Source organism: Vibrio sp. Vb1574 (assembly GCF_033338675.1).
The window spans coordinates 113,502-171,172 of sequence record NZ_JAWOTC010000007.1 but is presented as its reverse complement, the minus strand read 5'-3'; the positions used below and the strand labels follow the sequence as shown (position 1 = coordinate 171,172).

Below are 57,671 nucleotides of genomic sequence, written 5' to 3'. Positions count from 1 at the left end.
GCACTTAAGCATGAGTATGACAACCCGCAAGATGCAGTACAACTTTTGGAAGTCGCTCAACTGCTGGTTCCGAATGATCCCGTTGTGGAGCACAAGTTGCGGCAACTGTCGTAGCGTTGAGGTGTAATGCGGACGATATTGGTCGAAATAGGTCAGTGGCTTTTGTCACTGGCCTTTTTAATAGTTAATGGATTGATATGTGGATGAAATCTAATGAAGCAGTACAAAATAAAAAGCCCAAGCAAATGCTTGGGCTCCATAAATGTTAATGCGAGTTTTAAAACTCTTTTGGCGCAAAGCCTGTCATCACATCAAGGCGAAGTTCTTTACCAACTTTTGTTAATGGGTGAACGATTACTAAGCCGCGTACGCGTTTTTTCAGTTTGCCGATGTCCGCTTGTTCTGCTTTGGTGATTTCACGAGAGAAAGGCATATCAAGTAAGCTTTTACGTTCTTTGTTCAGCTCATAGTTTTGCTTGTGCTTTAACTGGTTAAGCTGTTCTACTTCATCCGTGAACTTTGTAATCATTTCGTGATCACCACGAGAACGTGCCGCATCAAGTTTACGTTGGCATGTATCTAAACGGTTGTGCAGCTTTTGAATATCAGTTTTTATGCTCATGGTAATTTGGCTCAAATTTTAAATAGTCGAGAAGTATAGCATAGCTGAGATCACACGCTCTACTATACTTCTCGATTGTCTGGCTTTAGTTAATCAGTTCATTGCCCGATACGTTACCATCGAAGAAGGCTTCGACGTTATCAAGCGTCACAGAGGCAATGTTATTAAGTGCTTCGTGAGTCAAGAATGCTTGATGGCCAGTAAACAGCACGTTATGACAAGCCGATAAACGGCGGAAAACATCATCGACAATGACATCGTTAGATTTATCTTGGAAGAATAAGTCTTTTTCATTGTCATACACGTCTAGGCCAAGCGCACCAATCTTACCTTGTTTCAACGCTTCTATCGCCGCTAGTGAATCTAGCAACTCGCCTCGACTGGTGTTAATGATCATTACACCATCTTTCATTTGCGCGAAGGCTTTTTCGTTCAATAAGTGATAGTTTTCTTCACTCATTGGACAATGGAGAGAGATAATATCCGCATTAGCGTAGATTTCTTCAAGCGAACAGTAACGGGCTCCCATTTCTAGCGCTAATGGGTTTTCGTAGGGGTCGTAGCAAAGCAGTTCCATGCCAAGCCCTTTGAAGATACGCATCGTCGCGATACCAATCTTACCCGTACCAATAACACCAACGGTTTTTCCGAAAAAGTTAAAGCCAACAAGACCCTCTAGCGAGAAGTTGGCGTCACGTGTGCGTTGGTAGGCCTTGTGAAGACGGCGGTTTAGGCACATCATTAAACCAACCGTGTGCTCTGCCACTGCTTCTGGTGAGTAAGCAGGAACTCGAACCACTTGTAAGCCTAGTTCTTTGGCTGCTTGTTGATCAACTTTATCATATCCCGCGCAGCGCATAGCAATAAGCTTGGTCCCGCCCAGAGAAAGCTGTTTAAGGACAGGAGCTGAAAGATCATCATTAACAAACGCACATACGACATCACTGCCGTGCGCCATCTTGGCTGTTTTTTCGGTTAGTCGGAAGTCGTGATAGTGAAATTCAAAATCGCGGTTATTTTTAATTTTATTAAAAGAGGCTTCGTCGTAGGATTTTGCACTAAAAAAAGCAATGTTAATCATGGTTCCCTCTCAAAAAGTGCGGACTTTATAAATAAATATGCTTATAAAGTAATGCAACTTAGCCGCAATGAATAGAGAAATCTTCTCTTTGACTTTTGTTGTATCAAATAACGATAAGAAGTACGCCTTTCAGCGAGTCTATCTTATGGTTCCGCATTAGATACTGTTTGCTTTACGAGCATTAACTGACTAGCATTATCGCTCTTTTCTTGTTCACTTTATTAGCTTAGGCGTTACGACAATGTCAGTAAAATGGTGCTCTATGTTCTTGTGTTGTGTGTTTGCTTCTGGCACTCACGCAGCTGTTGACCTCGTTAAAGTCGACAAGTCTAAGCGTCGAATGTATTTGATGGAACAAGGAGCAGTGCTAAAAGAATACCGAATTGCTTTAGGAGCGAACCCTCAAGGACATAAACAAGAAGAGGGAGACAATCGCACACCAGAGGGCGAATACACTCTAGATTATGTTATAGAGGACTCTGCTTTTTATCGTTCTGTGCATATCAGTTACCCTGATGCGATTGATACGTTGGAAGCGAAGCGCCGAGGTGTGTCCCCTGGAGGGAACATCAAAATTCATGGCTTAAAAAACGGTGAGAGTCAGTTGCCGATTTACATCCAAAGTTTTGATTGGACTAATGGGTGTATTGCGATTACCAACGAGGAGATGGACGAATTTATCCAGCTTGTCGAGATGGGGACACCAATTCAGATTGAGTGGTAACAAAAGGTCCCCTTTAATGTTCTGGCTCTTATAGGCTATGGCATAAAGCGCTGTGGATGATCACTAAAAATACCGTCTAACTGAGGCAGGTATTTCAGTTTATTTGGATTGTTCACCGTATAGCACATCACTTTGTAACCGGCTTGTTGGAGTTTGTTTATCTGGCGAGTACGAACCCAGTTAATATTTAGGTTGCAGCTATAGGCACTAACTTCTTCCAAAAGGCGTTTATCTTTTCTCGTAAAGAATTCACTTAACACACCCAATCGGTAGCCACTGCAGTATTTGTGCATCGCTCTAATGACGTCATGACTAAAGCTCGATAGGAGTACATTCTCTTGCGGCATTGGACTTTTTGTTAACGCATTGGCGAGAGTCTGCGCCACTTCTTCCGCTGGATGGTTGTCTACTTTAACTTCGATATTCAAGTTAAGCTTATTCTCAGTAGCTAAAGTGAGCAGTTCATCTAGTGTCACGATCTTCTCGCCTGAAAAGTCTGTGCTAAACCAACTACCGAAATCTAATGCTTTTAAGTCTTCCAGGGTGAGCTCATCAACACGCCCTTGTCCATTGCTGCATCGATTGACGGTATGATCATGGCAAACCACTAAAACATTATCTTTGGTAGGCTGTATATCCACTTCCACCCACTTCAACCCCAGGTCAATGGCTGCCTGAATGCTTATTTTTGTATTCTCAGGGTATGAACCTGCCACGCCACGGTGACCAATTAATAACGTTTCCATTCGCTTTATCTTTTGCTTTGCGGTTGCCTGATTGTACTCGTTTTTTCTATGAAGATATATCTAGGTGCATATTGTTAGGAACCTTTAGTACAAGTGAACATTAAACTCTAATAGTACGTTGCTGCTTCTTGGACTGAGTCCTGTGGACTTAAAGCCTTAGAGTGTGTAGTTGTTTAATTGGTAAATGAGTAATAAAATGCGAACCATTTTTATTTGAATGGTGAGTGGTAATGTCACGAGTTTTGATAGTCGATGATGACGTTCCTTTGTGTGAGCTGTTAGAAGCGGTTTTGCAAGAGGAGGGCTACATCGTATCTTCTGTGCATTGCGGTGAAAGTGCGCTGCAATATATGGAAAAAACGCCTGTAGATCTTGTATTGCTTGATGTCATGTTACCAAACCTTAACGGCATGCAAGTTGCTCGTAGGATCTGTCAGCGCTTCGCGACACCTATTCTAATGCTTACCGCTCTCAACGATGAAAACTCGATGCTTGATGGTTACCAAGCGGGGGCCGATCAGTATATCGGAAAGCCCTTTAATGTCGCTGAGCTTCTAATGCGCATCAAAGCGATTCTTCGTCGTGTTGGCTTGGAACGTCAACGTCAGACGATGTGTAGTACCGTTCAAACGATCAGCGACCAGCTTAATAGCTTACCCCTCACAAGTACGGAAGCTGAACTATTGAGCTACTTGGTAAAAAATCAAGGAGTCGTGATTTCAAAAGCAGAGCTTCAAACTGAAGTGTTAAAGAAAGAGCTGAGTCCTTTTGATCGCAACCTTGATATGCACATCAGTAACATACGTCGCAAGTTAGTTGAAGCGGGGCTTTCCAAGCAACATATCAAAACCTTCCGTGGCAAAGGTTACAGTTATTTAGAGGCTGTAAACCGTTAATGAAGCTCCGATGTCCACCTTTTATTGCAAAACGTAAAGATAGCTTAGCGTTCAAGTTATTTAGTTGCATGACCGCAATTGTCATTAGTATTTTGGTCGTGCAATCCTTAGCGGAACAAGCTCTGGTGAAAGCCATGTTGAAAGTGCCCGATAGTGTGCGAGAAGAAATGCTAGACCTTGCACATCAAGCCAATGTATTGATTGAGCACGGAGACATGGACGAACTTGCTGACTGGGCAAATGCGCAAAACTTTTATTTATTTGTGTTGAATGAACATCAGCAACCAGTTACGCACCGTCTGATGCATCCGCACTTCGAGTTCAAACTTCAATTTAAGAGAAGCATTGATGATCAACTTGAGGGGAAAGTGAATCGCCCCATCATCAATATTCCTTTAGTTCATGGCAATACTTTAGTGATTCAATTGCCACATCGACTGCACCCTGCAAATGACTTCATTCTGTATTTCTCTATTCTCAAAGTCGTGATTGCAGTGGTTATTTTGGCGCTCTTTTCGCTGCTAATGGCACGTAACTTACAGCAACCATTGGATCGATTGAGAGAAGCAAGCAAAAAGCTATCTAATGGCGATTTTAATGTCAGTGTCGTGAAAGAGCTGAAGTCGAGCACGCGTGAGTTTAACGAGTTAGCGCAAGATTTCGATCACATGACGCAACAGATTCATTCTCTCGCTGAAAAGCAGCGACTGCTTATAAGAGATGTCTCTCACGAATTGAGAACGCCGTTAGCGAGGCAGAACTTGGTTCTGCATCTTTTGCGAAAGCGTGTTGGAGAAAGTGAGCAAAGCCTAGTGGCAAGGCTAGAAGATGAAGCAAAAGAGCTAAACCATTTGATCAGCGATATATTGGAGTTCAGTCGCTTGGAAAATGCGCGCTTCGACAAAGCCACGAAACGCTGTGATTTAGTAGTTTTGCTCTCCCCGCAAGTAGAACGTTGCAAAATAGATTTGAAGTCAGAACAGACGTTGTCTTTCCGCTCAGAAGCTGTATGTGCTAAAGCCATTTGTGAAGAAACGCTGGTCATTCGTTGTTTGAACAATCTTATTGGTAATGCCATTAAATATTCAGGACCAGCATCTCAGATAGAAGTTTCTCTGGAAAATTATGTCAAAGAAGGGCAGCAGTTCACCACCATGTCAGTATCTGATGATGGGCCTGGTATTCCAGAGAACAAGCTGGTCGATATTTTTGATCCGTTTACACGCTTAGATGCTTCTAGAGATAAAAAGCTTGGTGGCTACGGTTTAGGTCTTGCGATTGTCAAAGAATCCATGCGTATTATGGGTGGAGCAGTCACGGCGAAAAACCGTGAGCAAGGCGGTTTGAGGGTTACTTTAGTGTTCAAGCAATAAGTATGATTAAGTCGTAATTTTTGTGATTAATGTCACATTATCATGGCGCATCATCAGAGAGTACTTTACAAAAGTTTGCAAATGCAAAGAATGTAAATTTAATGCAAATGGTAATACTTATCACTTATATTCACCCGCGAAATAATTAAGAGGGAATCGCATTCAACAAGTATGTGACCCGAAAAATAATAATCGGAGTGAAAGGATATGTTTACTAAGAGCCATTTGGCGTTAGTGATCGGTGCAGTGTTAGCAACACCTGCAGTGGCGGAAGTTCAAACAGACGAACATGTAGTTGTAGAAGGTCGAGAGTTCGGCTACAAGGCAGATACAAACAGTACAGCAATGCGCATGGAGATGACGCAGCTGGAAACGCCGGGACAAGTAGCGGTTATCGATGAAACGGTAATTGATGAGCAGCGTGCAAGTACACTTGGTGAAGTGCTACGTAACGATGCAAGTGTTAGCGCGGGTGGTACAAGCCGTAACCGCGAACGTTTCTCTCTACGTGGTTTTGAACTTAGCAGTTCAGACGGTTTTCTTCGTGATGGTCGTCAACACTGGTCACACTACCGTCAGCCAATTGAGCTTTTAGAGCGTGTTGAAGTGCTTAAAGGTCCATCAGGTCTGCTATACGGTAAATCTGAGCCGGGTGGTTTGGTAAACATGGTTTCGAAAAAACCAACAACTCAAACACAAGCAAGTTTGAGTCAAGATCTAGGTTCGAATGATCACTCACGCACTGTGCTTGATGTGAGCGGCGCGCTAAATGATGCAGAGACACTGCGAGCGCGCGCAATTTTTGCCAAAGAAAGCTACGGCTCTTGGCGCAGGTACGGTGATGGCACTGAGCCTAAAACAGATCGTACGGTAGCTGGCCTAGTGGTTGAGTACGATATCACAGACAACTTTATGGTATCGGCTCATTACGATCGCACGAAAGACGATGGTAGCGTGGACTCTGGCGCATACATTGTTGATGGCAAAGCGGTTCGCGGTGATAAGTACATTTGGGATGCGCAGTGGTCTGAAATTGATAACGAAGTAGAAAACTACGGTGTCGATATTAATGCGCAAGTCACGGATAACGTGAACGTAAAAGCAGGTTACAACCGCCAAGACTTTAAGCGTTTTGATGTAGAGTCTTACCCTAAGTTTGATCAGTATGAAGAGTTAAATACGATTAAGCATCGAGGCAACGATCGCTCCGATAATTGGGTATTTGATACTGCATATATAGATGTGACGACGGACTTTACTTTGTTCGGTACGGAAAATACGTTGTTAGTGGGCGCTAACTACTTAGATTACAGTTATGATCGCTTTATGGCATTTCATAATGAGGCGAGTATTGCGCCAGGAGAAACGGTGCCTAAGCCTAGCTATCGTAGTTCGAAGAAATCACCAACTGCTGAGTACGATACTTGGGGTATCTACGCGCAAAATATGATGACGATTAATGATTACTGGCAAGTGCTTGCAGGTGTTCGTTATGACGAAAAGCGTGATGATGAACTGACCGAAAACCAGGTTTCTCCAAAATTTGGTGTCATTTTCCACCCATCGACGAATGGCTCGGTTTACGTTCAGTATTCTGAAAGCTTCATGCCTCAAGGTGAAGTCAGCAACGGTAGTCGTACCTACATCAATGAAGGTGAGAAACTCGACGCTGAGCGTGGTATCTCTTATGAAATCGGTACGAAGTGGGAACTGTTTGATCAGCGTTTATTTGTATCTGGTGCTGTGTTTGATATCACGTTAGAGAACATCTCGCTGGATGTTGAAAGCGGCAAAGACGCGGGCGGCAATCTCCTACACAAGAAAACGCAAGGTGGTGAGCAAGTTCACAAAGGCGCTGAGTTAATGGCTCAAGGTTTTGTGACCCCAGAGTTGTCGCTAACCGCTTCTGCAATGTATTTGGATGCAGAGCTTAAGAAGGCAGAAAGATATGAAGGTAACCGCCCTGTAGACGTGCCAGAGTTCTCGGCAAGTCTATGGTCTAGCTACAAGGTTCAAGACAACACTAACTTAAACCTTGGTTTGATTTATGAAGGTGATCGCTACGGTGATGCAAAGAACACCTTCAAGAAAGATGGCTACGCTCGCGTTGATATGGGCGTGTCATACAAACATAAGTACGATGAAAACTTGGATATCATTGCTCGATTCAATGTCGAGAATTTATTCGATACCGACTACTTCGCAGGTGGTGGTAGCACGAATGGCGAGCAAAAAGGTGCGAGTGGGGTTGTGGTTGGAGAAAGCCGCAACTACATGGCAACAATCCAGTTCAAGTACTGATAACAATTTGATTATTAAAGGGGAAGGGTAGTCTTCCCCTTTGGTCGTTTTTGGAACACAGAAATATAACTCGTATGAATCTAATGAAATCAAGTATCGCTCTGTTGATATCATCGGTTTTGATTCCCGCTCACGCGGCGAACTTAAACGATGCACAAGCTGTGCAGAGTAAAACAAACCAGTCGTCGGCGGTAAGCCAAAAACGTATTGATGCAAGCGCAGAAAAATCACTTACTCTAGAAGCTGAAATTGAGCAGCTGCAAGAAGAAGTCGGTAACTTGAAGATTTATCGCGATCATCTTGCAAGCCTTGTTGAGAGCCAAAATCAAGAAGTTGATAGCTTGAACGCGCAAATTGAACAGATTGCTCAAACTCGTCAAGGTGTCGTGCCTTTAATGTATCACATGCTTGAGGGCTTAAAAGTGCTCGTCGCTAACGACAAGCCTATACGCAAAGCGCAACGTGAGGAGCGAATTGCAAAGCTGGATTCCATGATGACGCGTGCAGACGTTGCGGATGCAGAGAAGTTTCGTCGTATTTTAGAAGCGTACCAAATTGAAATGGATTACGGCACCAAGCTTGGCGTTTACCAAGGCAAGATTAACCTGGGTGACAATGAAGCTGTGGAGGCGGACATTCTCTATTTAGGCCGTTTGTCTTTGGTAGCGCGTAGCTTATCTGGTGACACATTTTGGAGCTGGTCACAGCAACAACAAGCATGGCAACAAGTGGGTTCTGAGCAAAAATCAGAGCTAGACAAAGCGTTCGCTATGGCGAATAAACAGATCGCGCCGAGTATGTTAACTCTGCCAGTGTCGTTAACCGCTGCGGAGGGCAAATAAATGATGAAAAAATGGTTATCGGTTGCATTAATCTCGACAGCCGCATTAATGCCTTATACAACTTTTGCTAGTGATGCGTTGTTACAAAAGGCGCAGCAAGAAAATCGTCAACAGCAATCGCACAATGTCGCGCGTGAATCAGGTTTTAAGCAAACAGAGCAAGACCTACAGGCTATAAAGAATAAATTGGTGGCAGAGCGTGCTGCTCTTCAAGCAGAGGCGGACTCATTAAGTGTTACCTTCGGTGAAAATGAAGCAGAACTGGCACAGCTAGAAGAAAAGTTGCGTCTAGAAACCGGGAGCCTAGGTGAGTTATTTGGCGTCGTTCGCCAGAACGCAAAAGAGCTAGAGTCTGAGCTAAAAAGCTCAGTAACCGGTGTAGATGCAAACTCATATCAGAAAGATATCGATGCTATTGTTGCGGCTAAATCACTGCCAACGTTGACCCAACTTCAGGCGATGTGGCGCAGCATGGAAGAACAAATCAAAGCAAGCGGTGAAATGGCAAACGTCTCTTTCACACTGCTAAATGGCGAGGGTCGTGAACAAACGGTTAGTGGTGTTCGTCTTGGTTCTATGGCGCTGCTGGATGACACTGGCTACGTTAAGTGGAATGGTCAACGCGGAGATGCGGTAAACTATCTTCGTCAGCCTGAAAGCGGTCCAACAGCGAATACTATTTCCTCTGGTGACATTGATGCGCTTGTCATAGATCCGTCACGTGGCATTCTTCTTGAGCAGCTCGCAAACTCACCGACTTTGGCTGATCGCCTAAATGCGGGTGGCGTTGTCGGCAAAATCATCCTTGGTTTATTGGCTATCGGCCTATTGATTGCGCTCGTACGTGGTGCATCTCTGATGATTTCGCGCCAGAAAATCATGAAGCAACTGAAAACCCCAGCGCAGCCAGGAAACAACCCTTTGGGTCGCGTGCTTGCGGTATACCAGAAAGACAAGCATCGCAGCGTAGAAGCGTTAGAACTACGTCTTTTGGAAGCTGTTGTTGATGAGCAAACCCACCTAGAAAAAGGGTTGTCGATGCTTAAGCTTCTTGCTGCTCTAGCTCCTATGCTTGGCCTACTAGGCACGGTAACGGGTATGATCGAAACCTTCCAAGTCATCACTCAATTTGGTAATGGTGATCCGAAAGTAATGGCGGGTGGTATTTCAATGGCACTTGTGACTACCGTACTTGGCCTTGTTTCAGCCATGCCTTTGCTATTAGCGCACAACGTATTGAGCTCTCAAGCAGAAAATATTCGCAGTATCTTAGAAAAACAAGGCATCGGTTTAGTTGCAGAACAAGCTGAGCGTGATATGCCGAGTAACAAAAGTCACTCTAACACCTTAGCGGAGAACGCAGCGTAATGGAGCAGATCCTACTCAGCACATTGGGTTTGATCAGTGAGGATTGGGCCACAACCTTGATGAGCTTTATGCAGCAAGGTGGTCAAATCCTATGGTGGCTGGCCGCCGTCGTGGCGGTGTGCTGGCTGTTGGTTATGGAGCGAGTTATTTATCTCACAACGGTTTTCCCTGGGGTAAAAAAACAGCTTTGTGAGCAGTGGCAAGCAAGATCAGAGCACCACTCTTGGTACGCGCATCAAATCCGTGAAGGATGGATTGCAAAAGCGCAAATCGAACTGCGCCAAAACCTATCGACTATTAAGCTACTTGTGGCGGCTTGCCCAATGCTAGGGTTGTTAGGGACGGTGACAGGCATGATTACGGTGTTTGACGTAATGGCATCGCAAGGCAGCAGCAATCCGAAATTGATGGCTTCTGGTATCTCACTTGCTACGCTGCCAACCATGGCAGGTATGGTAGCAGCGCTTGCGGGCATGTTTATTCATGCTCGCCTTAGCAAAGTGTGTGAACGAAAAGCTATCCAGTTAGAACAATCTTTAAGGAGTCAAAAGTGAGACTCGGACGCAGACCTAACCAACAAGATGAAGCTCAAGTCGATTTAACCTCGATGCTTGATATCGTCTTCATCATGTTGATCTTCTTCATTGTGACCAGTTCGTTTGTACGTGAATCCGGTGTAGAAGTGAATCGCCCTCAGGCTTCTAATGTAGTAAGCCAAAAAGATGCGGGCATTTTTATCGCAGTAACGGCAGCGAATGATGTGTACATCGACAAACGAGTGGTTGATATTGAGCGTGTTGAGGCCTCTATTGAGCACTTGTTACTTGATCAGCCTGATGCCTCGTTAGTTATCCAAGCTGACGAGCATGCTTACAATGGCACTGTCGTGAAAGTGATGGACGCTGCAAAGGCGGCGGGTGTGAAGAACATTGCATTGGCGGCGGAGAAACCTTAATGGGCAGGCTGTTACTTGCACTACCAGCATCACTGTTAATTTCTGTGAGCTTGTTTAGCTTTATGGCGTGGATGGTTGATAAAGGCAACCAGCGTGCACCAGAAGCTTCAGAAGCCGTTCGTTTTGATATGGTGATGGTAGAGAATGAAGCAGACGTGCAGCGTCGTCAACGTTCAGTGCCGGAGCAACCAGAACCACCTCAAGCGCCGGAGCCAATGGATCTGTCTCAAGCTGACACTCAAATGGAACCAATGAGTCAGATGACGCCAGTCAGTGCTTTAGGTTTAAACACTGCCCTTGAAGGTATCGCGATCAGTGCCCCAAACTTGAAGGGAACAATGGGCAACCAGCAAGCACTGCCGTTGTATCGTGTTGATCCTCGCTATCCAAGTAAGGCGCTGAAACGTAGAGTGGAAGGTTATGTCATTATGCGTTTCACGATCGATGCAACTGGACGACCAAAAGATATTGAAGTGATCGAGGCTGAGCCCGAGCGCATGTTTGAAAGGGAAGCAATCCGTGCGCTTAAAAAATGGAAGTATCAGCCAAAAGTTGAGGATGGTGTGTCAATTGAGCAGTTCGGACAAACCGCTAAAGTGGAGTTCAAGTTAGCCAAATGATGAAAAAATTCTTAATCGGTACGGTATTAAGCCTGAGTGCACTCTCAACCATTGCCAGTGAGTTAAGCCAATACACCGCAGCGAGAGTTCAACGAGCACACAACTTGGCTCAAGAGGAGAAACTAAAAGAAGCGATTTCATCTCTTGAGGCTATGGAGCTTTCTCGTGGATATGACCAAGCTTATGTCGCTCGAATGTTGGGTATTTTTTACTGGCAGAACGAGCAAACTCAAGCGGCGATTAAGCAACTTGAGTTGGCAGTCAATAGTGGTTTGCTACAAGATGAGCAAGCATGGCAAACCCGAAAAATGTTGGCTGATATACTACTAAACGAGCAACGTTTTTCTAAGGCTTTACCTCATTACTATGCCTTGAGCAAAAACATTCCTAAAGGTCAAAAAGCGCATGAGCTATGGCTGCGTATTTCCCAATCTCATTATCAACTGAGTCAGTGGCAAAAAGTGCTTTCAGCAATGGCTCGTTATGAGAAATTTGGTCAGCCAGACAAGCTTGGCGCATTGTCGATAAAGCTTTCTGCTGAGCTAGAACTGAAAAAGTGGAAGCCGGCAATCTCGACCATCAAACGCTTAATCGTGATTGAACCTGAGCGAATTGAATGGTGGCGTCAGCTTGTTGCTCTATACCTACGGGTTGATGACAACAAACGTGCCCTAGACTCTTTGGCGTTGGCAAAACTGAAAGGGTTACAACTTAGCCAAGATGACTTAAAGCTGCTGGCACAATTGTACGCGAAACGAGGTATTCCTGAGAGAGCTGCATTGGTGATGAACGAGCTAGAGGATGTAAACTCGAATAGTAAGCTAAAAGCTCAGCAAGCAACGTATTGGCAAATGGCAAAAGAGTGGGAAGAGTCTATTGATAGCTGGCGTATTGCAGCTCAGCTAGATAGGCAGTATTACTGGAACTATTCTCAACTGCTGGTGCAAGAAGGCCATTATAAAGATGCCATTGCCGCGCTCGATAATGTCAGAGGTCGTAAAGCGGATGTTGCACTTATCAAAACTCGCGCTTACTACAAACTTAAGCGGTTTGACGATGCGCTCGCTAATGCCAAAAGAGCGAATGAGATTAAGCCATCGAATCAGGCAAAAAGTTGGGTTAAGTATCTATCACAGCTACGCAAAGTAGAATCGACGCAGAACTCATAGCGAACATTTTTATTAAATACCCGAGCTCAGTCTCGGGTATTTTTTATCTAAAGTCATAAAGGCTATTTACTGCATGAGTTTTTCATAAAAGGCTAACGCATCAAATGGTCGGGAGAAAAAGGGGCTTTTCTCTATATATTCTTGATGTACTTTGCTCAGTGTTTCAAACTTTTCTATAGATGTAGGTTCGATATGAAAAGTAAGGCTTTCAGTCGATTCTACAAGCTTTAATGTTGAGGTTCTTGAAGCGTTATTTTTTGCTATTAATAAGTAATATGCTAGTTCTTGTTTCTCTTTTAAGACACAAGCTTCAAAAGCTTTTTCGCTTAAAAAAGGTAGAGCAGGAGTTAATGCTTCTATATGGTTCTTTGAATACTCTAGGGTTTGTTTGTCAGGTGTATTCTGGTCTGCCATAGATTCGCACAGCTTTATCTTAGCACCATAATTATCGATAGATTGGCTTACGTTGTTAAACAAACTGGCTTCAAACTTTTCACTTGCGAAAGTGACACTTGAGAAAAGTGATAAGAGAATTATTCCAACATTCTTGTTCATATTTTTCCTTCTGAACTACACCATAACGTTTGGCTAGCATCAGAAAATCTTCTCTATCTAACCCTACACTAACTTCTTAGCTTACCTTTTTTATCTAGTTTATGGATAGCTTTTAAGCTTTTCATTAAATATACATAAAGGCGCATTTTGGTGGAGTCTATCCCACTTTTTAGTATTGGAAATATCATTAAATTTTGAGTCATTAAAATTGATAGGGTTATTATCTAGAGGGTAGGCAATCGGTAACTCGCATTGGCCCAAATAGCTAAAACATTTGCAAGCCAAGCTGAATTGAAAAAGTAAACAATGTAAATTAAATGCCAATACGAATGATTATCACCTAAATTATGCCCCACATTTATTGGTGATGATTGTTTCTATGTTGCTTAAAAGCAAAGGTGTTCAAACTTGGGCTCGCCGCCTACATATCTATATTTCGATGGCTCTTCTCTTAGTTACGCTGTTTTTTGCAGTAACTGGTATTACCCTCAATCGCCCCGAATTGTTTGAACGCAGTGAACCTATCATTCAACAACATACTCTGACGGTTCCGCACTCAGTTCTATTCTCACATTCAGATACCTTTCAACCTAATCGTGAAGAACTGGTAGCTTTCTTGACTAAAGAAACCGAGCTTCGCGGCACTCCCTCCGCACTAGATGTGTATACCGAAGTTGAGCAAGGTGAGTTGTTACTCGGAGAGCTTTCTATGGATTTTAAAGGCCCGGGTTATAACGCTACGGTCTTTATTGATATGACTACTGGTGCAGCAGACGTCGAAACGACGCACTACGGTATTGTTGCGCTGCTGAACGATCTACATAAAGGACGCAACAGTGGTGGGATTTGGAAGTGGTTTATCGACGTCACTGCGCTTTTGATGGTGTTTTTTGTTCTTACAGGCGTGTGCTTGTTACTGCCTAAGAAGAAGACGCTCAGAACGTCAATGCAATGGATGAGCTTTGGTACGTTACTGTCGCTCGTAATTTATTTTGTTGCTGTTCCATAACAGCTTTTTAGAGAACACTTATGTTGAACACAGGAAGATTTTTCCGCCGTAATCACTTTTGTAAAGCCGCTTTGATCGCGGCTTTTACTCCTTTCTCTCTTTCCGCGGCGCCTCTACCAGATAACGCGAAGGTCGACTTCGAACTCGAACTTCCAAAGATAGATACCTCAATGTATGCACGCCCTTATGTGGCGGTTTGGGTTGAAAACGATCAGCGTAAACCGGTTAAAACCATTCAGTTATGGGTAGGGAAAGACGAATGGTTAAAAGATCTACGCAGCTGGTGGAGAAAAACGGGTCGTTATGATCGTGAACTTGTTGATGCGGTGACTTCTGCAACACGTCCTGCTGGTCAGTACCGCTTTGTCTGGGATGGAACCAATGACTCAGGGGAGCGTTTGGAACAAGGAAATTACACGTTGTACGTCGAAGTCGTTCGTGAACACGGTGGGCGAAACTACTTACGTCAAAAAATAACGCTAGCGGACAGTGACGTGCGCTATGAGCTTAAACCAACACAAGAGACGGGTGTCATCACCGTCAATTATCAAGTTAAGTGATTAAAGGACACAACAATGAAAACCAAAATGAAAGCAGTGGCATTGGCGAGTGTAATGGCAATGGGATTGGCTGTAACCACCACCGCACAAGCACATCCACGTTGGGTTCTGCCCTCTCACTTTACGGTTTCTAAAGAAGGCGGTGACTGGCTGACATTTGATGTTACTGCCTCTCACGGAACGTTTGTTTTTGATAAGCCTGCGGGTAGTGACCAGGCGTTTGTGGTGATGCCGGATGGCCGCTCTGAGCGTCCTAACTTTGTTGTTCGTGGCAAGCGTCGCTCTATGTTTGATTTCTTTTTTACAGAAGAAGGCACGCACAAAGTTGCGATTAATAATCAGCCGAGCTACTACACACAATACAAAGCGGGCCGTCGTGATACGGTGAAATGGGCGCGAGCAAGCAAAGCTGAGCGTGGTGATGTGCTTCCCGAGCAAGCGCGTGATGTGGTTACTCAACTAAGTTACACCCGAGCAGAAAGCTACATTACGGTTGGTATGCCAACGGACAAAGCGTTGGAGATTGAAGGCAAAATGCTAGAGATGAAACCGATCACGCATCCATCGGACATCATTGAAGGTGAGCCTGTGACTTTCCAGTTTTTCTTTAACGGAGAGCCACAAGAGGGCGTTACTGCTGAGATTACACGTGAAGGGACCATGTACCGAAACCATCAAGAACAAATCGATGTGGTGAGCGATAAAGATGGCAAAGTGATTTTCACGCCAGAAGTCGCCGGGCGCTACTTAATGAAAGCGAACTACAAAGGTGAATTGAAAGATAATCCATTGGCGGATAAAGCGAGTACCAATGTTCACCTAACGTTTGAAACTCAACTTAACTAATCGAATTAGGCTCAGCAATTGCTGGGCCATTTTGGAATTATCATGAATAACACTTCTCTTCTAAAAGCGGTTTTGCTTTTTTCTGGATTTGCGTCCTTTCACGCTGCTGCACATTTTCCTCTGATGAGCTGTCACTTGGCGCAAGATAAAGTGATTTGTGAAGCGGGCTACTCGGATGGATCCACAGCGGTCGACTACGATGTCGAAATGTACGATTACGACGACAATCTGATCGCCAAAGAAAAAACAGATAAGCGTTCCATCGCAGAATTTACTCACCCTGAAACAGATTTCTATTTGGTATTTGATGCCGGACATGAAAGCCCGGTGGAAGTGGATATCGTTGAGCTGAAAGAGAAATGAGTGTACAGAAAGTTCGCCCTGATGATGGTAACCGAGAAGGAAAGTGGGTCGCACTGACAATCGCAGCAATTCTCAGTTCAGCAGCCATACTTATGCCCTACCATCAGGTCGCGACTGAAAAGCCAGACATGCAGTCTCATCAAGTGTTAATCACGGATTTACATCAAAATGAGTTGGGGTTGATCGCTGAACTTAAGCTCGCTCATGAAGAGATTCGTGATTTGCAGTTAGATACCGGAACTTGGCCTGAGATCTCTGATATGGAGGCGCTTTGGATTGCTCCTTTCGTGAAAGACCAAAATTGGAAGCGTAAAGGTTCTCATCAGTGGCAACGAATTGATGACGGTGTCTACATTGGCGTGAAGACCAGTGCCCAAGGCTCTGCTTCCATGCTGTTGGATAGCCGCAGTTCTCAAGCTGATATTTGGTTTAATGATTCTAGCCGTTCGTTAAATGTGGATGGACTAAGCGAGCTAGCAAAACGCCACGATTTCGGTTGGAAACAAATCGTTGTGTCAGACTCTTCTTCCCACTCTCACGCCCATTAAGACAACATAATTGATAAGTACTATGATCAAACGCTCTCTTTTACGTCGTATTCTTACAGCCACCGCGTTATTGACGGTGTCTTCTACTGGCTTTGCTGCCGAAAAACTCAGTATTGGTATTACGCTACAACCTTATTACAGCTATGTTAAAGCCGTTGTTGGTGAGAAGGCGGACATCATTCCTTTGGTTGATGCTGGTTTTAATCCTCACAACTATTTGCCACAACCTAATGATCTTAAGCGCTTAAATGAAATGGACGTAATAGTGATCAATGGTATTGGTCATGACGATTTTGCACTGAAAGTGATCAAGGCTTCTCAGCGTGATGATCTCGTGGTTATCGAAGCGAACAAAGAAGTGCCTTTATTGCCCGCTATGGGGCAGTCTGTTGGTCAAGGAGCAGTGAACCCTCACACCTTTGTCGGTCTATCAACAACCATTCAAAAGGTTTACACCATCGCGAGTGAGCTAAGCCAATTGGACCCAGACAATGCTACGTTCTATCGCCAAAATGCTCGTAAATACGCGAAAACATTTCGCCTGATGAAGCGTGATGCAATGTTGTCTCTTGGTGAGTTGGACACGGCTGGTATGAAGGTGGCGACAACCCACAATGCTTACGGATATATCCTTCAGGAGTTTGGTGTTGACGTTGCCGCTGTCATTGAGCCTGCTCATGGCGTTGAACCAAGTGCAAGTCAGCTACAGGAAACGATAGAGAAAATTCGTGAATCGGGCATTGATGTTCTGTTTTATGAGCTCAATATGCCGAATCGCTTTGTTGATACCATCGAAGAGGCGACTGGGGTGCAGCTTTATCGCTTTTCTCACATGACTCACGGTGAGTATGAGGCTGATAAAGTCGAGGTTGAGATGCGAGATAATGTGGAAACACTAATCGAAGCCATGAAATTTGTGGCGAGTAAGCGAGCAGGGGAAAAGGCGTAATGACTGGACCTTCCGTTTCCTTAAGTAACGTGGGCCTAAAATACGCCGACAATATCATTTTGCAGAACATCAGCGCCGAATTCGAGAACGCGAAATGTCACGTGATTATGGGACCGAACGGCGGTGGTAAAACCTCTTTGCTTCGTTCGGTACTTGGACTCACGCCATTTTCGGGAAACATAGCGCTCAATTGGCCAGAACCATCAGCTGCATCGGGGAAGATAGGGTATGTGCCACAAAAAGCGATGTTTGAAGCAAGCCTCCCGTTAACCGTGATGGATTTTGTACTGCTTAACCAAACTCGTATCCCTCTATTTTGGCGACGTAAAACCAAACAAACTCAACATGCCCTGGCCCAGCTGGATCGCGTGGGTATGGCAACGCGTTGCGATCGTCGTATGGGGCAACTCTCTGGCGGTGAGCAACAGCGTGTTTTGTTTGCGCAAGCTTTACTGGATGAGCCCAATTTATTGGTTTTAGACGAACCTACAACTGGCATGGATGAGCAAGGTGTTCGATATCTTGAAGGTTTGATTCATGAAGTCGTTGGAGAAGGCAAAACGGTACTGGCAGTGCACCATGACGTGACCGCAGTGCGCCGTTTAGATGCGCAGGTCCATGTTGTAAATCGTCAAATTGTGGCGTCAGGGCACCATTCAGATGTGCTAAGTCCTGATCGTATAGAAACATTATTCAAGCACTACACAGCAAAAGTGGAGGCTGCATAATGGATTTGTTGCGAGAGTTAGCGGTTAGCGGCGTTGAAGCTGGATGGTTAAGCGATAGCTTTTCTTATGCTTTCATGGTGAACGCAATTGTGGCAGCGCTGATATTAGGGCCATTACTTGGTGGTCTTGGTACATTAGTCATCGCCAAGCGACTGGCTTTTTTCTCTGAAGCGGTTGGGCATGCTGCGCTTACCGGAATCGCGATTGGTGTGTTGCTCGGTGAGCCGCCAGAGAATCCGATCATCGGATTGTTTAGCTTTTGTATGATTTTTGCGCTGTTGCTTCACTTTGTTCGTAATCGTACGAATGTACCTTACGACACACTGGTTGGGGTTTTTCTTGCACTAGCGTTAGCGGTTGGTGCTGCGCTGTTAATGTACGTTGCTCGCAAGATCAACATTCACATGTTGGAGAACGTGTTGTTTGGCTCGATCTTGACTGTGACGGACAACGATATCCTTATTTTAGCGATCAGTTGTTTGATCATATTACTGCTTCTTATTCCAACGTTTAACCGCATTTTGCTGACTTGTATTAGCCCGGATATTGCACGTGTACGCGGCTTTAATACCAGCTTTTATGATTACTTATTTGTCATGATGATCACCTTGGTCACCATCGCCGCGGTAAAGATTATTGGCGCGGTATTGGTTGGTGCATTGCTACTGATTCCTGGTGCAACGGCTAGGCTATTGACTAAACGCATGGGCAGTTTCGTTCTCCTTTCTTCTTTATTGGCAACCATTGCGTGTTTAGTAGGAACCATACTGCCGATGGAGCTTGAGCTACCAGTGCCATCAGGCGCATCCATCATCATTGTTTCTGCGGCATTTTTCCTAACAGCAACGGTTTACCGAATTATACAAAAAGCGTAACCCTTTTTATAAAGTAATGAACATGAAGATAAAAAAATTAGCGATAACTTTTGGTTTGGTTATAGCGACGACACTTCCATCGTTGGCAAGCGCCAAAGACATTTTAACCAGCACTCCCGTCACGTACATGTTGTCTGAGCAACTCATGAAAGGTACAGGGATAGAGACTCAGTATCTGCCTCCAAAGCGTTACGGCGTTGAGCGTCTTGAGAACTGGTTCGCAAATAAAGGTACAGAGCAAGTTAAGCAAGCGGGTCAAGCCGCGACGGTTGCTGTTACTCTTGGTGCGATTTGGAAACAAGACCCGACTTATGTTTACGCTCGACAGGGCAACATTCACTTGATTGAAATCGATGCATCGCAGGCCATTTCTCCTAGAGCTCAAGGAGTTGCAGTACTGACATTGGAAAACGGGTCAACATCGAAGTACGCGTGGCTTAACCCTACAAACTTAATCCGAATGGCGGGTATTGTTGGAGAGGATCTACAACGTGTATATCCTGAACACCAAAAGACGATTCAAACGAATCAACAGGCTCTTATGCTCAATGTGCGTGAACTGATCAACCAACAACAGGCAGAGATCTTCGATAAAGGCATCGATTCAGTGGTACTGATGAGTGAGTCATTAGAGGACTTTGCCTCTGGCAACCAATTGTTTGTGGTTGGGCGCGAATTTAAGCCGGAATTTGAGTGGACAGAAGAAGACAAATTATCTTTAAAAGCTCAGTTTGAACAAGATAAAACGCTATGGTTAGTGACGGATAAACGACCGTCGAAAACCTTGACATCGCTTATTAAACCGAGCCGCATACTGCAAATTGATGTTATTGACCGCTGGGGCAGTAAGGGTATCAAAACTGAGAAGCCACTCGCACGTTGGGAGATGTGACACGTAAAAAGCCACAGATTTTATGATGGGGAATGAAAAGTTCCCTATTTTTTTTGTGACTCAGTTCAAAATGTGAGCATTAATACCACTGGTTGCATAAGAAAGTGTTTGTTTCATTTCTATTTCATTACTACTTTGTTATGTGTTCGTTGCGATTGATTCGGATTTAATCTGTTTCTAAGCGAACCGGTACAAACAACTATACGGATGTTAACAATGAAAATGAAAACTCTAGCCGTTGCAGTGGCGGCACTAGCATGTGGTTCACAGGCCTTCGCAGCAGAAGTTTACAACAGCGATGGTACATCTTTATCGATCGGCGGTCACGTTTCAGTTGGCGTGGGTGAGTATTTCGAAGAAGATGTAAAAGTTCACCAAGTGTCTCCACGTATTAACGTTGCGGGTAAGAAAGACATTGGCAACGGTATTACTATCGACGCTAAAGGTGAATGGGCGCTTAACTACCTAAACGGTGGCGAGCAATCGTTCAAAACTCGTCTAGGTTACATCGGTGCTACTCATGAGCAGTTTGGCCGTTTAGTAGCAGGTACTCAATGGTCACCTTACTACGATGTCGCTGGCGTTGCGGATCTACCAATCGCGTTTGCGAACGACTTTTTGTACGACAACCACGGCAACCTAGGCTCAGCTCGTGCTGATAAAATGCTTAGCTACCGTAAAGGTTTTGAATTTGGTGAAGGTTTTGCTTTCAACCTAGGTCTAGGTTGGCAAGGTGAGCAAACTTCAGATGCAACAACATACGAGCAACGTGGTCAAGTTGCATTGAGCGGTTCTGTAGCTGGCTTTGGTCTAGGCTACGTATACAGCGGTGGTGATGTTAAAAACGCGACTCTAGGTACTAAGAACGCTGAATCACACCTATTCTCTGTAAACTACGGTCAGTACGGTTCAGGTCTATACGCAGCAGTAGTATACGGTATGAACGAGTACTTTTACCAAATGCGTAAAGACACTTCTCAACTTGAAGCTCTTTTGGCATACGGCGTAAACGATTGGACATTCAGCGTTAACTACGAAGGCGTAGAAGACGAAGAAGACAATAAGACAGTTTCAAGCGAAACTGCGCTACAAGCAGAGTACGCTGTAACTCCTGCTTTCGTAACGTTTGCAGCTTACCAGTTTGATCTAGGTAACGACTACAACAATGAAGAGAACGACTACTGGACTCTAGGTGCTCGTTACTACTTCTAATAAATAGGCCAGTTTCTACTGCCTAAACACATTTATTGTGTTAACGCCTACTCGTTGTGAGTAGGCGTTTTTCTTTCTGCTATCCTTTGGCTATAAGAGACGCTAGTCATTCTGTGCTTAGGTAACCCCACTCTTTGTTTAGAGAGTGCGTCTATAAAAATGCCCGCAACTTGCGGGCATTTTTTGTTGTTAGAGATACAGTTCTATTAATACGCTTATTTTTTATCGAGTAAATCGAGGAAGAAGGCATACTCTAGCGCATCTTCTTTTAAGCGCTTAAATCGACCAGATGCGCCGCCGTGTCCGGCTTCCATATCGGTTTTGAACAACAAGACGTTATCGTCTGTCTTCATTTCACGAAGTTTGGCGACCCACTTCATTGGTTCAAAGTACTGTACTTGAGAGTCGTGCAAGCCAGTCGTTACCAACATGTTCGGGTAGTTTTGCGCCTTGATGTTGTCGTAAGGCGAGTAACTCAACATATAGTCATAGTATGTTTTGTTATTTGGGTTACCCCATTCATCATACTCGTTGGTGGTCAATGGAATTGATTCATCGAGCATAGTGGTTACCACGTCCACAAACGGAACATGAGCGCCGATACCGCGATACAGTTCTGGTGCTTGGTTGATGATAGCCCCCATTAAGAGGCCTCCTGCAGAGCCACCAACAGCGAAGACTTTATCTTTCGCGCCATAGCCTTGTTCAACCAAATCTTTAGTCACATCAATAAAGTCGTTGAATGTATTTTGCTTGGTTAGTTTTTTACCGTCTTCATACCAAGGGCGGCCAAGCATTTCAGATCCACGAATATGAGCAATGGCGTAAACAAAGCCGCGATCCAATAGACTCAAACGTGTCGAGCGGAAAGTTGGCTCAATGGTTGCGCCATAAGATCCATAACCATATTGGTAGAGTGGATTCGTACCATCTTTCTTAAATAAGTCTTTACGATACACCAAAGAAACGGGTACTTCTTTACCGTCACGGGCTGTGACCATGATGCGTTCTGATTGGTAATTGTCAGGATTAAAATCACCAAGTACAGGTGTTTGCTTCATGATTTCTGACCCGCCCGTTTTTAGATCGAAATCGTAGTAGGTTCCTGGAGTGGTTAAACTGCTGTAATAAATACGAACTTTCTCGTTATCCAGCTCTAGGTTACCTGTCAAATAGGCAGCAAACGCATCGTCATTAAATGTGAGGGGGAATTCTTTTCCTGTTGAAAGCTGACGTACAGTGACGCTTGCTAGGCCGTTAGAGCGCTGCTCATAGACGATGTGATCATCGAATAACTCGAAGTCGACAAGTTGATTGTTGTCGTCTGCGGCAATCACATCTTGCCATTTAGAGCGGTCATGCATGTCATTTTGATGAACTTTCATCAAACGGAAGTTGACGGCTTGATAGTTAGTATAAATGTAGTACCAATCGCCTAGCTTAGAAATACTGTATTCAATGCCATCTTCACGAGGATAGAACGGTTTCGCCTTTGCTTTAGGGTTGTTCGCATCAATGATAGAGACCCCACTGGTTTCTGTACTCGAATGCCAGATATAAATATCTTCGCCATCTTTGCTTTTGCTTAGTGAGGTGTAATAGGCGCTGTCGGTTTCCTCAAAAATCAGCTCATCGCTGCTTTGTGGTGTGCCTAATACATGACGATAAACTTGGTAGCCCAATAAGGTCTGTGGATCTTTTTTGATGTAGTAAAAGGCGTTGTTATCGTTCTGCCATGCGACAGCGCTTGAGGCCCCTTCGATTTCATCTTGTAGGTAATTGCCTGTTGTCAGGTCTTTGATCTTAAGGGTGTACACGCGGCGGCTTAATGTGTCTTCGCCATACGCCAATAAGTTTTCATTCGGACTAACGTATAGGCCGCCGATACTGAAAAATTCATGTTCTTTTGCTAGTTCATTGACATCTAAAATGATTTGTTTGTCTTTGCCTGCAAAGTCTTTAGCTCGCAAATGGACTTCGTACTCGTTATCTCCGGTCACTTCACTGGAGTAGAAATAGTTGCCTTTACGAACCGGTACTGAGTTGTCGTCTTTTGCGATGCGCCCTTTAATTTCTTCAAATAGCGTATCTTGAAGTGTTTCAGTGTGCTTTAGAACGGTTTCTGCGTACTGATTTTCTTTCTCTAGGTGCTGTAAAATTTCAGGGTCTTTACGTTCGTCGTCACGCATCCAGTAGTAGTTATCAACGCGGGTATCGCCATGAATAGTCATCGAGTGAGGGACTTTTTTCGCAACCGGAGCTTGAGTTTGTTGAGCAACGATCTGTGTTTGGGAGTATTGAGTCATGCTGGGGATTCCTTGATTGCTGCATCCGGCGACAAGCGCGACCGAGACGGCCAACGTAGTTAAAGTGAAACGCATCTGATTTTATCCTTATTGTACACCCAAGTGGCCTCATCCTGAGGGCTGGGCTTTCATTTTGTTAGTGGTTTTCAGTTGTCCATTCTTTGTTATGGGGTATACCGAAAAAGTGAGAATCCTCAATATTTCGAGTTGGATACTCAATTTGAAGGGAGCTGAAAACACATTGTGTAAGCAGCTGTTATTTTTAACAAATATCAATTCGAAAGTTAAATCATTCTCATCGGGAAATCGATATAGTGTGATATGAAAAAAGGGACACACTTGTTGAGTGTGTCCCTTTTGGACTTTGAAAGTAAGCTGATAATGATCAGATAACTTGCGGTACTTCGTTTGAGTGATTGTGTGCTCGATTCACCCACATTAACCCAAGCATTGCAATTACCGACATTGCCATCATCAAAATGCCCAAAGGCATCTGGTTATGCGCTGGAAATAGTGACGCGAGCAAAGTTGCGACACCTGCCCCCAAGTTTTGCATGCCACCCAATGTCGCGCCTGCTGTTCCTGCATGGTATGGGAATGGCGCAATCGCTCCAGTTGTTGCTGCTGGGAAGAGAATACCTGCACCCAAAAAGTACACGGTTGCGCCTCCAACCAGCGTTAATGCAGTGGTTAAACCAAACAAGCCTGGGATGAGCACAATAGCAGAGCCCACAAAAATAGAGACCAAGCCTACATTTAAAGCACGACGCTCAGAGCGACGTCTTGCGATGTAGCTAGATAAGCCTGCACCCACCAAGTAACCTGGGATCGGCAATATAAACAGCAAACTTACCGTTGTTGCCGGTAATTCTAATACCCCACCTAACAACACCCCAGCCGCCGCTTCGAATACACCCACACCAGCGAATGTTGCAACCAGGCAAATCAAAAAGCCTTGAAAGCGACGGTCAGACAAAACGTGTTTGTAGCTTTTGGCTACTGGTTCGAATTTGCGTTTCTCTTTTGGTAGTGTCTCCATCATGCTTGTCATCATGGTGATCACAACCGCGATAGCAAATAGCGCTAAGAACAAGTAGCTTGACCGCCATCCGAAAGCTTCTGTTAGGTAACCGCCTAATACTGGTGCCATTAATGGTGAGAAAATCACACACATGCTAATTAAGCTGTTTGCTCTGTGTAGATCAGAGCCTTCAAAGCAATCGCGAGTCAGAGTGCGTGACATCGCACCGCCGCAGCCAATACCTAAGCCTTGGATAAAGCTACCGATCAAGAACCATTCAAATTGATGTGCAAATAATGCCACCAGTGTACCCGCGATGTAGATAAGCAGCCCGACGATGATGATCGGTTTGCGTCCCAAGCGGTCCGATAGTGTGCCATACGCAAATTGCGACAAGCCATATGGGATTAGGTAACAAGCCATCACAGCTTGAAGTGATGACGCAGATACCAAAAACTCGCCCGCCATATGACCGATTGAAGGCACGTACATTGTCTGGGTCATTTGACCCACGGCAGTCAATATAGCGATTAAAAAGGTAAGTTTCGCTAATGGAAACGAAGCAGACATTTGCGTATCTCTCCAAAAAATTTAAGACGTAAAAACCCTTAGCGCTCTTTTACAGAGTGCTAACTGAATTCTTGTGTTGCGGGGGGTATTTGCGCGAGATAATAGTGCTTGCTTGTATAATTAGCAATCGAAAAGTGTGAAGTTGAGCAAGATAAAAATCTATGATTTCAATTAGAAAAACTAATCCGATTTTGTTTTCAAAAAGCGGTGCATTTCTTTGTCTAATTACGTTAAATCTTTTACTTTTCGTGAATAGAATGAGCCTTATAGGTAACTGGTTTTAATGGTTAAAGTGCAAAAATAAAGCGTCTGCTCGGTTGAGCTGAGTTCAAGATGAAACGAGTGAATAAAAGGTAGAGGAAAGCATCAGAAAGAAAAGGGAGCCGAAGCTCCCTTAGAAATGATTATGTCTATTCGCGCTCAGATGCGTATGCGTAAAGCATTTCTAGTGCGATGGTTGCTCCCGCTAGTGCGGTAACATCACTGTGGTCGTATGGAGGCGATACTTCGACAACATCCATACCCACGATATTCATGCCGGCTAAACCACGAATAATTTTCAGCGCTTTGTCTGAGTTCAAGCCACCACAAACTGGTGTACCAGTTCCCGGTGCGAAGGCCGGGTCTAAGCAGTCGATGTCAAAAGTAACATACACTGGCTTGTCTGCGACGGTGCGACGAATTTCTTCTAGGATCTCGTTCACCGACATGTCATTCGCTTGCATCGCATTAATCACATTGAAGCCGTGATCTTGCTGTTTGTACTCCGTACGAATGCCGATTTGTATTGAGTTCTTCGCTGAGATCAAACCTTCTTTCGGCGCATGGTAGAACATCGTACCGTGGTCGTATGAACTGCCATTTGCATAGGTGTCCGTATGAGCATCAAAGTGAATCAAAGCCATTTGGCCATGATGCTTCGCATAGGCACGTAGGATAGGTAGCGTGATGAAGTGGTCACCGCCCAATCCCAACATGGTTTTACCACTTTTTAGAATTTCACTGGTTGCCGCTTCAAGGCGGTAAGTAAAATCTTCCGCATCACCGCAATCGAACACGAGATCACCTGCGTCGATCACTTTCAGTTTATCCAATACGTTGAAGCTCCACGGGAACTTCTTACCTTCCCATGCCAAGTTGACTGAGGCACGGCGAATTGCATCTGGACCCATACGCGCACCTGGACGACCAGATGTTGCCATGTCCAGAGGGACTCCCAACACCACAACGTCTGCGTCTGCCGATACCGGGTTACGAATGTACGGCAGACGTAAAAACGACATAGAGTTGGAGTAAAGCGAATAATCAGTTTTAGTAAACAAATCATTCATATCAGAAGTCCTCTAAATAGGTGTATCCTGCTAGACCTTGTTCTAGTTCTGCTAGGATTTGTGCTTGTTCATTGGCTTCAACTCGCTGTGAAACCAATTGTTTATAATTGTCACGAATCGCATCCACGTCGATATGAACGTAGCGCATCATGTCTTCTACACTATCACCTTCGTTGATGTAACTGATCTCAAATTGACCGTGTTCATCAACATTGACTACAGCACTGTGGGTATCACCAAATAGGTTGTGCATGTCACCAAGGATTTCTTGGTATGCGCCTACTAGGAAAAAGCCCATTAAGTACGGTTTGTCTTTGCTCCAAGCTGGTACAGGTAGCGTGCTCTCGATGCCTTGACCATCAACGTAGTGATCGATCGCGCCATCAGAGTCACATGTGATGTCCAACATCACTGCACGACGCTCTTCCGCCTCGCCAAGACCAGAAAGTGGCAGAACAGGGAAAACCTGATCAATACCCCAAGCATCTGGTAGAGATTGGAAGAGAGAGAAGTTCACGAAGAACTTATCCGCAAGACGTTCGCTCAACTCGTCCAGAATCGGACGGTGGAAGCGATTCTTAGTGCTCATCTTGCGGCTTAATTCGAAGTAAATGCGCAGTGACAATTGTTCTGCCCACGCACGTTGTTCCAAGTTAAGCACACCTGTAGCAAATTGAGAGTGCACTTCTGCCAAATCACTTTGGGTATCATTGTAAATCTCAATTAACGCACGAGCGTCTGTACCATCTTGCAAGTTTTCCCAGTTTCGCCACATGTTTTGTAGCAAAAGCGGAGCGTCATCATCAAGCTCATGTACTTCTTCCGGTAGGTACGACTCGGTACCAATTACGTTAGAAATCAATACAGCGTGGTGCGCTGTTAGCGAGCGACCCGATTCCGAAATGATCACTGGCATTGGTTGTTCGTATTGCAGACACACATCGCCCACTGTGTTGACGATATTACGTGCGTATTCTGCAAGGCCGTAGTTCATCGAATTCGATGATTGGCTGCGTGTGCCGTCATAATCCACTGCCAAGCCGCCGCCCACATCGAAGTACTCGATGTTTGCACCGAGCGCGCGTAGTTCGCAGTAGAAACGTGCAGACTCGTTCACACCATTGCGTACATCACGGATGTTTGCCATCTGTGAACCAAGGTGGAAGTGAACCAGTTGCATCGCGTCTAGGTTGCCTTCGCGTTTAAGGCGTTCAATAACGCTAAGCACTTGCGATGCTGATAAACCAAACTTCGATTTTTCACCGCCACTTGCTTGCCATTTCCCTGCGCCTTGAGAGGCGAGGCGAATGCGTAAACCAAGGCGCGGTTTTACGCCCAAACTTTTCGCTTCTTCTAGTACCAGATCCAGCTCAGAAAGCTTCTCTAGTACGATGAATACCTTGTGACCCAGCTTTTCACCGATCAGTGCAAGACGCACATACTCTCGGTCTTTGTAGCCATTACACACGATCACGGAGCTACCTTGTTGAGCCAATGCAAGTACCGCCAACAATTCTGGCTTGCTACCCGCTTCAAGACCAAGCTGCTTGGTTTCTAGTTGAGCTTGGCTCGCTAGAATTTCATCCACCACTTCACGTTGTTGGTTTACTTTAATTGGGTACACCAACAAGTATTTGTTTGGATATTGGTATTCTTCAATTGCTTGGTTGAATGCGTGGCAAATACCGTGCACACGTTGGTGCACGATTTGCGGGAAGCGTACTAATACAGGCAGATTTAACTGCTTCGCTTCTAGCTCATTTACAATAGCGCTGAAAGGGATTTGATGTGCACGATCACTACGTGGTGATACATATACTTCGCCTTGGTCATCAATGCCGTAGAAACCTTGGCTCCAGTAGTGAACGTTGTAGTCCGCGCGGATGCGGTCTAATTTAGTTGCTTTTTCCAACTCGATTCTCACAAAAATGTACTTAACTCCTTAATTAATTAGAAGGAAAAGTACAAAAAAGCAAATCATGAGGTATTTACCTCATACCCTGACACGAACTCCGTGTGCGCGCATTAACGGATAAAAGGGCCCTTGAGTCTAATGATTAAAATCTATCATCTCGATTATGATTTGTTGTCGTCGCTACGTGTGAATATTTGTTTACCGAAGCTTCCATTCTGCTGTTATAGTTGGTCTGACCAGTAAGGATTCGGTCATGAAGCATCTCACTAAAATAAGGACATATTTTGCAGCTGCACAGAATTCAGGGGTACATTCAGACCATGTATCTCGCCGAATATTCCGATAAATTATTGTTGCTTGATGGTGCCAGTCGAGCAGACATCCCTCATCTTAAAGACTTTATTGAACATCAACTCCATCGTCCTTTTTCTGACCTAAAGTTGGTTGTTGTGACCCACATGCATCCAGACCATGCTGGTGGTGCGCACAAACTACGTGATTTAACAGGATGCAAGCTATTGGCCGCAAAGCGAGAGAACCAGTGGTATAGCGGTGTAGACGGTTGGCTAATGCATTTGACCGATTTGATGTTAGCACGCTGGATGGCGAATCGGATGCGTAAACCAAAGCAAAACCTGTGGTATTCCCGCAAGCTAAAGCCAGATATTGAACTTATTGATGGAGAGTTTATTCCTGGATTTGATGATTGGCAGGTGCTAGAAACGCTTGGGCATACCGACAGAGATCTGTCGGTTTATCATTCTGAACAAGATGTGCTGTATGTGGCGGATTTAATGGTGCAGGTGAAAAAGCATCTGATTGCGCCGTTTCCCATATTTCATCCGAATCAATATCGGCAATCATTAAAGCGTGTGTTTGAGATGAATCCGCAATGTTTGCTTCTGGCACATGGGGGAGAGGTGACTTTGGATGAAAAAGCGTATCAGCACATTTTGAATACAGCGCCGACTAAGCCAATGACGCACTGGCGAGTGACAAAAGTTAAAGCGAAGGGATTGTTGTTTGCGTTATTTCGTAGGAAGTAGGCGAAGATAAAGCCAGACGAGTGATGCTCAACAAAAACGTTCGATCACTCATCTGAAGCTACGGGGTTAAGATGCCAATAAGTGAGATTGGCTAGGATCAACGAGCACTTTGTCTGCCATGCCCTGACGACCTAACAACATCATGTAAGTCATTTTTTCACGGTTAGTCAACGTAATGTCGATTGGCCATTGTTGGTCGCCTATACGCAGCATCGTCGTGATCACGCAGCGGTGCTCAAAAGTACCGTTAGAAGATTTAACCTTACGGTTTGCTTTTAGTTTCGCTGTGCAGCGAACCACTTGTTCTAAATGGTATACATCTGGGTGCAGATCGAATGCAACATAAGACTGACCATCTTTTTCAAAGCAATCAATATTGTCTACATGTAATGAAGAGGTTTGAGCGCCTGTATCAATACGCGCTTCAAGGTGAGTAATCCCTAACTCTGGCAAGCAAATAGCTTCGGCATTCCCAATGATCATTTTCTGATTCATAGTGTCATCCTAGCGACGAGTAACAAGAGAGCCGGTTTTTGGCTCTCTTGTACGTTAAACAAAAATCAACCTTTACCGCGAGTACGGTTTGAATTTGGCTTAGCGTTTTTCTCGATAAAATCGAAGATCATACCTGCAATGTTTTTACCCGTTGCTAGTTCGATGCCTTCTAGACCAGGGGAAGAATTCACTTCCATTACCACTGGGCCATTTTTAGATTGAAGGATATCCACACCACAAAGGTTCAAGCCCATCACTTTCGCTGCATTTACAGCGGTCGCACGCTCTTCTTTGCTCAAACGCACGAGTTGTGCAGAGCCACCACGGTGAAGGTTGGAACGGAACTCGCCTTCTTTTGCTTGGCGCTTCATTGCGGCAATCACCTTATTTCCGACAACAAAACAACGGATGTCCGCGCCTTTTGCTTCTTCGATAAATTCTTGCACCATGATGTTAGCTTTCAAACCCATGAAAGCTTCAATCACGCTTTCTGCCGCTTTATTTGTTTCAGCAAGTACAACACCAATGCCTTGAGTGCCTTCTAGCAATTTAATCACTAGAGGTGCGCCACCAACGTTTTTGATCACGTCCTGAATGTTGTCAGGATGGTGAGCAAAGCCAGTGCGTGGCAAACCGATGCCTTTACGTGATAGCAGTTGTAATGAGCGCAACTTGTCACGAGAGCGGCTGATCGCGACAGATTCGTTGACACAAAATGTACCCATCATTTCAAACTGACGTACAACAGCAGTGCCGTAAAACGTAATAGATGCCCCAATACGTGGAATAACAGCATCGTATTGCGGTAATTCTTCACCCTTGTAGCGGATCTTAGGGTTGTTGCTCGTAATGTCCATATAACAGTGAAGCGTGTCGATCACATCGATTTGATGCCCACGTTCTTCACCCGCCTGTTTTAGGCGCATGGTTGAATATAAATTCTCATTACGAGAGAGAATAGCAATACGCATGGCAATTCCTTAGTAAGTCAGTACCAAATTAAAATATAAGTATAGAGCATAGAATGCAGTAGGCAGGTGATCATGTTATGACATAACCTACTTACTTCAACGATTTAGAATTGTGGTTGAACAACCACGTCGTCAGAGGTGCGCACCTTAGGGCGTTTTTTTGTGAGATGAAAACGAAAAAGCATCGTCGACACGACAAAAATATTTTATCGAACGCTCACGCCTTGCGGTATGAGACTGTCAAGGGTGAGATAAATAAAATTGAGCAAAAATTTCATCGCTTTGTCACGAATTATCGCTTAAAAAAGCGGCCAATTTGACCGCTGTTTTTAGCTGTTTTGATAGTGACTTAAAAAAAGTTCCGCCGTTTGGGTAGCTAACAGCCTAGATTCTTCATTCGACAAAGAGGGGCGAATTCCCATTAACTGCGGCCAGAATGCACTGCCTTTAAGTAAGTTGTGCAATTGAGTGCTTGCTATATGTACATCATCAATTTGCAAAGCGCCACTGTTCGATTTCTCAGTAAGCCAGCGGTACAGGGCGGTTTCCTGTTTCGACATTTGTTCTGCTTGTTCTTTGAGATCTTCCGGCTTAAATAAGAAGTGCCCAAATGCCACTTTTGCCAGCTCAATATAGTTTGGTTCCGTTACCACAATGATCTCGCTGTAGAGTAATTCAATCAATTGATCTTTGAGTGGCAGAGTGGCCAAGCGTTTAATATCGCTTTCCATCATTGACGAACGCCAAAGCTCACTCAGCAACTCCGTCACGATCGCTTCCTTAGAAGGGAAGTGATTATAGACCGTGCGCTTAGAGACTTGTGCGATTGCAGAGAGCTTATCCATGCTGGTGTTTTGCACCCCAAACTCTTGGAACGCTTGCCTTGCCGCGCACAAGATGGCTTCTCTTTTGGTTTCGCTACGACTTTTTCTTTTTACATTCATAAGCTTGCTAAGTTAAGAAGATCATTTCTTGATCTATTTTACACTAAGTAGTTTACTTTTGATAATTAGAATGTAAACTGCACCGTGTAGTTTACTTTTGTTCGGGTTAACTTTTTATGAAAAAAACTTTGCTAGCCACAGTAGGAGCGTTCGCGATGGGTACATCAATGATTTCTTGTTCTAATGTTGATACTGAAAAAGCGCCAACATACCCGGACAAATTTGCAAATACAGAGTTGGAATACAAAAGCGGTTTGGGCGACATGTTCGAAATCATGAAAGCGTATTTTACGACTGAGCGCCTTAACCCAACACCAACGATTGAAATTCCAGTGCATGTGATCACAGCGCGGCAACTGTTAGAAGAGCAAGATGACGTCATCTATCGTCTGGGTCACTCAAGCGTATTAATGAAGCTCGATGGAAAACTGGTGATGACTGACCCTGTATTCAGTGATCGCGCGTCTCCTGTACAATGGGCAGGGCCAAAACGCTTTCACCAAACCCCCATCACGATAGAAGATTTGCCAACTATCGATGTGGTGGTGATCAGTCATGACCATTACGATCACCTAGATAAAGCTTCTATTAAAGTGCTAGGCGACAAGGTGGGCACTTTCTTGGTGCCGTTAAAAGTTGGCCAATTACTGGTGAATTGGGGTGTACCCAAAGAGAAAGTGATCGAACTAGACTGGTGGGAGTCACACTCTGTTGACGGCATTGAATATACACTAACTCCGACTCAGCATTTCTCTGGTCGAGGTTTGACAGACCGCGATACGACGCTGTGGGGCAGTTGGGTTATCAATGCACAACAACACAAAGTGTTCTTCAGTGGTGACTCTGGTTACTTCAATGGCTTTAAAGAGATTGGCGAAAAGTACGGTCCATTTGACTTCACCATGATTGAAACAGGTGCGTACAATGAACTCTGGTCAGACATTCACATGTTCCCAGAGCAAAGCGTTCAAGCACACATCGATGTGCAGGGCAAAGTTATGATGCCGATCCATAACAGCACGTTTGATTTATCGATGCACGATTGGAATGAACCGATGCAACGCGCGTTAGACATCAGTGAAGAGCGCGGTGTAACGTTAGTTAGCCCTGAGATCGGTCAACGCTTGGCGATTGCGGAGCCTCAGCCTGCTCAGGCATGGTGGCAATAATTGCTGAACTAAACAGCCAAACACCAGAATAGTTAAGTCACTTATCAGTAGTTACTATTAGTAGTTACGTGGTCAGGGATAAGGATAAAGGTGCGATGAAAGCAAAGTGGACGTTGTTACTTACATTAAGCATTCTGCCGACCTTTGCACTAGCAGGGGTAGAGCAAGATATCTCGACGTTGATAAAACGAGTTGAGCAATCCTCTTGCACCTTTATCCGCAACGGCAAGGCGTACACTAATCAAGAAGCGGCAGAACACATGCGTAATAAATGGGATTACGCCAAAGATGACGTTGATTCCGTGGATGTGTTTATAAAAGAGGTCGCGTCAAAGAGCTGGTTATCTGGCAAACCATATTGGGTGGATTGCCAAGAGGAACGCATTACCAGCGAAGAGTGGCTAACATCATTGATGCGCGCCACCGATCACATCCAATAACACTTCTTTGATGGTCTGATAGCGCAGAGGTAGAGCACGACTGCGCTTACGAACCAGAAATAGCTCTTCACATACAGTGTTTTTCAGTTGAGCAATGTATAACGTGTCTTTTAGTGGAAAATTGTCGACCGCACTTTGAGGCAGCACGGTGAAGCCAAGTCCTTTGCTGACAGGCAGCAAAATTTGGCTCAACTGATTTACGTAGCCGGATAATGGTAAATCGCTCATCTTAATTTCTTGGAGCTGTGGTTCTTCACATTGGTCAAAAAACAGCGTCATGTAATGCTCGGCATCAGGGTGGCTAATGACACCACAGTCATGCAAGAGTTGTGGCGTTATCTGCTTATTTTGATATTGCTTTGGCAGAACCAAGCACAACCTCTCTTTACCAATTCGCTCACTGTGAAACAGACCTTTGTTGGGAACATCAGTCACGATACCAATATCAATGTGCCCTTGCGTTATGGCGTTGAGAATAGATTGATTTGGCGCGGCTTCTAAATGTAACGATAAGCTCGGGTGCTGTTTTTGCTTCTCCAAAATGGGCCCATACAACATTAACGCCATTGCACCAGAACAAGCCAGTTTACAGTGGCCTGAAAACGCATCATCAAAACTGAGCTCTTCGAGCAGCTTCTTCTCTCTATCTTCTAACTCGAGCGCATATGCGTAGACAATCCTGCCTTGTTCGGTTAATTCGAAGCTTTTGTTTTCGCGCTTGATCAAGGCATGCTGACAACTTTGCTCTAATTTTTTGATGTGTTGGCTGACGCCAGGCTGAGTCATAAAAAGTTTTTCTGCCGTTTGCGTAAAATGACCGACTTCAATCAATGTCTTAAATGTATGTAACCAAACAGGATTAAGCATAGTGTGTGATTTTCTGAGAGCTTTGTTGGGAGACGTAAAGAAAATGATAGCACGGTGTTTTATGAAAACAGAGAAGACTTAAACGATAAAGATGAATCTTTATCAATACATTACAGACAAAATAAAACCCCGCCTGGTTTCCCAGACGGGGCTTATTCTTTTTCGCAGCAATCCAGCTACTAATAGGTGCTCCCTGCATCTATCCTTGATTGTGGCTAAGTCCTTTAACCGAGTTCCTTGTTCATCGCCTTCCTAGCGGTGTCCATTCTTGCCTATCATCCTGACGGGCGAACTCTATCCTAGAGCTTAACTACATCCTTGCTGACAACTCATCCTAAGCTATCAAATCTTCATCCTGAAGATACCCAATCCTTTAGGCTTTTTTCCTGTTCCCGCCAACATCCTGTCGACAAATTGAGTATTGATGTTTTGCTGATTTGACTCAATTAACTTTTCTAAATTATTTTTACTTATTATTTTAAGTGAATTTAAATATTACTGTTAAATCATATGTTTAATGTTTTTTCTGGCATTGCTCTTAGACGTGGTTAATCTATTTGCTTACAACTCTTGTAAGAGATATCGCACAAGTTTGGTGGTGAATGTATTAATGAGCGCTTTTTGTTCCGAGTTCTGTGGATTGAACTGGATCACAATGCGTTAAAAGGGAGACGATAAAGATGAAAGTGAATTGATCTTGAGTAGAGATTTGTTTGAAAAGAAATAAAAAATCTTGCGGTTTTTATAAACAGTATGGTAAATCTGAAATGCCCACCTTGTTAATCCTTATTAAGATTCAATGACAGTATAAGTAGGGAACTTGATTGCCATTTTTCTGTCATATCTGGTGAGTAAGTTAACTGTGTCAGATAGATAATATGCCGTTTGCCAGTAAAAACAGGCTGCAAGAAATCGGTAATTATCATTATGTTGTGAAATTGGTCACGGTTAAATGATTGATTCCCTTATAGATTGAAGGGGATACGACCTTAGACAATAAGCTCCATGAGGAGCGTTACTTATATAAGATGAGGGACTTTACTATGAAAAAGACTAGAAGAGCTCAGCTACATCGTGTGCGTATTCAATACTGGAAAGACACGAAAGACGCCCCAGCTAAAAAATCATAGTTAATTATACCTAAAGGCACGAGCTGGCTGTGGAACGCAGTTTCCCGTTGATTGCCAGCTCAAAAACGCCAAAATCACTCCGCGCAACTTCCCAAGCACCCTATTTTTAATATCGCATTCTTCCAAAAATAAAAAAGCCAGTCTTAAGACCAGCTTTCTCTACCATTTATTGAGCTCTGCGTATTACAGGTTGCCCTTTAGTTACAGGTAGTTGGCGTCAACTAGTTCGCCCGCTTGCGCGCTTTTCACTTCTGGGCGTGCTTCTAACCATTTGATAACTTGCGCTTTCTGTTCTTCAGTCGCACTGCCGTAACGGTTAGTAGAACATAGGAAGCCTTCAAACAGTTCTAGACCACCGCCACCGAAGCAAAGACCAAGCTCGTCAATGTAGTCGATAAAGTCATCAACGAATGCATCGTAACGGTCGAAGTCGTTAATGTCTGTTTCACAGCTGATCTCGAAACCTAGGATTGCGAACTCCCCTAAGAACAGCTTTTTACGGATACGACGGCTCTTGTTATCGATCTTGTCTAATTTCATGATTATCTCTCGTAGATGATTTGATTTCGTACACCTTATACCTTCTATCATACTTTAGCCCAAGTAAAATCAGAATGAAGCGATACAGTTGGTGATTATGTGACCAGAATTTAATTGCTTCGTTAGCTGTGTTGGTTGGTTTGCAGTATTGTTGAAACACAAGTTTCATATGTTTTAAGCACTTTTGTCATTTTTCTTATCCAAACTTCTTGCCGTTCAACTAATCACCTATTTATTAATTAAACTATAAGATCGGGAAAGTAAAAATGAGCAAGGAAACCTTTGACGCGACGCGTTATAACCAAAGTGAAAACAAACCATTTGAAGAAGTATTAGAAGCGAGCCTATCTCGACGCAGCATTCTGAAAGGTGGTTTAGGTATCAGTGCGATGACAGCGTTTGGTGCTTTCGGATTGGCTGGTTGTAACTCGTCTGACTCAGGGAGTACAGTAAGCAGTGGTTCGGGCGCATCTAAAGCCGTTCTTAACTTTGAATCTATCCCTGGCTCACTCACTGACGCAGTTTCAATTCCACAAGGCTACACCGCACAAGTACTAGTACCTTGGGGAACACCACTTAATGCGCAAGGCAGCGCATGGCAAAATGATGGTACCAACACCAGTACCGATCAGTTAAATGCGCTAGGCATGCACCATGACGGCATGCATTTTTTCCCATTGAACGATAGCACTACAGATGGCTTGCTATGTATTAACCACGAGTACATCGACACATCAGCACTGCATCCAAATGGTCCGACGGTTGAAAATGGCGTACGTACCATTGTAGATGAAGTGCGCAAAGAGATTAACGCGCACGGTGTGTCAGTGGTTCGCATTCAACTGGAAGACAACATGTGGAAGTTGGTTGATACCGATCCACTAAACCGTCGTTATACTGGTGCGACAGTCATGGATTTGTCTGGCCCGGTGGCCCACACATCTTTAACTGTCACTCGTTTCTCGCCAGATGGCAGCCAAGCGCGTGGTACGTTAAACAACTGTGGCAACGGCTACACGCCGTGGGGCACGTACTTAACGTGTGAAGAGAACTGGCCAGGTTACTTTGTTAATGCCGGGACTCGTACAGAAGAGCAAGATCGCATTGGTGTCGATGATCAAAGTACACGCTACTTGTGGGAGACATTAGCAGGAAATTCAGAAGAGCGTCTTGATGAGTTCTCTCGCTTTAATGTGGCTCCAACAGGAGCAAGTGCGATGGATGATTACCGTAATGAAGCCAATGGTCACGGTTACATTGTCGAGATTGACCCTTACACGCAAAACTCACGTGCGAAGAAACGTACTGCGCTAGGTCGTTTCCGTCACGAGGGCTGTACTTTCGGTAAGCTTGAAGAAGGCAAACCAGTGGTATTTTATTCTGGTCACGATTCTCGCTTTGAGTACCTATACAAATTTGAATCAGCGGCAGCGTGGGATCCAGCAGATGCTAACCCTGATAACCGCTTGGCGATGGGTGACAAGTACATGGACGAAGGCACACTGTATGTGGCGCGCTTCAATGAAGACAGCACAGGTACTTGGTTACCATTAACGCTTGATAGCGTAACAACCGCTGGTGGTACATTAGCGGATCACTTTGATTCACTGGCTGAAATTATCATCAATACTGCGGGTGCGGCGGATTTAGTTGGGGCAACACCAATGGATCGACCAGAGTGGTGTACGGTTGATCCATTCACGGGTTCAGTATATTTAACATTGACGAACAATACGCGCCGTACAGATGAAACCAACCCTGCGAATCCACGTTTGAATAACAAGTTTGGTCATGTTATTCGTTGGGATGAAGGTGCTTCAGCAACTGACTTTACTTGGGATATCTTTGTCTTCGGTTCGCCAGCAAATGGTGATGCAGATACCAACCGTTCTGGCTTGAATGAGCTAAACCAGTTTGCGAGCCCAGACGGATTAGCGTTTGATGGCCGTGGTATTTTGTGGATTCAGACTGATAACGGCGCAGATGAAGTCACGTCTTACACCAATGATCAAATGTTGGCTGTTGTGCCATCTAAGCTAACAGATGAGAATGGTGATCAAGCTGTGATTGGTGCGGATAATCAAGCTGAATTGAAACGCTTCTTTGTCGGACCAAATGGTTGTGAAGTAACAGGCTTTACCATCAGCCCTGATTACAAATCATTGTTTGTGAATATTCAGCACCCAGGCAACTGGCCATACAGTGAAGATGCAGCCGAAGAAACGCCTGCTGGTGTTTCTGTGCGCCCACGAGCGGCGACAGTGGTTATTCGACGTGAAGACGGTGGAGAGATTGCAGTTTAATCTCTAAATGAATAAACACCTTAAAATTCAAGCCCTGCAATTGCAGGGCTTGATGGTTTAGGCGAATGCCTAGTTGCACTTTATACCTAGACAACCGGCTTAGCTTTTCAATGAACCGCCTGAAGTACGAATCACGTCTTGATACCAGAAAAAGCTTTTCTTGCGTTTACGTTCTAGCGTTCCTTGCCCATCATCATGACGATCGACATAGATAAAGCCGTAACGTTTGCTCATCTCTGCGGTTGAGTTTGCGACCAAATCGATTGGCCCCCAGCTGGTAAAGCCCATCAGCTCAACGCCATCCAGAATCGCTTCGTGTGCTTGAACAAGATGGTCGTTCAAGTAAGCGATGCGGTAATCATCTTGAATCTCACCGTTTTCATCGATTTCATCACGTGCACCTAAGCCGTTTTCTACGACAAACAGTGGTTTTTGGTAGCGATCGTGAAGGAAGTTCAGCAGAACGCGAAGACCCTTTGGATCGATCAACCAACCCCATTGGCTCTTCTCAAGATATGGGTTTGGTACGCTATCGACAATGTTACCCACTTCCTTCTGTTTCGGGTCTGCACTTGCACAGCCACTTGCGTAGTAGCTGAATGAGATGAAATCGACACTTGCCGATGCAATTTCTTCTAAGTCGCCTGCTTCCATCTGAATTTCGATACCGTTTTCACGGAAGTAACGCTTCATGTAGCCAGGGTACTGACCACGTGTTTGCACATCACCGAAGAACAACCACTTGTTGTTTTCATGCATTGCTGCCAGCACGTCATCAGGGTTACAGGTGTATGGGTAATTGATTGCGCCAAGCAGCATGTTACCAATCTTGCCGTTTGGTACGATTTGCTGACAAAGTTTTACCGCTTTTGCGTTTGCGACTAGCTGGTGGTGAATCGCTTGGTAAATCTCTTGTTCACTGGCGCCTTCTTGCAAACCAACACCAGTAAATGGTGCGTGTAGAGACATATTGATTTCGTTGAAGGTTAACCACAGCTTCACTTTGTCTTTGTAGCGTTCCAGCACTGTGCGAGCATAACGTTCGAAGAATTCGATGACGCGACGATCGCCCCAACCGCCATAGTTTTCAACCAGTGCGTAAGGCATTTCGTAGTGAGATAAGGTCACGAAAGGTTGGATGTTGTGCTCGGCAAGTTCGTCAAAAATTTTATCGTAGAACGCCAAACCTTCTTCGTTAGGTTCTAGTTCGTCCCCGTTCGGGAAGATGCGGCTCCATGCCAAAGAGAGACGCAGACAGTTAAAGCCCATCTCTTTGAACAGCGCGATGTCTTCTGGGTAGCGATTGTAGAAGTCGATCGCCACGTCTTTGATACCCGGTGTACGCTCTTCACGGGTTTGATGCGGACTCAAAATACCGTTTGGCAGCATGTCTGATGTCGATAACCCTTTACCCCCAAGGTTGTACGCCCCTTCTACTTGGTTTGCAGCAATGGCACCACCCCAAAGAAAATGTTCAGGAAACTTAATCATGTTTCTCACTCTTTATCGTTCGGAAGTTATTCGTTTTATTTGCTTGAGAATAGTGTAGGTCAAGGAGGGATTCTTGTATCGAGATCGTGTTTTTCTCAAACAGCGGGGATGCCTAGTTCTAATGATGATTTTGTAATCAATATCAACCTAGGCTGATTTGAACAATAGAGTGAAAGTCAGCCCATTTTGTTCATTCTTATGCACGGTAATTTGTCCGTTCATATCACGCATATTGTTGGCCGTAATCGCTAAACCCAGCCCCAATCCTTCACCAATTTTCTTTGAGGTTTGGAAGGGCTCGAACATCGACTCAAGCATCTCATCCGACACGCCGCAGCCATTATCACTGACGATCAGTTCGACCTGATTGCCGGTTGGGTTGACGATCAAGCTGAGCTGCGGGTGGGTGGTACGGTTCATTGCGTCTAGCGCATTCGAGACAAGATTACCGAGCACCTGAAGCAGTCGTTGTTCTTCACCCATGATGTTAGGTAAGTCATGAGGAACTCGAACACGTACATCCACCTTGTCTAATTGGGTTTGATAAACGCGTAGGGTTTCTTCGAGTGCGGAGGTAAGAGAAATTGCTTGTAGGCTTTCTGGTTTGTTGTAGGCGAACGTCTTTAGCTGACTGGTCATGCTTGCCATACGATCAATCAGCTTTTGCACCAAAACATTGTTGGCTTTCATCATCTCGGCTTCGCCGCGTTCCGCCAGCAGTTCGTTCGTGGTGAGTAGGGTACGCAAGCCTGTCAGTGGCTGATTGAGCTCATGAGTAATAGCGCTCGACATGCGCCCCAAGGCTGCCATTTTGCTCGATTCAATTAACTGGCTTTGCGCTTCTTTTAGCGCTTGAGTTCGCTCTTCAACCCGTTGTGCCAGTTCTTGGTTGACCTGTTGTAGTGACTGTTCGGCTTTTTTCCGCTTGCTGATGTCGATGATCGTTGCAAGGAAATACTGCTCGCCATGCCAAGGGAAACTGGTTAGCGAGAACAGGACAGGGAAGACGCTTCCATCGCTGCGTCTGGCAATGGTTTCGACCGTGCTGATCTCTGCGAGCTCTTTATGCTTAGGCAAGTCCTTGAGCAACTTAAGTGTGGTGGAATTGGGGTTGCCTGCGTCGAATAATTCCCAAGCAAAAGCGTGTCGATTGACGCTTTCTGGTAAACAGAACAAACGCTTCGCCATTGGGTTGAGATCGAACAGTTGTCCTTGTTCATCAATCAATAGCAAACCAACGTGAGTTTTATTGATCATCTGTTTCAAGCGGCGTTGGGACTCTTCCAACAGGGCTTGAATTCGCTGTTGATTGATGTGCTTTTGGCGACGTTGTAGACCAATGATGACGAGTAATATAACCAATAAGAGTAGCGCTGCTACGCTCCAACCAATTACGTTGATGGTTTGCTGAATCGGCTTAGAAGGGGTGAGGTAGCTTACGTACCAATTCAAATCATCCAATTTTACGGTGTGCGCAAAATAGCGTTGCTGATTGAGCGTCCACACACTGATATTGGTGTTGTCGTATAAGCGCTGCGTTTCTAACTGAACGGTGTTGCTCGGTTCGTTAAACCAGTCAGCGTTATAGAGCGAGCTGCTCGATAGGAAAAAGCGTTGCTGGCGATTTTGCAACGTAATGATGTCTTGGCTAGTAATGGTCTGTTCGGTCAACAAGCTGAGGTTGATCTGCACCACCACAATGCCTGCGATATCCAGACCGTCGTAGATAGGAGCTGCAAGGTAATACAACGGGCTCGAACCTTTGGTTTTGTTCACCAAGGAAACACCGCCGCCTTGATTGTGAATTTGTTCCACAATGGCTTTTCGGTCAGACAGGCTAAAGCGCTCTTCGATCAAACTCGATACCAATACTTCGCCAGAGTTAGACAGGATTAGCCAACCTTCCGTATTGGCGGCTTTATCTAGCTGAGTCAGTTGGGTTTGCAATGGCTCGTAATAAGTCCGGTTTCCTTTCACAAATGCGATGGTTTCCGGGTTATTGGTGACAAGGTAAGGCAAGTGATAGAAGCGTTTGAGTGCACGGCGAACTTCACCGATATAGTCGAGCAGTTTTTGTTGAGCTTCGGTTTGAGTTTGTACACTCAACCACTGACGAGCCACCTCTCTGCTGGCGCTATAACAAGACAACATCAGCACTGTTGCAATTACGACCACAAGCCACGTTTTGCCATTCCTTTTGCGCTGCATACTGACTCCGTTCAGCTAGTGCGTTCTCACCGAGAGTCATTAAAGAGTGCGCCTAACTGGTTGGATGTTAAAGACTTGTAAGCAAGAAGTGAGATCTAGCTCCTTTTCTCCTCAGTGGTTTTTGCTACCGTTAGCAAAGAGCGATTTCTATTCCACCTACGGTAGTAACTCATGGCTTTTGACGACACCCCTAAAATTGCACTTATCGAAGACGATGACATTGTTCGTCAGGCTACCAGTCAGTGGCTGCAACTGGCGGGGTTCGACGTGACCGCATTCAGTTTAGGAGAAGAGGGCAAAGCGGCCATTCTTAGCCAAGAATTTGATGCGATTGTCAGTGATGTTCGCCTGCCGGACACCGACGGCTTGTCGATACTAGAAAGCCTGATTGCTAATCACATCCCAACGCCAGTTATTTTGATCACCGGACATGGTGATGTCGATATGGCAGTTGGGGCGTTGCAAAACGGTGCGTTCGATTTTATCGAGAAACCTTTCCAACCTGAGCGCCTATCCCAGCGAGTGACCGATGCGGTCGAGAGTTATCGCGCACAAACGTCTACTCAAGATCGCCAAGAGTATCTATCTAGCGTTAGCGGCTTAGAAGAAGTGCTGATTGGCCGAAGCCGTGTGATGCAACAGCTTAGAGAACAAGTTGCCAAGTTAGCACGCATTGATACTAACGTGATCATTTACGGCGAAACAGGTTGTGGTAAAGAGCTGGTGGCGACCAGTTTGCATAATGAAAGCCAACGCAGATCCTATCATTTTGTGCCAATCAACTGTGGCGCTATTCCTGAGAACCTGTTTGAAAGTGAGCTGTTTGGACATGAAGCAGGGGCATTTACCGGAGCGGGTAAAAAGCGCATTGGTAAGTTGGAATACGCGGATAAAGGCACTTTATTCTTTGATGAAATCGAGAGTATGCCACTGTCTATGCAGGTGAAAGTGTTGCGTTCATTACAGGAACATACGGTTGAGCGCGTTGGGGGTAACCAACAGATCTCGGTTGATTTAAGAGTGATCGCCGCCGCGAAAGAAGATCTCAATGAGCATGACGAGTTTCGTCAGGATTTGTACTATCGTCTTAATGTGGCGCAGATCTATTTGCCTCCGCTACGTGAGCGAGAAGAAGACGCGTTGATCTTGTTCGAACACTTTGCCCTGAAAAGTAACCCTGAGAGTCGTCCGCTGAGTGAAGCCGATAGAAAAGCCATTCTTGCTTACGCTTGGCCCGGTAACGTGCGTGAGCTTAGAAATGTAGCAATGCGTTTTGCTCTGGATGAAACCGTCTCCGTGATGGAAATTCTCTCCAGTCGACCATCTTCTACAACCGAAGAGACACAAGCAGGCGTTCCGTTGGCGATTCAGCTACATAATTTTGAGCGTAAAGTGCTGCATGATTCTTTAGTCAGGCATCATGGACGCATCAATGAGGTGATGCAGGAGTTGGATTTACCACGTCGAACCCTTAACCAAAAGATGCAGAAGTTTGGTTTGAATCGCTCCGACTATACTTAGTGCGATTTCTAGCTAATTCGAAATTACTGGCATAACAAACACGTTATGCGCTTTTGGCTGGAGCTGGGACAAACTTATAATTTAGGTCTTTCCCTTCTCCAAACAAGGTAACGAGGTTCCTTCCAGTATGTTTAGAGCTATATAGCGCTTCGTCTGCTTCAGCAAGCGCCTCTTGAAGTGATTGCCCCTCAGATAACTGACTGATACCAAAGCTCATGGTCACTTCAGTTTTAAATGATTGCAAAGCGGTTTCAGTTTCGACCGCAAGGCGAATTTGCTCTGCGACAATTTTGGCTTGCTGTGCTTTTTCGAGCAAAACAATCATGAACTCGTCACCACCAAATCGCACAATGCAGGCGGACTCAGGAAGATGCTTTTTAAAAATAGTGGAGATCGTTGCCATGACGGAGTCGCCAACCGTGTGACCATAGTGATCATTAATCGCTTTAAACTTGTCTACATCAGTCATAATAATGCTGATTGCTTGGCTTTTTTTATGTGCTTTACTAACCAAGTTTGGAACGATTTCTTCCATGGCTCGACGATTATATAGCCCTGTGAGTGCATCTAAATGAGAGAGATCATTAATGGATTGCACCAAGCGTCCGTTAATTAACCACAGCATACTAAAGCTCAAAGCAACGATCAGGCAGATGCTAAATAAGAAAGTCAGCTGATGGATAAGGCCTGCGACCATAAAGCTTGGTAACTCACCTGAAAAAGTACTCCAAAGCGCCCTAAATCCCATAAAAAAACTAAATCCAAAGAAAGAGTAAGCCATTGCTTTAACAGGGAGCTTTAAGTCCTTTTGGGTACCTTTAAGCATGGCGACACCACTAAAGAAGGTGACGATACAAATATACATGCTCAGATAAATAATACGGCTTTTGATAGAAGGGTCATGGAAGGTGAAATAGTAAAATGAACCACTAAAAACAGGTGTTAACAAGGTGAGACAGTGAGCCAATTTTAAAGGGTATTGACGAAAAATGCTTACGCTATATAGCGTAAGCAAGAAGCCGACTAATATGAGAGTGTTGGCTATGACGATGGTCAGCCAGTCTGGCGCAGAGCCTCTAAAGCCAAGTAAAAAAGGACCTAAACCAATAAACAGTAGTGATATCGAGAAGGTTTTTAGGCCTTTGACTCTACCCTGAGTGTATTGATAACAAAGCAGACTAATAGAGTAAATGCAAGAGAACAGAATAACGATAAAGTTCAGTGTTCTGATGTCTAGATACTGATTATCCATAGGCGACCCATATCAATCTTTCATTCAGGCAACTCCTTTGCCTGATATCAATAAGCGAGCTACATAGTAACGCACTTATTGAGCGATGTCTTATGTTAAACGGCTATTCATTCACCAGCTCGAATTGTTCGGTTTGGTTGGTTTTCGTCGTAAACAGCAGACCAACAATCATCATAAATACGCTAGGCACAATCCAGCTAGCAAAGTCATTGTACAGAGGCATGTAATTACCCATCCACTCATCAGTGGAACTTGGCATGTAACCTAGGATGTGCAGCGCATCAACACAACCAAACATTAGAGCAGTGAACGCGGTTGCGACCACCATGATTTGCGACATCTTGTCGCGCACTGGTGCCATGATCATCAATGCAATCGCTACTGGGTGAAGCGCCACAACCGCTGGTAATGTGATAGCCAATAGTTGCTCTAGACCTACGTTGGCGATCAAACCAGCCAATACCATGGTCGTGATAACGCAGCCTTTGTAGTTCACTTTGCTGAAAGTGTTGTCGTAAAACTCACTGCCTGCTGTGGTTACGCCGATAGCAGTAGTCAAACACGCCAATACCATCACGGCACCTAGTAATAGTGAGCCAAATGCGCCGAAGTGGCTGAAGGTGAATGCCGTTAAAATGTCGCCACCATTGCTGAACTCAGAACCCAAGTATGAGCTTGTCGAACCAATGTAAGCCAATGAGATGTAAACAAATGCCATAGCAACCGCGTACATCAAAGCTGCAATTAGCGTGTATTTTGCGGTCGCTTTCGGACAGTCCACACCCATGCTGCGAATCGCGCGGAAGATAATCCAACCAAAACCGATAGAACCTAGCGCATCCATGGTCATGTAGCCTTGGGTCAAGCCTTCAGCAAATGCGCCAGATACGTATGGTCCCGTTGCGGCAGTTAGCTCGCCTGCAGGAGAAACCAAAGCCGTCACAGACATGATGATTAAGATCGCCATCAATGCAGGCGTTAAGATCTTGCCTAGGTTGTCGACCAACTTACCCGGATATAGGGCAAATAGAATGGTGATAGCACAGAAGGCAATAGTGAAAGGCACCAAAGCGGCATCACCAAACATTGGTGCAAAGCTAAATTGGTAAGCTACGGTAATCGCACGTGGGATCACGAACGCAGGGCCAATCACAATAAACACCATCACCCAAAAACTGGTCGCCAAAGGTTTAGGTAGGGCGGCGGTTAGTTTGTCTGAACCGTTTACTATAGCCACCATCACCAGTGCCATTGCAGGCAGGCCTACGCCCGTTAATAGGAAGCCAGACATCCCGCTCAGAAAGTTTTCACCTGCTTGGTAACCCAAAAATGGAGGGAAGATCAGGTTACCCGCGCCTAAGTACATGGCGAAAGTCATGAAGCCCAAAGCGGCGATATTACGTGCGCTTAACATTGTTATTCCTCTTATGTTTCGCTTGGAAGAAACTGAAAGGAATGGGAGGAGTATGTGGTGTTCCCGTCAGCTTCTTCTCAAGCTGACAGAAAGTTTAGATATAGCCTGTCAGCTCTGAATCAGTTTCAGAGAGAGCAGGAGGATCGCAGCAGCAACGCCAGATGGGCGTTTTAAAGCGAATTGTGATTGCGCAGTTGCTGACATGGGTAATCCTTAATGACGAAAAAATACCAAGGAATACGTTTGCCTTGGTGTGTTGTTACACTAACGAACATAGGGCTATTGGTACAACCCCGAAGTAGAAAATAAGTTGATACGGTCAATGTTTGTTTCTGAACTGGTGGATCGAACTGCTTTTTAAATTCAAAATTAGAATAAATGACTTTTCATTTCTGTAACATGACTTGTTTTGCTGTATTTTTGTGCTATTTGTAGTCGTTTAGGCTATAAACCTCCGCTGATAAAGTGAGCAGTTTAGAATGATGCGCTTTTTCTTCTTATTGTTAAGACGATCATTAGTTGCAGTTCAATCCAAAATTGCATCGGCAAAATATTGCTTATTAGTGAATCGTGCATTTATTTTGTCTTGATCACATTTTATTAACCTTTTGCGATCTAGGCGTGCAACCTTCTTCTCTTCAATGAGCAAGATCTTGCTCATTACTTTGCTGTCAAATCAGCATGATTTTGCTCATTTTTGATGTCTTTCAGCGCTTAGTTCAATAAATACAAAGGGTTAAAAGTTGGCATTTCAATTGCTCTAGGGAATGTGTTGTTAATAAAGGTTTAACATGATGTAAATCCCCAATCGTGAAACGACTACACGGAGAGTAATAATGAAAATGAATAAGCTGGTAAAAGCTTTGGCTGTCGCTGTGACTTCTTTTGGTATTGCTGCTAACGCTGCGGCAGAAGATCGTAGCTACATTCTTGCAACGGCATCGACAGGTGGTACTTACTACCCTGTGGGCGTAGCGTTGGCGACGTTAAGCAAAGTGAAATTGGCACCAAAGCACCACTTCTCCCTTTCTGCAATCAGCTCTGCGGGCTCTGGTGAAAACGTCAAACTGCTGAACGAAAACGAAGCACAGTTCGCGATTCTGCAAGGTCTTTACGGTGCATGGGCTTGGTCTGGTGAAGGTCCTTATGAGAAGAGCGGTCGCCAAGAGCAGCTGCGTTCAGTCTCTATGCTGTGGCAAAACGTTGAGCACTTTATTGTTCGCTCTGACCTAGCAAAAACGGGCACAGTGACTGATCTGAACAACCTAGATGGCAAGAAGTTCTCTATCGGTAAGAAGAACTCAGGTACTGAGAACTCTGGTCGCCAAATCATGAAAGGTCTGAAGGTCGACCCTGATAAATTCAATCTTGCTTACATGGGTTACGGCGGCAGTGCGAGCGCACTTCAAAACGGCACCATTGACGGCATGAACACGCCTGCGGGTGTACCTGTTGGTGCGGTCACTCAAGCTTTTGCTGCGTTGGGTAAAGACATTTCGATTCTTTCGTTTACTGACGAACAAATCAAAGAGGCGAACGGCAATTACAACCTATGGACGAAGTACGAGATCCCAGCGAACACGTACCCGGGTCTAGATAAGCCGATCACTACCATTGCACAGCCTAACTTCTTGGCAGTCCGTGAAGATATCTCGGAAGAAGACGTTTACCAGCTAACCAAAGCGATCTACGAGAACCTGCCTTTCCTACAAGGCATCCACAAAGCAACAAAAGCAATGGCGATTGAGAAAGCGATCGCTGGCTTGCCAGTGCCTCTTCACCCAGGTGCGGTGCGTTACTACAAAGAAATGGGCATCGAAATCCCATCAGACCTAATGGCGAAATAACGCCAACTTCGCCCCGAGTTTCGGCTCGGGGCATTTTATCCCTACCGATTTCTAAGATGGAAAAAGCCGCCAGAGCTTGGAGTATGAGATGAGCGACTCAATAGAAAAGGAATTGCAGAAATTTGAGCTGCCCACGCGCACTGATTTTCCGTGGGTAACCACCACAATCACAGTGTTTGGCGTGGTGTTGTCTGCTTTGCACATTTGGTTTAATACCTTATCGACGTTACCAGAGTTATGGATTTCCGCGACTCACTTTGCTGGCTTTGCGGTGATTTGTGCGCTTTGGTATCCGGCTCATATCTCTCTCAAGCAGAGTAAGCTTGCACTCGGTATCGATGTGTTAATTGCTATGGGCGCGGTCGCGTGTTTGCTCTACATTCCCTATGCCGAAGATGCGCTATATGAACGCGGTGTGAAGTTCGTGACCAGCGATTGGGTCTTTGCCATCATGGCAATCCTGATTGTGATTGAGCTGATTCGACGCACCATGGGCTGGTTTATTCCAGTGTTGATTGTGGTGTGTTTAAGCTACGTTGTGCTTTGGGGTAAGTGGGCGACAGGTATTTTCCACTTCCCGGGTTTGAGCATGGAAACCTTGCTCTACCGTAGCTTCTATTCTTCTGAGGGCATGTTTGGCTCTATCTCGCGCATCAGTTGGACTTTCGTATTCATGTTCATTCTGTTTGGTGCGTTTCTTGTGCGCTCTGGTGTCGGTGATTACATCATCAATGTGGCACGTGCTGCGGCTGGTAAAATCATCGGTGGTCCCGGTTTTATAGCAGTGATTGGCTCGGGATTGATGGGCTCAGTATCTGGCTCAAGTGTGGCAAATACGGTTTCCACCGGTGTTATCAGTATTCCTTTGATGCAAAAAGCAGGTTTCCCTTCACGCTTTGCGGCGGGGGTTGAAGCTGCAGCGTCGACAGGTGGTCAGTTGATGCCACCAGTAATGGGTGCGGGTGCTTTCATCATGGCGTCTTACACGCAAATTCCGTATGTTGATATCATCGCGGTGTCTTTTATTCCTGCTCTTATCTATTTCTTATCTGTTGCGTTCTTTGTGCGTATCGAAGCCAAACGCAGCGGCGTTCAAAAAATCACGACCAGCGATGAATCTCTACTGAAAGTGTTGATCAGCGGTTGGCACAACCTTATCCCACTGGCGGTATTGGTCACTTTGTTGGTTCAAGGTTTTACGCCAACTTACGCTGCGGGCTTGTCGATCATTTCAGTGGTGGTGGCGTCTTGGTTTTCGAAAGATCATAAGATGGGACCAAAAGCGATCATCGAAGCACTTTCGCAAGGCGCGAAAAACATGGCGACAACCGCTGTATTGCTGGTGGGTATTGGTTTGGTGATCAACGTGATCAGTACAACGGGTATCGGCAACACGTTCTCATTGATGATCGATGGTTGGGCGAATGGTGACTTGTTCATCATGATCGTTCTGATTGCACTCGCTTCTCTTGTTTTGGGTATGGGTTTACCTGTGACAGCGGCGTATATTGTATTGGGTACACTGTCTGCCCCTGCGCTTTACAAGTTGATTGCAGAGAACCAATTGCTTGAATTGATGGTGTCGGGTCAATTGCCTGAACAAGCAAAAGCCATCTTTATGTTGGCGGCGCCAGAAAAGCTGGAACTGCTTAATGCACCAATGGCGTTGGAAACCGCGAAAGAAATGGTGGCGTTAGTACCTGCGGACTTTATGGAAACCCTACTAGAGCAAAGTTTGGGTATGGAAGCGGTAGGCTTGGCATTGCTGGCTGCTCACCTCATCATCTTTTGGTTATCGCAAGACAGTAACGTTACACCACCAGTGTGTTTGACCGCTTTTGCAGCAGCAACCATCGCCAAAACACCACCGATGCGCACTGGTTTGATGGCGTGGAAAATCGCCAAAGGTTTGTATCTTGTACCGCTACTTATTGCCTATACAGGCTTGGTCAGTTGGGATGTGACGTCGGTAATTACCGTAGGCTTCTTTGCCATCATCGGTACCTATGCATTGATTGGTGCGATTGAAGGCTACTTGGAAGGTCCTCTAAACATTCTGACGCGTCTCTTGTTGGTAGTGGTGGGTACATTGCTGGTTTGGCACGATATCCCAATGTTGGTTCGTGTGGCAAGCTGTGCGGTATTTGTCGCGGTGTTCATTTACAGTGGTCGCAAGTTCAAATTGCAACAATCTCAACTATCGGTTTTATAAGAGGTCGTATGAAATCAGTCTATGACTACATCATTGTTGGTGGCGGTATCGTTGGTGTGTCGACAGCATGGCAACTACAGCAACGTCATCCAGACAAATCCATTTTATTGGTTGAGAAAGAGTCCGGTTTTGCCCAGCACCAAACCGGACACAATAGCGGCGTGATTCATGCCGGGGTGTACTACGCACCGGGCAGCTTAAAAGCGGATTTTTGTAAGCGTGGGGTAGAGCGAACCATTTCGTTTTGTGCCGAGCACGATATTCCGGTGGAGAACTGTGGCAAGTTACTGGTTGCGACCAATGAGCAAGAAGTCGAACGCATGAATGCTCTCTATGAGCGCTGCCATGTCAACGGCATCGACGTAAAGCTACTCGATGAAGTCCAACTTAAACTGGCTGAACCAAACATCACGGGATTGGGCGCGATTTATGTCAAAACCACCAGTATTGTGGACTATCGTTTGGTCACTGAGCAGATGGCGGAAGAGTTCAAAAAGCTCGGTGGTCAAATCAGCCTGAGAACCAAAGTGGTGGCTGCCGAAGAGAAGGACGAAGAAGTCCAACTGACCTGCATTTCAGACGGTCAAACGATGCAGCTTAATACCAAGTTCTTGGTTACTTGCAGCGGCTTGATGGCGGATCGCATGACTAAGATGATGGGTATTCCAACTGACTTTCAGATCATCCCTTATCGTGGTGAATACTACCGCTTAGATAGCAAACACGACCGAGTGGTGAATCATCTTATTTATCCAATTCCCGACCCTGATTTGCCATTCTTGGGCGTCCACCTGACTCGCATGATTGATGGCAGTGTGACCGTAGGTCCAAATGCGGTGCAAGGCTGGAAGCGAGAAGGGTACGACAAGGTTAACTTCAGCTTGCAAGATACCATGCAAATGCTGAGCTTCTCCGGTTTCTGGAAGGTGACACAAAAGCATCTAAAAACCGGATTGGATGAGTTTAAGAACTCGTGGTGGAAGCCGGGCTATCTCAAGCTGGTCAATAAATACTGCCCAAGCATCAAGGTAGACGATCTCAAACCATATCCTGCGGGTATTCGTGCGCAAGCGGTGTTATCCGACGGAACCTTGGTTCATGACTTCTTGTTTGCCGAAAGCGCCAGAAGCCTGCACGTTTGCAACGCCCCCTCTCCTGCAGCGACATCTGCAATGCCTATTGGAGAGTACATTTGCGATAAAGTGAATGAGAAGATAGAAGCGAAAACGGTATAAAACAAAGGCGACGTAACTGTCGCCTTTGTTTTATTTGAATCTGTGGATTAGGAGTCGCCATCTTTAGGGCAGAGTTCCCCTTTCTTGGCGTGTCTTTCTATCATGTAATCGCCTCGGGCACTGTGCAATACAATTGCATTCCAGACTTGACCATCTTGCAACTCGAACTCAAAAGCATAATGGGTGCCGCCGACCATTTTCGTTCTCACCTCATGAATTGCTTTCAATTTATCATCGGCATTCATTTGATAAAGCACCATGTTGAGTGAGCGTCTGGCGTCAGGAGTTGCCTCAGCAAGTTGCCAATGGCTCTGTTCGTTTGTTGCGGAGCAAATAGACCGCATTTTACTTTTCATGGCGGATGACATCTGCTTGTCTACGGCCAATGCATTTGGTGAAAACAGTGGAACCGTCAAAGGAATCAAAGTTACCAGAAACCGCTTTAAGGTCATAAAAACACTCCGTTGTTTTACTCTTGTTTGAGTATAGACCTCAATGGCTTCAGATGTGGTGCAGTAGACTCTGGGCCTACAATATCGCAGTTCGTATCAACGAACTGATGATAAACAAGGCGACCACGCTTGCCAGCCAAATGCCAATGAACCACAAAATGGGCTTTAGTTTCATCAGTGATATCCTTCTCCACGTTTCATCTTGCCGCGGAAAACCCAGTACGAATAAGCCGTGTAGGCTATGATCAGAGGAAGTAATACCACCGCACCGGCAAGTAAAAATGCCAAACTTTTGTCTGGCGCGGCGACGTCTTGATAAGTGAGTGCGAATGGGACCAAGTAAGGGAATGTACTGACACCGAAACCCATCGCGGACACAAGAAACAGGCCGATCGCAAGAACGTAGGCTCGGACGGCTTTGTGGTCGAGTAAGGCTTTGAATAGCTGCCAAATAAGTGCCGCTGTAATAATTGGTAAAATGAAAAACAGTAGCGAGTTTGGTAATGAGAACCAACGTTCAAATACGATATTTTGGCTCAATGGCAGCCACAAACTGGCGATGAATATACAGGCTACCATCGCTAGTCCCCATCGTCGCGCGACTACGTAATAGCGCCCCATCAGCTCTTCTGGAAGCTTGATTAATAACCAGCATGAACCGAGCAGAATATAAGCACAAACAAGCGCCAAGCCACAAAATACGCTAAATGGCGAAAGCCAATCAAACCATCCACCTGCGTATGCTCGTTCACTAACCTCTATACCTTGGAGCAGGGTTCCGAGCATAATGCCTTGCATCAATGCCGCGGTGAGTGAACCAATGAAAAAAGCGCTATCCCATAAAAACTTTCCGCGTTGTGTTCGGAAGCGATACTCAAAAGAAACCCCGCGCAGAATTAACCCGAGCAGCATTAAAATCAGGGGAGCATAGAGTGCTGGCATAATGACCGCGTAGGCGAGGGGGAACACGGCAAAAAGCCCACCACCGCCAAGAACTAGCCAAGTTTCATTCCCATCCCAAACAGGAGCGATGCTGTTCATCATCATGTCGCGCTCTTCATCGTCATTAGCGCTGAGGAATAGGATACCAATACCGAGATCAAAGCCATCTAACACGACATAAATCAGAACGGCGAGCCCAATCAAAGCGTACCAAATTAATGCGTAATCCATGAGTTAGCTCCTAGGTTAGATGGTTAGAATGTGTGATGGCATCAGTTTTCGTGCCATCAGGAAGTCGGCTATCTAGACCTTCTTCATATCGAGTTGGAGACTTGCGCATCAAACGTAGGAGATAGAAGAAGCCAGCTCCAAAAACCACAAAGTAAACCACGATGAACGCCGTCAGGGAGACGCTCACCGCGGCGGCATCAATAGGCGATGCCGAATTGGCTGTGGTTAAAAGACCGTATACGGTGTAAGGCTGTCGACCGACTTCGGTAGTTATCCAGCCTGCTAAAACTGCAATGAACCCCGCTGGGGCAAACAGCACACAAATACGTTGAAGTGCCCTTGAATCAAAAAGTTTGCGACGTTTTCTTAGCCAAAGGCTCCACAAACCAATAACAAGCATGCCAAAACCAAGCGCGACCATTACTCGGAAAGACCAGAAAACGATAGAGACAGGAGGGTGTTCCTCCTCTGGAAAAGCATCTAATCCCTTCACTTCACCGTTGAGGTCATGAGTTAAAATCAAACTACCGAGTTTGGGGATTTCCAGTGCGTATTCCATGCGTTTTTCTTCATCGTTAGGGATACCGAAGAGGATCAATGGCGCGCCTTGGTGAGACTCATAGTGCCCTTCCATCGCGGCGACTTTGGCGGGTTGATGTTCAAGGGTGTTTAAACCATGCATGTCTCCAGCAACGATTTGAATTGGTGTCACGATGGCAGCCATCCACATTGCCATCGAGAACATAATTCTGGCTAGAGGGTTATGGTTTGCTTTTAGTAAGTGATAAGCGGCAACGCCGGCTACAACAAAGGCAGTAGTAAGGTAAGCGGCGAGCAACATATGAACGAGCCGGTAAGGGAAGGAAGGGTTGAAGACAATCGCCCACCAGTCTTCTGGGATAAACTGTCCGGCTTCGTTGATACTGTAGCCCGCTGGTGTTTGCATCCAACTATTAACCGAAAGTATCCAAAACGCAGACAAAAACGTCCCGAATGCAACAATACAAGTCGCGGCGAAGTGAAGCTTCTTACCCACCTTATCCATACCGAAAAGCATCACGCCTAAAAACCCCGCTTCGAGGAAAAACGCAGTAAAAACTTCATAACCCATTAGCGGGCCCAGGATTGGGCCTGTTTTGTCGGCAAACACGCTCCAGTTAGTACCGAATTGATAGCTCAACACGATGCCACTCACCACACCCATACCAAAACTGATGGCAAAGATTTTGAGCCAGTACTTATAGATTTGCATGTACTGTTTGTTGCCCGTTTTTAAGTACAAGCCCTCTAATACAGCGAGATAACTTGCCAAACCAATCGTAAAAGCTGGAAAAATAATGTGGAAAGAGACAGTAAAGGCAAATTGGAATCTAGCTAGGTCAATGGCGAGTGTGTCCATGAGCGGTCCCTTTTTCGTTGGATAAACTGTTCGCCGGATTTAAAGAGGAGACAGAAGAGTGGCGAACAAGGTGAAATACGAAGAAGGAAGACGAAGAGATTAAAAAACGATCGCTTTTTACACATGTGCGTACCATCTTTTAGATAAAGGAGGAGCGTTATGAGCCTTAAACATTACTTTGAGAAAGCGACACCTAAGTTTGGTCCAGGTGGGAAGTATCACAAGTTCTACCCACTTTTCGAAGCTGTCGAAACCATTTTTTACACGCCTGGTAAGGTAAACCAGGGCATGACTCACGTTCGAGATAGCATCGATTTAAAACGTATTATGATCATGGTGTGGCTGGCGGTCTTCCCTGCCATGTTCTGGGGTATGTACAACATAGGCCAGCAAGCGAGTGATGCCTTGTTGTATGGAATGGATCAAGCCTCAGCTCAGCAAGCGCTTGTTTCTTCATGGCAACTGAGTTGGGTATGGGGCTCGTTAGATGCGGTTTCACAAGCGGGGTGGGGAAGTAAAATGTGGCTTGGTGCTACTTACTTTCTTCCAGTTTATGCGACGGTGTTTATCGTTGGTGGTTTCTGGGAAGTTCTGTTTGCTATTGTGCGAAAGCATGAGGTAAATGAAGGCTTTTTTGTCAGCTCTATACTCTTTGCGCTGATCCTTCCTCCGACAATTCCACTATGGCAAGCGGCTTTAGGTATCACTTTCGGTATTGTTGTGGCGAAGGAGATTTTTGGTGGTACTGGACGAAACTTCCTAAATCCAGCTTTAGCAGGGCGCGCGTTCTTATACTTTGCCTATCCTGCCAACATGTCCGGTGGTGCCGTGTGGGTCGCGGCTGATGGTTACTCTGGCGCTACTCCACTCAGCCAATGGTATGAAGGAGGGCAAAGTGCTTTGATAAATAATATGACGGGAGAGCCAATTTCATGGGGAGATGCTTTTGTTGGTAATTTACCAGGCTCGATGGGTGAAGTCTCCACGTTGTTGATCGCACTAACAGGCTTGGTTCTCATCTTTATGAAGATTGCATCGTGGAGAATTGTTGCGGGCGTGTTGGTCGGTTTAATCGGAGCTTCATTACTATTGAATGCGATCGGTTCAGACTCTAACCCCATGTTCTCCATGCCGTTCTACTGGCACTTCGTGATTGGTGGGGTTGCGTTTGGTACCTTCTTCATGGCGACAGACCCTGTCTCGGCAGCTTTTACCAATAACGGGAAATGGGCATACGGACTATTAATCGGCGTGATGACGATTTTTATCCGAGTGCTGAACCCGGCTTATCCAGAAGGCATCATGTTAGCGATTCTATTTGCTAACTTATTCGCGCCACTTTTCGATTACCTAGTCAAAGAAAGTAATATCAAACGCAGAATGAAAAGGGCGAGACCTTCTTAAAATGAGGGTGACCTCACTGAAAATTGATTGAAAACTGCACTATATTGAAAAGGTCAGAGACATGGGGTTTCTGACTTTTTATTTTTATCAGGAGGACGAAGACGATGAGAATAAAGGATATTCTCGATAGCCGTTTGGTGCTGTCGTTCTGGTATAACCTAGACTACTGCTTGTCTCTTCTTAGTAAAATCTCTTCTCGTTGATTTCCTCAATGCAATCGCATTGAAAAGCATTCTATCTATTTGTTTTTTAGTCTTACGTGAAACTGCGTAGGGCAATGCGTATAAGGAAATTAACAATGAAACGTATTCCAGAACCTTTCCGTATCAAAATGGTTGAGCCAATCAAAATGACGACTTTGGCAGACCGTGAAGTCGCGTTAAAAGAAGCGGGCTATAATCCATTTCTTCTTCGTAGTGATGATGTTTATATCGATTTGCTGACTGACTCTGGCACTGGTGCCATGAGTGATAATCAGTGGGCTGGCATCATGATGGGGGATGAATCCTATGCGGGGAGTCGAAATTACTACAACCTGTGTGATGCAGTGGAGCACTTCTTCGGTTATAAGCTCACCGTGCCTGCACACCAAGGGCGTGGTGCCGAGCAAATTTTGTTCCCAGCTTTGATTGAGCGTATGCGTCAGGTGCGTGGTGGCGAAACGCCAGTATTTATCTCGAACTACCATTTTGATACCACAGCGGGTCACATTGAACTCAATGGCGGTAAAGCGATTAACGTGGTAACGGAAGAAGCATTCGACACCACTACGCCTTATGATTGGAAGGGCAATTTTGATATCGATAAGCTGGTGGCAACAATTGAAGCGCACGGTTCGCATAACATTTGTGCAATTATCACCACGATTACTTGTAATAGCTCCGGTGGTCAGCCTGTGTCGATGGAAAACATGCGCAGTGTGTACGAGATTGCAACCAAGTACGATATTCCAGTGGTGATTGACTCGGCTCGTTACTGTGAGAACGCCTACTTTATCAAGCAGCGTGAAGGGGGTTACGAGAATAAATCGATTCTGGAAATCATCCGTGAGATGTACCAGTACGGTGATATGCTCACCATGTCAGCTAAGAAAGACCCGATGGTAAACATTGGTGGCATGTGTTGTATTCGTGATCATAAGGAGTTGTTCCAGGCGGTGCAGACGCGCTGCGTACCCATGGAAGGATTTGTAACATACGGCGGCATGGCTGGGCGTGATATGGAAGCGCTCGCTCGCGGTTTGTATGAAGCCGCGGATGAGGATTTTCTTCACTATAGAATTAGCCAAGTTCAATACTTAGGTGAGCGCTTACGTGAAGGCGGTATTCCGATTCAATACCCAACGGGTGGTCATGCGGTGTTTGTGGATGCCGCTAAGATTTTGCCACATATTCCAGCGGATCAGTTTCCTGCGCAGGTATTGTGTAATGCTTTGTACTTGGAAGCGGGTATTCGAGCAGTAGAGATAGGATCGTTGCTGCTTGGTAGAGATCCGGAAACGGGTAAACAAAAAGTGTCAGAGCTTGAGTTGATGCGTTTGACCATTCCACGTCGTGTCTACACAAACGATCATATGGATTACATTGCGGATGCGATTATCGAACTGAAAAATCGTGCACATGAGTTAAAAGGGCTCACTTTCGAGTACGAGCCACCAGTGCTGCGCCACTTTACTGCTCGATTTAAAGAGATCGATTAACTCAAGTTTAAATCTAGATAAGCAAAAGGCCGCGAGTTTCGCGGCCTTTTTCGATTCGTTTATTTCTTAGCGTTACAGTTAC

52 protein-coding genes (2 of these 52 cut by a window edge) are annotated in these 57,671 nt (G+C 45.1%); 31 read left to right on the top strand and 21 right to left on the bottom strand.

Annotation, left to right across the window (positions count from 1 at the left end):
- Nucleotides 1-114 carry the final stretch of a cytosolic protein gene (locus tag R7O12_RS08040; protein ID WP_154204141.1) on the top strand. 918 nt of this gene lie to the left of the window's left edge, so only the last 114 of its 1,032 coding nucleotides appear in the window; the start codon falls outside the window, past its left edge; its stop codon occupies nucleotides 112-114.
- Between the two features lie 163 nt (nucleotides 115-277).
- On the opposite strand, the gene R7O12_RS08035 is transcribed toward R7O12_RS08040, so the two are convergent.
- Both R7O12_RS08035 and R7O12_RS08030 read right to left on the bottom strand, forming a co-directional pair.
- The gene (locus R7O12_RS08035) at nucleotides 278-622 is read right to left on the bottom strand and encodes a YibL family ribosome-associated protein (protein WP_318125738.1); all 345 of its coding nucleotides are present in this window, start codon (nucleotides 620-622) and stop codon (nucleotides 278-280) included.
- Nucleotides 623-707: 85 nt separating this feature from the next.
- Nucleotides 708-1,703 carry a 2-hydroxyacid dehydrogenase gene (locus tag R7O12_RS08030; RefSeq protein ID WP_154204142.1) on the bottom strand — a complete coding sequence of 332 codons (996 nt, stop codon included), beginning with the start codon at nucleotides 1,701-1,703 and terminating at the stop codon, nucleotides 708-710.
- A 241-nt stretch (nucleotides 1,704-1,944) separates the two neighbouring features.
- Here R7O12_RS08030 and R7O12_RS08025 point away from each other — a divergent pair, with 241 nt between their 5' ends.
- Nucleotides 1,945-2,427 carry a murein L,D-transpeptidase family protein gene (locus R7O12_RS08025; RefSeq protein ID WP_017819702.1) on the top strand — a complete coding sequence of 161 codons (483 nt, stop codon included), beginning with the start codon at nucleotides 1,945-1,947 and terminating at the stop codon, nucleotides 2,425-2,427.
- A gap of 35 nt (nucleotides 2,428-2,462) precedes the next feature.
- Here R7O12_RS08025 and R7O12_RS08020 read toward each other — a convergent pair whose 3' ends face one another.
- Nucleotides 2,463-3,173: a glycerophosphodiester phosphodiesterase family protein gene (locus R7O12_RS08020; protein ID WP_017819703.1), complete on the bottom strand. Its 711-nt coding sequence runs from the start codon at nucleotides 3,171-3,173 to the stop codon at nucleotides 2,463-2,465.
- 230 nt (nucleotides 3,174-3,403) lie between these two features.
- Between R7O12_RS08020 and R7O12_RS08015 the strand changes: the two genes are divergently transcribed.
- The 9 genes from R7O12_RS08015 (at nucleotide 3,404) to R7O12_RS07975 (ending at nucleotide 12,697) form a co-directional block, all read left to right on the top strand.
- A complete protein-coding gene (locus R7O12_RS08015) occupies nucleotides 3,404-4,069 on the top strand; it encodes a response regulator transcription factor (protein WP_005386018.1) in 666 nt (221 codons plus the stop codon).
- Nucleotides 4,069-5,442 carry a histidine kinase sensor domain-containing protein gene (locus R7O12_RS08010; protein ID WP_318125737.1) on the top strand — a complete coding sequence of 458 codons (1,374 nt, stop codon included), beginning with the start codon at nucleotides 4,069-4,071 and terminating at the stop codon, nucleotides 5,440-5,442. The genes R7O12_RS08015 and R7O12_RS08010 overlap by 1 nt, the downstream gene beginning before the upstream one ends.
- 207 nt (nucleotides 5,443-5,649) lie before the next feature.
- Entirely contained in the window at nucleotides 5,650-7,743 is a 2,094-nt protein-coding gene (locus R7O12_RS08005) for a TonB-dependent siderophore receptor (protein WP_213871503.1), read from the top strand.
- 74 nt (nucleotides 7,744-7,817) lie between these two features.
- Complete coding sequence (locus R7O12_RS08000) at nucleotides 7,818-8,585, top strand: DUF3450 domain-containing protein (protein ID WP_318125736.1); 768 nt, start codon at nucleotides 7,818-7,820, stop codon at nucleotides 8,583-8,585.
- Nucleotides 8,586-9,953 carry a MotA/TolQ/ExbB proton channel family protein gene (locus R7O12_RS07995; protein ID WP_053350833.1) on the top strand — a complete coding sequence of 456 codons (1,368 nt, stop codon included), beginning with the start codon at nucleotides 8,586-8,588 and terminating at the stop codon, nucleotides 9,951-9,953.
- Nucleotides 9,953-10,507 carry a MotA/TolQ/ExbB proton channel family protein gene (locus tag R7O12_RS07990; RefSeq protein ID WP_318125735.1) on the top strand — a complete coding sequence of 185 codons (555 nt, stop codon included), beginning with the start codon at nucleotides 9,953-9,955 and terminating at the stop codon, nucleotides 10,505-10,507. The genes R7O12_RS07995 and R7O12_RS07990 overlap by 1 nt, the downstream gene beginning before the upstream one ends.
- Nucleotides 10,504-10,908, top strand: a complete 405-nt coding sequence (locus R7O12_RS07985; protein WP_005374257.1) for an ExbD/TolR family protein — start codon at nucleotides 10,504-10,506, stop codon at nucleotides 10,906-10,908. The genes R7O12_RS07990 and R7O12_RS07985 overlap by 4 nt, the downstream gene beginning before the upstream one ends.
- Nucleotides 10,908-11,528: an energy transducer TonB gene (locus R7O12_RS07980; RefSeq protein ID WP_005374256.1), complete on the top strand. Its 621-nt coding sequence runs from the start codon at nucleotides 10,908-10,910 to the stop codon at nucleotides 11,526-11,528. Before R7O12_RS07985 ends, R7O12_RS07980 begins: the two co-directional genes overlap by 1 nt.
- Nucleotides 11,525-12,697, top strand: a complete 1,173-nt coding sequence (locus R7O12_RS07975; RefSeq protein WP_005374255.1) for a tetratricopeptide repeat protein — start codon at nucleotides 11,525-11,527, stop codon at nucleotides 12,695-12,697. Before R7O12_RS07980 ends, R7O12_RS07975 begins: the two co-directional genes overlap by 4 nt.
- Before the next feature lie 66 nt (nucleotides 12,698-12,763).
- On the opposite strand, the gene R7O12_RS07970 is transcribed toward R7O12_RS07975, so the two are convergent.
- Nucleotides 12,764-13,252, bottom strand: coding sequence for a hypothetical protein (locus R7O12_RS07970; RefSeq protein ID WP_318104145.1), 489 nt, complete (start codon nucleotides 13,250-13,252; stop codon nucleotides 12,764-12,766).
- A 379-nt stretch (nucleotides 13,253-13,631) separates the two neighbouring features.
- Here R7O12_RS07970 and R7O12_RS07965 point away from each other — a divergent pair, with 379 nt between their 5' ends.
- The 10 genes from R7O12_RS07965 to R7O12_RS07920 all read left to right on the top strand — a co-directional run bounded on the left by R7O12_RS07965 (nucleotide 13,632) and on the right by R7O12_RS07920 (nucleotide 21,234).
- Complete coding sequence (locus R7O12_RS07965) at nucleotides 13,632-14,261, top strand: PepSY-associated TM helix domain-containing protein (RefSeq protein ID WP_021035904.1); 630 nt, start codon at nucleotides 13,632-13,634, stop codon at nucleotides 14,259-14,261.
- Nucleotides 14,262-14,281: 20 nt separating this feature from the next.
- Entirely contained in the window at nucleotides 14,282-14,821 is a 540-nt protein-coding gene (locus R7O12_RS07960) for a DUF2271 domain-containing protein (RefSeq protein ID WP_025768071.1), read from the top strand.
- A gap of 15 nt (nucleotides 14,822-14,836) precedes the next feature.
- Entirely contained in the window at nucleotides 14,837-15,667 is an 831-nt protein-coding gene (locus tag R7O12_RS07955; RefSeq protein WP_318125734.1) for a DUF4198 domain-containing protein, read from the top strand.
- A gap of 42 nt (nucleotides 15,668-15,709) precedes the next feature.
- Entirely contained in the window at nucleotides 15,710-16,030 is a 321-nt protein-coding gene (locus R7O12_RS07950; RefSeq protein WP_005374251.1) for a hypothetical protein, read from the top strand.
- Nucleotides 16,027-16,578, top strand: coding sequence for a DUF6162 family protein (locus R7O12_RS07945; RefSeq protein ID WP_104980328.1), 552 nt, complete (start codon nucleotides 16,027-16,029; stop codon nucleotides 16,576-16,578). Before R7O12_RS07950 ends, R7O12_RS07945 begins: the two co-directional genes overlap by 4 nt.
- Before the next feature lie 22 nt (nucleotides 16,579-16,600).
- Nucleotides 16,601-17,527 carry a metal ABC transporter solute-binding protein, Zn/Mn family gene (locus R7O12_RS07940; RefSeq protein WP_130546497.1) on the top strand — a complete coding sequence of 309 codons (927 nt, stop codon included), beginning with the start codon at nucleotides 16,601-16,603 and terminating at the stop codon, nucleotides 17,525-17,527.
- Nucleotides 17,527-18,255 carry a metal ABC transporter ATP-binding protein gene (locus R7O12_RS07935; protein WP_025768067.1) on the top strand — a complete coding sequence of 243 codons (729 nt, stop codon included), beginning with the start codon at nucleotides 17,527-17,529 and terminating at the stop codon, nucleotides 18,253-18,255. Before R7O12_RS07940 ends, R7O12_RS07935 begins: the two co-directional genes overlap by 1 nt.
- Nucleotides 18,255-19,130: a metal ABC transporter permease gene (locus tag R7O12_RS07930; RefSeq protein ID WP_318125733.1), complete on the top strand. Its 876-nt coding sequence runs from the start codon at nucleotides 18,255-18,257 to the stop codon at nucleotides 19,128-19,130. Before R7O12_RS07935 ends, R7O12_RS07930 begins: the two co-directional genes overlap by 1 nt.
- Nucleotides 19,131-19,152: 22 nt before the next feature.
- The gene (locus R7O12_RS07925) at nucleotides 19,153-20,022 is read left to right on the top strand and encodes a metal ABC transporter solute-binding protein, Zn/Mn family (protein ID WP_054579206.1); all 870 of its coding nucleotides are present in this window, start codon (nucleotides 19,153-19,155) and stop codon (nucleotides 20,020-20,022) included.
- A 216-nt stretch (nucleotides 20,023-20,238) separates the two neighbouring features.
- Nucleotides 20,239-21,234, top strand: a complete 996-nt coding sequence (locus R7O12_RS07920) for a porin (protein WP_017635534.1) — start codon at nucleotides 20,239-20,241, stop codon at nucleotides 21,232-21,234.
- A gap of 215 nt (nucleotides 21,235-21,449) precedes the next feature.
- Here the strand turns inward: R7O12_RS07920 and R7O12_RS07915 are convergent, their stop codons facing one another.
- The 4 genes from R7O12_RS07915 to speA form a co-directional block, all read right to left on the bottom strand.
- The gene (locus tag R7O12_RS07915) at nucleotides 21,450-23,615 is read right to left on the bottom strand and encodes a S9 family peptidase (protein WP_318125732.1); all 2,166 of its coding nucleotides are present in this window, start codon (nucleotides 23,613-23,615) and stop codon (nucleotides 21,450-21,452) included.
- 310 nt (nucleotides 23,616-23,925) lie between these two features.
- Nucleotides 23,926-25,131, bottom strand: a complete 1,206-nt coding sequence (gene emrD, locus R7O12_RS07910) for a multidrug efflux MFS transporter EmrD (protein ID WP_005374234.1) — start codon at nucleotides 25,129-25,131, stop codon at nucleotides 23,926-23,928.
- A gap of 410 nt (nucleotides 25,132-25,541) precedes the next feature.
- A complete protein-coding gene (speB, locus tag R7O12_RS07905; protein ID WP_005374233.1) occupies nucleotides 25,542-26,462 on the bottom strand; it encodes an agmatinase in 921 nt (306 codons plus the stop codon).
- A 1-nt stretch (nucleotide 26,463) separates the two neighbouring features.
- Nucleotides 26,464-28,374, bottom strand: coding sequence for an arginine decarboxylase (gene speA, locus R7O12_RS07900; RefSeq protein WP_033906546.1), 1,911 nt, complete (start codon nucleotides 28,372-28,374; stop codon nucleotides 26,464-26,466).
- Between the two features lie 323 nt (nucleotides 28,375-28,697).
- On the opposite strand from speA, the gene R7O12_RS07895 reads away from it, so the two are divergent.
- Nucleotides 28,698-29,423, top strand: coding sequence for an MBL fold metallo-hydrolase (locus R7O12_RS07895; RefSeq protein WP_165935377.1), 726 nt, complete (start codon nucleotides 28,698-28,700; stop codon nucleotides 29,421-29,423).
- 66 nt (nucleotides 29,424-29,489) lie between these two features.
- On the opposite strand, the gene R7O12_RS07890 is transcribed toward R7O12_RS07895, so the two are convergent.
- The 3 genes from R7O12_RS07890 to R7O12_RS07880 form a co-directional block, all read right to left on the bottom strand.
- Nucleotides 29,490-29,918: an ATP-dependent zinc protease gene (locus tag R7O12_RS07890; protein WP_132936948.1), complete on the bottom strand. Its 429-nt coding sequence runs from the start codon at nucleotides 29,916-29,918 to the stop codon at nucleotides 29,490-29,492.
- Nucleotides 29,919-29,983: 65 nt separating this feature from the next.
- Entirely contained in the window at nucleotides 29,984-30,889 is a 906-nt protein-coding gene (rimK, locus tag R7O12_RS07885) for a 30S ribosomal protein S6--L-glutamate ligase (protein WP_005374224.1), read from the bottom strand.
- A gap of 329 nt (nucleotides 30,890-31,218) precedes the next feature.
- Nucleotides 31,219-31,833, bottom strand: a complete 615-nt coding sequence (locus R7O12_RS07880; protein ID WP_132936949.1) for a TetR/AcrR family transcriptional regulator — start codon at nucleotides 31,831-31,833, stop codon at nucleotides 31,219-31,221.
- A gap of 155 nt (nucleotides 31,834-31,988) precedes the next feature.
- Here R7O12_RS07880 and R7O12_RS07875 point away from each other — a divergent pair, with 155 nt between their 5' ends.
- The gene (locus tag R7O12_RS07875; RefSeq protein WP_053349394.1) at nucleotides 31,989-33,002 is read left to right on the top strand and encodes an MBL fold metallo-hydrolase; all 1,014 of its coding nucleotides are present in this window, start codon (nucleotides 31,989-31,991) and stop codon (nucleotides 33,000-33,002) included.
- A gap of 95 nt (nucleotides 33,003-33,097) precedes the next feature.
- A complete protein-coding gene (locus tag R7O12_RS07870) occupies nucleotides 33,098-33,442 on the top strand; it encodes a DUF5329 family protein (RefSeq protein WP_033906240.1) in 345 nt (114 codons plus the stop codon).
- Here R7O12_RS07870 and R7O12_RS07865 read toward each other — a convergent pair.
- Together R7O12_RS07865 and R7O12_RS07860 are read right to left on the bottom strand one after the other, a co-directional pair.
- Nucleotides 33,410-34,309: a LysR family transcriptional regulator gene (locus R7O12_RS07865; RefSeq protein WP_017819717.1), complete on the bottom strand. Its 900-nt coding sequence runs from the start codon at nucleotides 34,307-34,309 to the stop codon at nucleotides 33,410-33,412. The genes R7O12_RS07870 and R7O12_RS07865 overlap by 33 nt on opposite strands.
- Nucleotides 34,310-35,640: 1,331 nt before the next feature.
- Entirely contained in the window at nucleotides 35,641-35,979 is a 339-nt protein-coding gene (locus R7O12_RS07860) for a YggL family protein (RefSeq protein WP_054701928.1), read from the bottom strand.
- 266 nt (nucleotides 35,980-36,245) lie between these two features.
- Between R7O12_RS07860 and R7O12_RS07855 the strand changes: the two genes are divergently transcribed.
- A complete protein-coding gene (locus tag R7O12_RS07855; RefSeq protein WP_130546491.1) occupies nucleotides 36,246-38,282 on the top strand; it encodes a PhoX family protein in 2,037 nt (678 codons plus the stop codon).
- A 99-nt stretch (nucleotides 38,283-38,381) separates the two neighbouring features.
- Here the strand turns inward: R7O12_RS07855 and R7O12_RS07850 are convergent, their stop codons facing one another.
- Both R7O12_RS07850 and R7O12_RS07845 read right to left on the bottom strand, forming a co-directional pair.
- Nucleotides 38,382-39,773, bottom strand: a complete 1,392-nt coding sequence (locus R7O12_RS07850; protein WP_213971483.1) for a glycoside hydrolase family 1 protein — start codon at nucleotides 39,771-39,773, stop codon at nucleotides 38,382-38,384.
- A gap of 147 nt (nucleotides 39,774-39,920) precedes the next feature.
- Nucleotides 39,921-41,981 carry a sensor histidine kinase gene (locus tag R7O12_RS07845; protein ID WP_132936951.1) on the bottom strand — a complete coding sequence of 687 codons (2,061 nt, stop codon included), beginning with the start codon at nucleotides 41,979-41,981 and terminating at the stop codon, nucleotides 39,921-39,923.
- Between the two features lie 171 nt (nucleotides 41,982-42,152).
- Here R7O12_RS07845 and R7O12_RS07840 point away from each other — a divergent pair, with 171 nt between their 5' ends.
- Nucleotides 42,153-43,502 carry a sigma-54-dependent transcriptional regulator gene (locus tag R7O12_RS07840; RefSeq protein WP_064354482.1) on the top strand — a complete coding sequence of 450 codons (1,350 nt, stop codon included), beginning with the start codon at nucleotides 42,153-42,155 and terminating at the stop codon, nucleotides 43,500-43,502.
- Nucleotides 43,503-43,545: 43 nt separating this feature from the next.
- On the opposite strand, the gene R7O12_RS07835 is transcribed toward R7O12_RS07840, so the two are convergent.
- Nucleotides 43,546-44,754: a GGDEF domain-containing protein gene (locus R7O12_RS07835; RefSeq protein WP_005374203.1), complete on the bottom strand. Its 1,209-nt coding sequence runs from the start codon at nucleotides 44,752-44,754 to the stop codon at nucleotides 43,546-43,548.
- A gap of 103 nt (nucleotides 44,755-44,857) precedes the next feature.
- Complete coding sequence (brnQ, locus tag R7O12_RS07830) at nucleotides 44,858-46,168, bottom strand: branched-chain amino acid transport system II carrier protein (protein ID WP_104980348.1); 1,311 nt, start codon at nucleotides 46,166-46,168, stop codon at nucleotides 44,858-44,860.
- 836 nt (nucleotides 46,169-47,004) lie between these two features.
- Between brnQ and R7O12_RS07825 the strand changes: the two genes are divergently transcribed.
- The 3 genes from R7O12_RS07825 (at nucleotide 47,005) to lhgO (ending at nucleotide 51,462) form a co-directional block, all read left to right on the top strand.
- Nucleotides 47,005-48,015 carry a TAXI family TRAP transporter solute-binding subunit gene (locus R7O12_RS07825; protein ID WP_017635521.1) on the top strand — a complete coding sequence of 337 codons (1,011 nt, stop codon included), beginning with the start codon at nucleotides 47,005-47,007 and terminating at the stop codon, nucleotides 48,013-48,015.
- A gap of 88 nt (nucleotides 48,016-48,103) precedes the next feature.
- Nucleotides 48,104-50,227 carry a TRAP transporter permease gene (locus tag R7O12_RS07820; protein WP_005374183.1) on the top strand — a complete coding sequence of 708 codons (2,124 nt, stop codon included), beginning with the start codon at nucleotides 48,104-48,106 and terminating at the stop codon, nucleotides 50,225-50,227.
- An 8-nt stretch (nucleotides 50,228-50,235) separates the two neighbouring features.
- Nucleotides 50,236-51,462, top strand: a complete 1,227-nt coding sequence (lhgO, locus tag R7O12_RS07815; RefSeq protein ID WP_132936954.1) for an L-2-hydroxyglutarate oxidase — start codon at nucleotides 50,236-50,238, stop codon at nucleotides 51,460-51,462.
- A gap of 47 nt (nucleotides 51,463-51,509) precedes the next feature.
- Here the strand turns inward: lhgO and R7O12_RS07810 are convergent, their stop codons facing one another.
- The 3 genes from R7O12_RS07810 to R7O12_RS07800 form a co-directional block, all read right to left on the bottom strand.
- Nucleotides 51,510-51,914: a cystatin gene (locus R7O12_RS07810; RefSeq protein ID WP_132936955.1), complete on the bottom strand. Its 405-nt coding sequence runs from the start codon at nucleotides 51,912-51,914 to the stop codon at nucleotides 51,510-51,512.
- 174 nt (nucleotides 51,915-52,088) lie between these two features.
- The gene (gene cydB, locus R7O12_RS07805; protein ID WP_054574502.1) at nucleotides 52,089-53,087 is read right to left on the bottom strand and encodes a cytochrome d ubiquinol oxidase subunit II; all 999 of its coding nucleotides are present in this window, start codon (nucleotides 53,085-53,087) and stop codon (nucleotides 52,089-52,091) included.
- 10 nt (nucleotides 53,088-53,097) lie between these two features.
- The gene (locus R7O12_RS07800; protein WP_017635517.1) at nucleotides 53,098-54,486 is read right to left on the bottom strand and encodes a cytochrome ubiquinol oxidase subunit I; all 1,389 of its coding nucleotides are present in this window, start codon (nucleotides 54,484-54,486) and stop codon (nucleotides 53,098-53,100) included.
- 159 nt (nucleotides 54,487-54,645) lie between these two features.
- On the opposite strand from R7O12_RS07800, the gene R7O12_RS07795 reads away from it, so the two are divergent.
- Together R7O12_RS07795 and R7O12_RS07790 are read left to right on the top strand one after the other, a co-directional pair.
- On the top strand, nucleotides 54,646-55,890 hold the full coding sequence (locus R7O12_RS07795) for an NADH:ubiquinone reductase (Na(+)-transporting) subunit B (protein WP_047102825.1): 1,245 nt from the start codon (nucleotides 54,646-54,648) through the stop codon (nucleotides 55,888-55,890).
- 298 nt (nucleotides 55,891-56,188) lie between these two features.
- The gene (locus R7O12_RS07790; RefSeq protein ID WP_158155685.1) at nucleotides 56,189-57,589 is read left to right on the top strand and encodes a tryptophanase; all 1,401 of its coding nucleotides are present in this window, start codon (nucleotides 56,189-56,191) and stop codon (nucleotides 57,587-57,589) included.
- A 78-nt stretch (nucleotides 57,590-57,667) separates the two neighbouring features.
- Here the strand turns inward: R7O12_RS07790 and R7O12_RS07785 are convergent, their stop codons facing one another.
- A protein-coding gene (locus R7O12_RS07785) for a DUF2913 family protein (RefSeq protein ID WP_005384170.1) crosses the window boundary here: on the bottom strand, nucleotides 57,668-57,671 show its 3' end. It continues 608 nt past the right edge of the window; 4 of the gene's 612 nt are visible here — the last part of the coding sequence; the start codon falls outside the window, past its right edge — the gene reads right to left on this strand; the stop codon is at nucleotides 57,668-57,670.

Excerpts from the sequence above, each read along its gene's own strand:
- R7O12_RS08035 (WP_318125738.1), bottom strand. The coding sequence starts at position 622 with ATGAGCATAAAAACTGATATTCAAAAGCTGCACAACCGTTTAGATACA.
- R7O12_RS08030 (WP_154204142.1), bottom strand. The coding sequence starts at position 1,703 with ATGATTAACATTGCTTTTTTTAGTGCAAAATCCTACGACGAAGCCTCT.
- R7O12_RS08025 (WP_017819702.1), top strand. The coding sequence starts at position 1,945 with ATGTCAGTAAAATGGTGCTCTATGTTCTTGTGTTGTGTGTTTGCTTCT.
- R7O12_RS08020 (WP_017819703.1), bottom strand. The coding sequence starts at position 3,173 with ATGGAAACGTTATTAATTGGTCACCGTGGCGTGGCAGGTTCATACCCT.
- R7O12_RS08015 (WP_005386018.1), top strand. The coding sequence starts at position 3,404 with ATGTCACGAGTTTTGATAGTCGATGATGACGTTCCTTTGTGTGAGCTG.
- R7O12_RS08010 (WP_318125737.1), top strand. The coding sequence starts at position 4,069 with ATGAAGCTCCGATGTCCACCTTTTATTGCAAAACGTAAAGATAGCTTA.
- R7O12_RS08005 (WP_213871503.1), top strand. The coding sequence starts at position 5,650 with ATGTTTACTAAGAGCCATTTGGCGTTAGTGATCGGTGCAGTGTTAGCA.
- R7O12_RS08000 (WP_318125736.1), top strand. The coding sequence starts at position 7,818 with ATGAATCTAATGAAATCAAGTATCGCTCTGTTGATATCATCGGTTTTG.
- R7O12_RS07995 (WP_053350833.1), top strand. The coding sequence starts at position 8,586 with ATGATGAAAAAATGGTTATCGGTTGCATTAATCTCGACAGCCGCATTA.
- R7O12_RS07990 (WP_318125735.1), top strand. The coding sequence starts at position 9,953 with ATGGAGCAGATCCTACTCAGCACATTGGGTTTGATCAGTGAGGATTGG.
- R7O12_RS07980 (WP_005374256.1), top strand. The coding sequence starts at position 10,908 with ATGGGCAGGCTGTTACTTGCACTACCAGCATCACTGTTAATTTCTGTG.
- R7O12_RS07975 (WP_005374255.1), top strand. The coding sequence starts at position 11,525 with ATGATGAAAAAATTCTTAATCGGTACGGTATTAAGCCTGAGTGCACTC.
- R7O12_RS07970 (WP_318104145.1), bottom strand. The coding sequence starts at position 13,252 with ATGAACAAGAATGTTGGAATAATTCTCTTATCACTTTTCTCAAGTGTC.
- R7O12_RS07965 (WP_021035904.1), top strand. The coding sequence starts at position 13,632 with ATGTTGCTTAAAAGCAAAGGTGTTCAAACTTGGGCTCGCCGCCTACAT.
- R7O12_RS07960 (WP_025768071.1), top strand. The coding sequence starts at position 14,282 with ATGTTGAACACAGGAAGATTTTTCCGCCGTAATCACTTTTGTAAAGCC.
- R7O12_RS07955 (WP_318125734.1), top strand. The coding sequence starts at position 14,837 with ATGAAAACCAAAATGAAAGCAGTGGCATTGGCGAGTGTAATGGCAATG.
- R7O12_RS07950 (WP_005374251.1), top strand. The coding sequence starts at position 15,710 with ATGAATAACACTTCTCTTCTAAAAGCGGTTTTGCTTTTTTCTGGATTT.
- R7O12_RS07945 (WP_104980328.1), top strand. The coding sequence starts at position 16,027 with ATGAGTGTACAGAAAGTTCGCCCTGATGATGGTAACCGAGAAGGAAAG.
- R7O12_RS07940 (WP_130546497.1), top strand. The coding sequence starts at position 16,601 with ATGATCAAACGCTCTCTTTTACGTCGTATTCTTACAGCCACCGCGTTA.
- R7O12_RS07935 (WP_025768067.1), top strand. The coding sequence starts at position 17,527 with ATGACTGGACCTTCCGTTTCCTTAAGTAACGTGGGCCTAAAATACGCC.
- R7O12_RS07930 (WP_318125733.1), top strand. The coding sequence starts at position 18,255 with ATGGATTTGTTGCGAGAGTTAGCGGTTAGCGGCGTTGAAGCTGGATGG.
- R7O12_RS07925 (WP_054579206.1), top strand. The coding sequence starts at position 19,153 with ATGAAGATAAAAAAATTAGCGATAACTTTTGGTTTGGTTATAGCGACG.
- R7O12_RS07920 (WP_017635534.1), top strand. The coding sequence starts at position 20,239 with ATGAAAATGAAAACTCTAGCCGTTGCAGTGGCGGCACTAGCATGTGGT.
- R7O12_RS07915 (WP_318125732.1), bottom strand. The coding sequence starts at position 23,615 with ATGCGTTTCACTTTAACTACGTTGGCCGTCTCGGTCGCGCTTGTCGCC.
- emrD (WP_005374234.1), bottom strand. The coding sequence starts at position 25,131 with ATGTCTGCTTCGTTTCCATTAGCGAAACTTACCTTTTTAATCGCTATA.
- speB (WP_005374233.1), bottom strand. The coding sequence starts at position 26,462 with ATGAATGATTTGTTTACTAAAACTGATTATTCGCTTTACTCCAACTCT.
- R7O12_RS07895 (WP_165935377.1), top strand. The coding sequence starts at position 28,698 with ATGTATCTCGCCGAATATTCCGATAAATTATTGTTGCTTGATGGTGCC.
- R7O12_RS07890 (WP_132936948.1), bottom strand. The coding sequence starts at position 29,918 with ATGAATCAGAAAATGATCATTGGGAATGCCGAAGCTATTTGCTTGCCA.
- rimK (WP_005374224.1), bottom strand. The coding sequence starts at position 30,889 with ATGCGTATTGCTATTCTCTCTCGTAATGAGAATTTATATTCAACCATG.
- R7O12_RS07880 (WP_132936949.1), bottom strand. The coding sequence starts at position 31,833 with ATGAATGTAAAAAGAAAAAGTCGTAGCGAAACCAAAAGAGAAGCCATC.
- R7O12_RS07875 (WP_053349394.1), top strand. The coding sequence starts at position 31,989 with ATGGGTACATCAATGATTTCTTGTTCTAATGTTGATACTGAAAAAGCG.
- R7O12_RS07870 (WP_033906240.1), top strand. The coding sequence starts at position 33,098 with ATGAAAGCAAAGTGGACGTTGTTACTTACATTAAGCATTCTGCCGACC.
- R7O12_RS07865 (WP_017819717.1), bottom strand. The coding sequence starts at position 34,309 with ATGCTTAATCCTGTTTGGTTACATACATTTAAGACATTGATTGAAGTC.
- R7O12_RS07860 (WP_054701928.1), bottom strand. The coding sequence starts at position 35,979 with ATGAAATTAGACAAGATCGATAACAAGAGCCGTCGTATCCGTAAAAAG.
- R7O12_RS07855 (WP_130546491.1), top strand. The coding sequence starts at position 36,246 with ATGAGCAAGGAAACCTTTGACGCGACGCGTTATAACCAAAGTGAAAAC.
- R7O12_RS07850 (WP_213971483.1), bottom strand. The coding sequence starts at position 39,773 with ATGATTAAGTTTCCTGAACATTTTCTTTGGGGTGGTGCCATTGCTGCA.
- R7O12_RS07845 (WP_132936951.1), bottom strand. The coding sequence starts at position 41,981 with ATGCAGCGCAAAAGGAATGGCAAAACGTGGCTTGTGGTCGTAATTGCA.
- R7O12_RS07840 (WP_064354482.1), top strand. The coding sequence starts at position 42,153 with ATGGCTTTTGACGACACCCCTAAAATTGCACTTATCGAAGACGATGAC.
- R7O12_RS07835 (WP_005374203.1), bottom strand. The coding sequence starts at position 44,754 with ATGGATAATCAGTATCTAGACATCAGAACACTGAACTTTATCGTTATT.
- brnQ (WP_104980348.1), bottom strand. The coding sequence starts at position 46,168 with ATGTTAAGCGCACGTAATATCGCCGCTTTGGGCTTCATGACTTTCGCC.
- R7O12_RS07825 (WP_017635521.1), top strand. The coding sequence starts at position 47,005 with ATGAAAATGAATAAGCTGGTAAAAGCTTTGGCTGTCGCTGTGACTTCT.
- R7O12_RS07820 (WP_005374183.1), top strand. The coding sequence starts at position 48,104 with ATGAGCGACTCAATAGAAAAGGAATTGCAGAAATTTGAGCTGCCCACG.
- lhgO (WP_132936954.1), top strand. The coding sequence starts at position 50,236 with ATGAAATCAGTCTATGACTACATCATTGTTGGTGGCGGTATCGTTGGT.
- R7O12_RS07810 (WP_132936955.1), bottom strand. The coding sequence starts at position 51,914 with ATGACCTTAAAGCGGTTTCTGGTAACTTTGATTCCTTTGACGGTTCCA.
- cydB (WP_054574502.1), bottom strand. The coding sequence starts at position 53,087 with ATGGATTACGCATTAATTTGGTACGCTTTGATTGGGCTCGCCGTTCTG.
- R7O12_RS07800 (WP_017635517.1), bottom strand. The coding sequence starts at position 54,486 with ATGGACACACTCGCCATTGACCTAGCTAGATTCCAATTTGCCTTTACT.
- R7O12_RS07795 (WP_047102825.1), top strand. The coding sequence starts at position 54,646 with ATGAGCCTTAAACATTACTTTGAGAAAGCGACACCTAAGTTTGGTCCA.
- R7O12_RS07790 (WP_158155685.1), top strand. The coding sequence starts at position 56,189 with ATGAAACGTATTCCAGAACCTTTCCGTATCAAAATGGTTGAGCCAATC.